We start from the raw sequence: 57,671 nt of genomic DNA on the forward strand, positions 1-57,671 counted from the left end.
AAAACCTATAGATATTTACTGCCGCTGTTCTTTGCCGGGGTTTTCTCCTGCAAGAAAGCTGATCTGGAACTATATCCTTACAACCAGATAGCAACGGAAAATGCATTTAAAACAGAAAGTGATGTAACGCTGGCCGTTAATGGTATGTATGCCGGTTTGCGTTCCACTACCAACGATACTTATTTTGTTGACGGCATCTGGAATATCGTGGCAGATGTACTGGCCGACAACCTCATCATCAATGCAAGCGGCCCGGGCCGTCTTACTTTGAGAACCTATGGTAACTGGCAATATACCGGTGAAGGTACCTACCTGCTTTTCACTGATGGATATACCATCACCCGCAGGGCCAATGCCATCCTGGAGAACATCGATAAGATGCCTGACGGTTCTTTTAAAGACAATGCCAAGGGCGAAGCGCTTGCAGTAAGAGCCCTGACTTACTTTGATATGGTAAGGGTGTACAGCAAAACTTATCAGAATGCTGCTGCCGGTGACTGGACCATGCCTTATGTAACATCAACAGACCCTACCATCACTCCTCCCAGCGAATCAGTTCAGGGATTCTATGACAAGGTGATCGCAGATCTGGAAACAGCAAAAACACTGATCGGAACCAATAATGGTCTGTACCGTGTAAACAAGCTGACCGTATCAGCACTGCTCAGCCGTGTGTACCTCTATAAAGGCGACTATACGAAATGTATCGAAGCTTCCAATGATGCACTGGGTGCTAACCCAAGTTTGCCAACCATTGCCCAGTTCCCATCCATCTGGAAAGATGCTGAAGCAAATGGTAATACAGTGCCATCTTTAGGTGTTTACTTCAAAGTGAAGAATACCAAAACAGATAATATCAACGGTATTGGTGTAAACTACTACCAGCCGATCAAAACCAGCAATGCTCCCACTTACGATGTAAGATCAGAGTATGTGGTTCCCAATGATTTCAGGCAGCTGTTCACCGCTACTGATGTAAGAACTACTTCTTACCTGTACACCGGTCCTCACAACGGTAAGAACTTCCACCACGTGATCAAATACGGCGGAAGGGCCAATACTGTTCTTGGAACAGATGAAACAGGTGCAAACTCAGTAGGTGTGGTTGATTACAAAGTTATCAGAACTGCTGAAGTGCTGCTCAACAGGGCTGAAGCTTATTACAAAGCAAATCCCAAAAACGAAGCTGCTGCGCTGGCTGATCTGAGAACACTGAAACAAAACAGGTATACAGGTTATATCCCTTCCGATGAAGTGCTTTCCGGTCAGGCACTGCTCGATGAGATCCTGCTGCAAAGAAGGCTGGAGCTTGCATTTGAGGGAGACCGTTTCTGGGATATGAAGAGAAGAGGCCAGGGTGTAAGCAGAAGCACCACCATCGGTGACCTGTCTAACGGTACTGGTATCCCTTACATCTTCACCTCTCTGCCTGCAACCGATCACCGTTGGCAATTGCCTTACCCGCAGCGTGAAGTTAACTTCAACAAGAACTTAAAACAGAATCCTGATTATTAATCGGCGCGGGAAACAATTATTCTTCATTTGCTAATTGAAATGATATGAAAAAAGAATTTGGCAAACTAATATTATCAGCAGCATTGCTGCTTGGAATAGCCACCGTGATCCATAGTTGCGGTAAAGTGAAAGAGGTTATTCCCAATACGGAGAACTCCCTGTTTGGTAATGCTAATACCACCGGGTTGTATTTCATCACCGATGATCCTAAAACAGAATTCAAAGTTCCGGTTGGTGTATCTGCCGTAGCAACCAAAGACAGGAAAATTCAGTTTACTGTTACTTCTCCTACAGGTGCTGCTGAAGGTGCTCAGTATACCCTCGGCACCAATACTGTAACCATTCCGGCAGGAACAGCTTCTGCTGATGTATTGCTGAAAGGTATTTTCGCAGGATACCCTACTGGTCGCAGGGATACACTGGTGTTCAAGATCACTGGTGGTGATATTCCCAGCATAGTGAGCTCCAATACTTACAATGTAGTGCTTCAGAAATATTGCAATGTGCATATTGCTGATTTCGATGGCGCTTATCTCTGCCAGGACTATTACAATAATGCTCCCGACGGGGATCCTTATGAAGTGGAACTTACTCCCGGCGATGTGAGCGGTACTACCGGCAAGGTTTCTGTGCTCGGGCTCTGGGGTTCGGCAGTTCCATTCAATGTAAGTCTCGACTGGACCAACCCCGCCAACTTTACTACAAACATTGCTGTTCAGCCTTTCCTGGTTCACCCCACATATGGTCAGTCAACCATCAGGCCTAACAGCACTGGTACGTTCAGCAGCTGCGATAATACCTTCAGGATCCAGTATGAAGTAACCGTAAATGCAGGATCATTTGGTAAGTATTATTCCATTCTGACCAAGTTGTAAGAAGTTAAAAGGTTTAGATAGACAAAAGAGCCGGCCACTTGTATGGGGCCGGCTCTTTTTGTATAAAAAAGGTCCCGGAACAATGCTCCGGGACCTTTTCCATATTATTCCGGTAATAATTATTTCAGCACTTCCGCCAGCTTTGCGTTCAGCGCATCACCTCTCAGTTCTTCGGCAACAACAATTCCATTAGGATCAACCAGTACATTGTACGGGATGCCTTCAAATTTGTAGATCTCTACAGCCTTGCTTTTCCAGTAAGCGAGATCGCTGATCTGGGGCCAGTTCAGGCCATCGGCCTTCACTGCCTGGAGCCAGGAGTTTTTGTCTTTGTCGAGTGATACGCCCAACACAGTGAAATTCTTATCCTTGAACTTATTGAAAGCATTTACCACATTCGGGTTTTCTGCACGGCAGGGACCACACCAGCTGGCCCAGAAATCCACCAGTACATACTTCCCTTTGAAAGAAGAAAGAGAAACATTCTTTCCGCTCGCATCAGGCATTGTCAATTCAGGAGCCGGCTTGCCGATCAGCGAATTGCTTTTGCGGCGCTCGGCCGCTGCTTCCTGCTGCTTTTTCATTTCAGCAGCCTGCACTTTATAAGCATCATACTTCTTGTTCAGTTCTGAAAGGTTTGCATCCTCAGGGAATTTCTTCGTCATGCGTGCAAGCTCGGTTTCAAAGTCGGCCTGCTCCAGCGTTTGCGAGGCGCGGCCCAGTGCAAATGCAGCTACAACTGGTTGATTGATCTCGCCGAGTGATTTTTTCAGGAAATTATTAAGGCTTTTGACTGCCTCGTTCTTTTTGTTGGTAGCCAGGATTTCCACAGAATCTGAAGCGGAAATTCTCTTCAGGCTATCCATTTCTGCAATGGTTTTGTCTATTTCATTGCGATGGTCGCTGTAACTGAAGAGGAAATCGCGAAGCTGTTGTGTGGCGTTTGAACCCGTAACGGTATAGAATTTATCCTTGCCTGCAAAGTCGATATTGAGTGTTACAGGGGAAGCATCATACACAACAGGAGCCATCGGCCCGTTCTTGATGATCACATTGAAAAGGCCACCTGAAGCGCCTTTCCCTTTCAGTTTGAATTCTTTTGCGCTTGTTGGAATGGTAACGGAGTCGAGCTGCACAGGGGGCAGGTCTCCACCGAAAGGGATTTCGTAGAGGTAAAGCGTGATCTTGCCATCCTCGATTGCTTTAGGATACAATTCGCTGACCTGGCTGGTATTGGCTACTGAGCCATTTACTTCCAGCGACTGTTTGGAACCGCCAGAGCAGGCAGACAATGCTACCAATGCTACGATGGCAATCCGGTTGAGCTGTTTTTTCATGTAATGATTTTTCAATTAAGTTTCTTCAATAAAATATCGTTCGTTAACCGAGGGTCTGCTTTTCCTTTGGACACTTTCTTCACCTCACCAACAAACAATCCCATCAATCCTTTCTTTCCTTTCCTGTATTCTGCAACTTTCTCCGGCATCTTCTCCAGCACTTCTTCCACCCAGGCAGCCACATTGCTTTCATCTGAATCCTGTACCAGGTTCAGGGAGGCGGCAATGTCCATCGGGTTGCGTCCCGGCCCGGCTATCAATGCTGGCAGTACTTTGGTGGATGCAGTGGAGAAATTGAGTTTGCCTTCATCGATCAGTGCGATCAGCGAAGCGATGCCGGCAGGCGGAACGGGGAATTCAGTGATGAGCGCACTCTTCTCGTTCAGCCAGGATTTCACAGGGCCCAGCATCCAGTTGGCAGCTGCCTTGTAGTTGGAAGTATGTTCGATCACAGCTTGAAAGTAATCGGCCGTTTCTTTCTCGTCGCAGAGAACAAGGGCATCATACACGGGTAGCTGCAGTTGTTGCGTGTAACGGGCAATACGTTGCTCAGGCAGTTCCGGGATGCTTTCTTTTATGGACTGAAGCATGGCTTCCGTTACGCGGAAAGGCACCAGGTCAGGGTCCGCAAAGTAACGGTAATCGTTTGCTTCTTCCTTGGTGCGCATGGAAAAGGTAGTACCGTTGGTGGCATCAAAGCTCCTGGTTTCCTGTATGATCTTTTCTCCATTCTCCAGCAATTCAATCATGCGTTTTGCCTCGTGGTCGATGGCCCGCTTCACGTTCCGGATGGAGTTGAGGTTCTTCACTTCTATCCTGGTGCCCAGTTTGGGATCGCCTTTCTTACGTACGGATACGTTGGCGTCGCAACGCATGCTGCCTTCTTCCATATTTCCATCGCAGATGCCCAGGTAGCGGAGCAGCTTGCGCAACTCGGTGAGATAAGCATATGCCTCGTCACTGCTGCGTATAACCGGGTCCGTTACAATTTCCAGGAGGGGAACACCGGCACGGTTGTAATCCACGGAGGTGTTTTCCGGGTCCACATCGTGCAGGCTCTTGCCGGCATCCTCTTCCATATGGATCCTGTTGAGCATGATGGGGATCTCCGTATCATTGATGCGGATGTTCACATGCCCTCCGATACAGATGGGAGTGGTATGTTGCGTGATCTGGTATCCTTTGGGAAGATCAGGGTAGAAGTAATTCTTGCGCGCGAAATAATTGTTCGGGCTGATGGTGCAATGGCAGGCCAGTCCCATACGGATAGCATACTCCACGGCTGTTTTGTTGAGCCTGGGAAGCGTACCCGGATGTCCGAGGGTAATCGGGCTGATATGCGTATTGGCTTCACCGCCAAAAGCGGCGCTGTCGCCACAAAACAATTTGCTGCTGGTCAGTAATTGTGCATGGACTTCCAGTCCAGCCACCAGTTCGTATGCATCGTAGTTGATCGGCATAAAGCGTGTATTGGCCTAAGCCTGCAAAAATACCTTATTCCATGCGGATTGCAAGCGCGCATAAAAAAGCCCGGAATACGGCAGGTACCAGCTGCAAACATATTCCGGGCGTTAAATTGTACTGTTCTTTATGGCTATCGGCATTGGGCCTTTGCCCCGGATGCCTGGTTATATTACAAATTGGCTGTTTTCAGCTTTTTGGGGATCGAAATTTCCAGTGATAATGGCTTTCCGTTACGGAGCAGTTTTACCGGGATCCTGGATTTTTCTCTGGCGGCATTTGCCTCACGGGCCAGTTCATCAGCGCTGTTCACTTTCTTTTCGTTGAAATCAGTGATTATATCATCTTCTTTGATACCGGATTTTGCAGCTGCAGATTCCTCTTCAACATCCAGTACTTTCACGCCTTTGCCTTCTTCAGTGTCCTGTGCTTTAATGCCGAGTTTAGGGCGACCAAAATAGTTAAAGCTGTATGGTGCGGGAGCTCCGGGAGCGCCTGGGGAAAATTCGAAAATCCTCGGAGCCTGGAATCCTTCCAGGTTGAGGTCCTCGAGATTATAGTTTTCCGGCATATTGAATCCAAAACTCTGTGTATTGCTGTTCTCTCCGAGCTCCGCTATTACAGACTGATCTTTTCCATCGCGGAGGATATCGATCTTCACTTTGTCTTTAGGTTTGTGAGAACGGATGAGGCGGGAAACATCATTTTCATCCTTCACTTTTTCTCCCCCTATTTTAGTGATGATATCTTTTTCTTTCAGACCGGATTTTTCAGCCGCTGTGCCTTTGGATACAGAAACGATGCGGGCCCCACCGGGAGCTTCTTCGGTTACCACACCCAGGAAGGCGCGTGAACCCAGTACTTTCAGGCGTTCCCTGTTAGCGTCCAGTTCGGCAAGCTGTCCATTGCCCTGTAATCTGCGGAAAGGGGAAACTGTAATAGTGCCGGATTTGCTGCGACGGATACTCAGGTCGTCACTTTCATATTCCTGCATGGGCTTGCCATTCACTATTACATCACCGTCCTTGATCTCGATGGTAACTTTTCCATCTTTATCAGACTTCTTGCGGATGATCAGTTCTTCATATTGTTTAAGCTTTTCACCCTTCTCACCTTTCTCCCCCTTTTCTCCTTTTTCACCCTTTTCTCCTTTGGTGTCCTGGGCCATGGAAGCAGAGCCGGTGAGGATGCAGGCAGTTGCTATTGCAAATGCCAGACTGGAATATCTTTTCATGTGTAACAGTTTTTATGATTAACTACGGAGTGTTTCGTAGATCAAATATAAGGAAATAATTGAAATACGAAAAGGTTCGGAAATAAGATGGGTGATTTAACGGATCGTTAAGAAGGACGGGGATCGGGGAGCACCCGCTCGCCTCTTGGCGGGTGAGAAATATTGGTTGGCCTCCGGCGAACACGGTGTCGCCGGAAGGCGACGGAATAGAAGTCACTCGCGGGGACGCGAGCGACCGGGCGCTGCGAAAAGAAACGGGGCATTTCAAATTTGAAGTGCCCCGTTGTAATATGTACTATCATAATGAATTACAGGAATCCTTTCACTTTCTCTATCACGGCCTGGAGCTGGCTGGCATCCTGTCCGCCGGCTGTAGCCAGGTTTTTCTGGCCGCCGCCGCCGCCTTTGATCAGGCCAGCGATATGTTCCTTGATGATCTTGCCGGCATCCAGTTGTTTGGCGGCCACCACGGTATCGGAGATACCAACGGCCACAAAAGGTTTGCCGCCGATATTGGCGCAGAGTACGGCCACATAATCATGCAGATTGTTCTTCAGATCGAAGGCCAGTTTCTTCAGGGCATCGGCATTGCCTACTTCCACGATCTCGCCGATATAGGTAACTCCATTGATGATCTGATCTTTCTGTAACAATTCATTTCTAACGCCTACGAGTATCCGATTTTCGAGATTATCGAGTCTCTTTTTCAGGTCGTTGTTCTCTGATTGCAGTTGTTCAACGGCTTTCACCAGGTCTTTGGGACTTTTCAGCGCCTGCTTCACCTGTTTCAGTTCAGTGATCTGTGTATCAATGTATTTTTCGGCAGCGCATCCGCTGACAGCCTCCAGTCTTCGTACGCCGGCAGCTACTGCAGATTCAGCGTTGATCTTGAAGATGCCGATCTCTCCGGTGGAGCCTACATGTGTACCACCGCAAAGCTCTACGGAATAGTTGGGATCCATGATCACCACGCGAACCACGTCGGAGTATTTCTCTCCGAACAGCGCCATGGCGCCGGTTTGCATCGCTTCTTCCTTCGGCATTTCCCTGATCACCACGGGAACGTTCTCGCGGATCTTTTCGTTCACAATGGTTTCCACCTTGCTGATCTCTTCATCGGTCATTTTTGCAAAATGCGAAAAGTCGAAGCGCAGGTATTCATCATTCACCAGTGAGCCCTTCTGCGCCACATGCGTGCCCAGTACCTTGCGCAAAGCAGCATGCAGGAGGTGGGTGGCGGAGTGATGAACAGTAGTATGTTTGCGACGCTCCACATCCACCCTGGCATCAACGGGGGCCGTGATGTTCACCGGCAATGTATCGGTGAAGTGAATGATGAGGTCGTTCTCTTTTTTGGTATCTGTTACAGGAACCATTTCTCCGTCGAAGCTGAGGATACCGGTATCGCCTACCTGACCGCCGCTTTCTGCATAGAAGGGAGTGGTGTTGAGTACCAGCTGGAAGGACTCCTTGCCCTTGGCTTTGATCTTGCGGTACTTCAGCACTTTGGTCTGGAGTTCCAGCATTTCATAACCCACGAAGTTGGGGGTAAGATGTTCCTTGCCGTCCTTTACCAGTTGCACCCAGTCTTCTGTATCAAGGGTGGTAGCGGCGCGGCTGCGGTCTTTCTGCTGTTTCATTTCCTGCTCAAAACCCTTTTCGTCAACGGAGAGGTTATTTTCGCGGGCGATGAGGAGGGTGAGGTCAACAGGGAAACCATAAGTATCATAGAGCTCAAAAGCAGCACTGCCTTCGATTGTTCCGTTGGTAGCGGTCTTGATCACATCATCGATCCTTCTGAGGCCCTTATCGAGTGTACGCAGGAAGGCTTCTTCTTCTTCCCTGATCACTTTTTTTACAAAGTCAACCTGTGATTGCAATTCAGGGAATACGTCCTTGAACTGGTGGGCAATCACCGGGAGCAACTGATGAAGGAGCGGTTGTTTGTAATCAAGATAAGAGTAATAATAACGAACGGCGCGGCGCAGGATCCTGCGGATCACATAACCGGCGCCTGTGTTGGATGGCAGCTGGCCATCGGCGATGGTGAAGCTGATGGCGCGGATATGGTCGGCAATTACGCGGAATGCGATAGCCTGACGGCTGTCTGTACCATCATATTTTTTATTAACGATATTACCGGTGGCGGCGATGGTTTCGCTGAACACGTCGGTATCGTAGTTGGATTGTTTGTTCTGCAGTACGCGCACCAGCCTTTCGAATCCCATACCGGTGTCAACGTGTTTAGCGGGCAGGGGCTCAAGTGTACCGTCTTTCAGGCGGTTGAACTGGATGAATACATTGTTCCAGATCTCGATCACCTGTGGGTGATCATTGTTGACGAGGGTGCCGCCATCGCCATTAGCTCTTTCAGCATCGGTACGGCAATCCACGTGAATTTCGGTACAGGGGCCACAGGGACCGGTATCGCCCATTTCCCAGAAATTGTCTTTTTTCTTTCCAAGCAGGATGCGGTCTTCAGCGATCCATTTCTTCCATTCATTATAAGCTTCCTCGTCTTTTGGCAGATTCTCTTTGGTATCGCCTTCAAATATGGTCACATAAAGACGGTCTTTCGGTATCTGGAATACTCCTGTCAGTAATTCCCAGCTCCATTCAATGGCTTCTTTCTTGAAATAATCCCCGAAGCTCCAGTTCCCAAGCATTTCGAACATGGTATGGTGATAGGTATCAACACCTACTTCTTCCAGGTCGTTGTGTTTTCCGCTGACGCGAAGGCATTTCTGCGTATCCGCCACTCTTTTGTTGGGGGATTGTTTGTTACCGAGAAAGAAATCCTTGAACTGGTTCATCCCTGCGTTGGTGAACAGCAGGGTAGGATCATTTTTGATCACGATAGGAGCGGAAGGCACGATGGTATGGCCTTTCGATTTGAAAAAATCCAGAAAATGCTGGCGTATAGCTGCGCTTGTCATCATAAACGGAACAATCTTTGATAATGTGAAAGCCTCACTGCATACATTCATTTCCACAGATAACTACCGGAATTTTAAGAGAATGCAAAAAAATCCGCTTTTTCCTGTAGGTTTGTAGCGTTGGCTCTGAATAACGTGGTGCAAAGGTAATCCAATTCGTGCTGTTTTATAATGAAATCAAGTCCTGATGACCACGGTCTCTCATGAAAAAGATTAAGTATTACTATAATACCAATACGCTTCGTTACGAGAAGCTTGAAACACCCCTGCGGGTAAAACTCCTCCGCGTATTGGGTTTCATTTCCGCCGCCATCGTTACCGCCATCATCATTGTATCAATCGCCTACCGGTATTTCCCTTCTGCCAATGAAAAGAAGCTGATGGCCGAGAACGAAAAACTGGAAGAACAATACGAAACCCTGGAAGGCGCGGCGAAGAAATTATCACAGCGACTGACCGAACTCGAAAACCGGGATAACGATATCTACCGTACCATTTTTGAGGCCAATCCCATCCCGGACAGCATCCGCGCCCTGGAAATTGCACAGCAGAAAGAATGGAAACTGGTAAACAGTATGACCAGTTCCGAACTGGAAAACTCTATTGTTCAGACCCTCAATAACCTGAACAACCGGATGAATAACCAGGACAAGTCCTACAGCGATATCACAAAATTCATCAGTAATAAAGAAGAGCTCCTCGCCTGTACACCGGCCATCCAGCCTGTAAGCAACTCTGATCTGAAAAGGGTGGCTTCCGGCTTCGGCAGCCGTATCGACCCGGTGTACAAAACCATCAAGTTCCATGCGGGGCTCGACTTCTCCGCTCCACAGGGTACACCCATTTATGCCACCGCCAATGGCACTATCAGAACAGCCGGCAACCTGGGTAATGGGTACGGTAACTACGTGGTTATCAATCATGGTTACGGGTACGAGACGCTTTACGGGCATATGTTCAAGGTAAAAGTGAAAGGCGGTCAGCGTGTAAAGCGTGGTGAGATCATCGGATGGGTAGGCAGCACCGGTAAGTCCACCGGCCCTCACTGCCACTATGAGGTGCATAAAAATGGCCGTCCCATCGATCCCATTTACTTCTTTTATAATGACCTCACTCCTGAGCAATTCGACAGGATGCTGAAAATGGCTGCAAGTAGCAACCAAAGCTTTGACTAACAAGCAGGTTTGACAATATTGTGACCCTGCCCGTCAACCTTATTGGGAAGTTATGCGTTGTAGGTGTACATTTGCAACGCCGTTTATGCACCATCCGCCCGACATATTAACGCTGGCTTACAAGCAGCCCATCATGCAGGACCAATTAAATGTGTTGCACGAAAAAGAGCAACAAATCCCTGGTTCTGTGCAGTATATGATCCACCGATACGAAAAGGATTCTCTCTGGAGTATCGAGGATACGGGTATGATGGTTTATCATTTCCGCAAGAACGAGCCCAAAGAGAACTATCTCGAACTCCGTTTCTGTCTTTCCGGTAATGTTTATTGCAAACAGAAATCCACCGAGTGCCACCAGTGCAAGTTAGGTAACAGCCGTAACTGCAATGACCGCGCGGATACCGTTGATGTGCTGAGTTTCCGCTTTTCTCCTGCTCATTTATCGCAGTTTGTTCGTCAGAACGTTCCTGCCAGTACTTCTTCCGATGAGGTTCTTCAGTTCCTGCATCCCAACAGCTTTACCAAGTTGCTGAACCTTTGCGGCAGAACCCGTATGGTGCTGGAAGCTGTGCTGAATCACAATTACACGGGCAGCCTGGAGAATATCTACATCAATGCCCAGGTTCAGATGCTCCTGTTGTACAGCATGGAGTGTATGCTGGGAGAAGAAAAAGGAGAGAAGGGTATCGAAGTCTTCCAGTGTAAATTCCTGGCCAACGAGGCAGACCGCGATAAGATCGTGAAAGCGCGCGAAATTCTCATCCAGCATATCGGCGAGCCAATTACCATCAAGGAGCTCAGCCGCAAAGTGGCCATCAATGAATGTTACCTCAAGAAAGGTTTCAAAGAGATGTTCGGCACCACTGTATTCGACTTCTACCAGAACCAGCGTATGGAACATGCGCGTTACCTCCTTTATGAAAAAGGACTCAGCGTAACCGAAGTATCCATGATGCTTGGCTATTCATCCATCTCACATTTCTCTACGGCGTTCAAGCGTCATACGGGCATCAAGCCTTGTGAATTGCTGTTACATTAATCTGTTGTTTTTTTTCCAACCCAACATATTTCTTTTCGCGTAAACACTGTTTCCCTTTCCAGTAACCTGTTCACCCGCCTCTCCATTTAATTTTGTACCTCCACATTATGCCAGGCCGGTTCTAACCCTTCTGCCTGGATTGTTATCAATTGAACTTATTGTCTGCAAACTCACGAAGCACTGCATCGGTTGGTGCCGGGCTTTGCTTGCAATTAAACACCTGAACATGCGTACAATTATTACAGGATCATTCTTTGGGATCATCCTATCGATGGCTGGAAATACGGAGGCGGCTGCTCAAAAGGCGGCGAAAGATAGTGTACCCGTTCGCGTTAGTGCGTTGCAGGAGGTGGTAGTAACCGGACAATACCAGCCACAATCATTACGTAAATCCGTATACCAGGTTCGCACCATTACGGCTGACCGCATATCGAGGCAGGGTGCTACCAGTCTTACAGGGGTATTGAACAATGAGCTGGGCATCCGTTTCTCTAACGACAGAACACTTGGAACAACTGATATAGAACTGATGGGAATGAGTGGCAGGAATGTAAAGATCCTGCTGGATGGTGTACCCCTGGTTGACCGGGGAGATACACGTGAAAGCCTAAACCAGATTGATGTTCACACTATTGAAAAGGTTGAGATCGTGGAAGGGCCGATGTCGGTTTCTTATGGCTCCGATGCACTGGCAGGTGTGATCAATATCATCACTAAAAAGGGAAGCAAGAGTAAGCTCTCCGTTTCTGCAGGTGCGCAGGAAGAGTCGGCAGGAAGTGAATACGAGCCCGGACTAAATAAAGGAGTACATAACCAATACCTGAACCTAAGCTGGCAAAAAAACAACTGGACCATCTCTGCTGGTGGAGCGCACAATGATTTTGGCGGTTGGAAAGAAGGAAGGGATTCTCTGGCAGATAAAAGGGAATGGCATCCTAAAGAACAGTGGCTGGGCAATGCAAGATTGGGATACCATAATAGTAAGTTCAATACCTGGTACAGGCTGGATGCATTAACGGAGACCATCAACAGTATGGGTTCCATCTTTCAGGCAACCAATACTGCAAGAGATCAGAATTATTATACGCACCGCTATCTGCACCAGGTGCAGGCAGATTACAATATGAATGAGCGTCTGCAATGGAATGCACTGGCTGCTTATACGGATTATTCAAGAAGAACGCAGACGTCCCTGCTGGATCTGAATACGGGTAAATCAACATTGTCGCAGGGAGATGGTGAGCAGGATAAGGCAACTTTCAACAGCCTGGCGGGCAGGATCACTGCGCAGTATAGGATCTCTGAGAAGCTGTCGGTGCAACCAGGACTTGATTACAACAGGGAATCAGCCAGGGGGGCAAGGATCAGCGGAACGCCTTCCATTACTGATTTTGCAATATTCGCTTCGGCGGAATGGCGTATTGTGGCGGGAGTCAATATACGCCCCGGGATCAGATTTATACGTAACTCCGTATATGATGCTCCACCGGTAGTTCCATCAGTGAATACCAAATTCGATCTTGGAAAGAATTTCGATCTGCGTGTGGCATATGCGCGGGGATTCCGTTCTCCTGCATTGCGCGAGTTGTATTTCTATTTCTTCGACGCCAGTCATTCCATCAAGGGTAATACCAACCTGAAAGCCGAGTATTCAAACAGTTTCAACGGATCGCTTACCTGGCATCCTGCACCTGATAAAGAACTGAAGTTAAAAGCCACTGTGGGAGCATTCTACAATGAGTTCAGGAATCAGATCAACTATGGCGCAGATGCTTCTGTGCCCGATGTGCTGACCTATATCAATATCGACAGGTTCAAAACAACCGGCGGTACGCTCAGCACTACACTGAATTACAAATCATGGCAGCTGAATGCAGGGTTCTCTATGATCGGTCGCTACAACAACCTGTCAGATAACAGCAATTATGAAAAGGATGATCTTCCTTCTTTTGTGTGGAGCCCGGAAGCGAATGCCAACCTGTTGTATGATATTCAGAAGATAGGCACCAGGGTCAGCCTGTTCTACAAGTTCACGGGGAAGCGTCCTGTTTACCAGACGATGACAGCAAACGGACAAACAGTAGCTGCAAGAGCGGAAACGGCCAGCTTTTCCTGGGCCGATGCCACAATCAGCAAGTCACTCGGGAAATTCATCACCCTTAATGGCGGCGTGAAAAATATTTTCAATGTAACCACCCTGTCCAGCAATGTGGGAGACACAGGTGCAGCGCACAGTTCAGGTGGAGACCTGCCACTGAGCTACGGACGCTCCTGGTTTGTGGGGCTTGCATTTCAATGGAATCAATAATAAATCATCTTAATAAACACACCCATGTTATTTAGAATTACAGCCCTGATGTTGATGCTCACTACCGTATTTTCTGCCTGTGAAAAAGACGATCCACCAATGGCTGATAACCTCATTCAGTTTGAAGCTGCTGACCAGGGCCTCGGAACTGATGTGAATTCAAAAGATATTACCATTAAGTTATCACGCAATTCAGATGCTGCCATTCCTGTAACTGTTGAGCTTACAGAAACCGGCGTTGTCTACGGAACTCATTATACTACCTCGCCTGCTGCAGCAGCTGGTATTATCACACTCACAATTCCTGCGGGTAGCAACAGCGTGTCTTTCAACGTTACTAAAAAGGCTGATATCCTGCTGAATGGAGATGAGTCTGTCAGCTTCAATATTAAAGCGGCTGGTACTCCGGTTGGGCAAACAACCAAACTGAAACTGTCCTTCGGTTCTATCGTTTCTACGGGTACAAGCCTGGAGTTGAATGGCGGTGAAGGAGGGTCATCTGCTGTCAATCACGTATTTGTTGACTTCAGCAATAATGTGCAAACAGCAGTTAACCGTAAGGTCTACGACCTGAAATTCGCTTCCGGCGCTGATTGGCGCGTATTGCTGAACAATGTTGCCGGATGGGCTGCCGTAAAGACGAATAAAACTGATATCAATGCCGTGAATGAAGGCGATGTAACACTGGCCAGCATGCAGATCGGTTATGGCTTCGGAACGCTCGCCATGATCGATGATGTGGAAGGAGATATTACAAAGAATGCCATGGGCGAAGTTTCGGCTACAGAATCTGACAACAAGGTGTTCCTTGTCAGCACTGCCGGCGCTACATTCACACCACCTGCCATCACTGCCATCAAAAAAATACGCGTGCTGCGTAACGCAAACGGATATACGCTTCAGTACGCCGATATCAATGCCACTACTTTCCAGACGCTGACCATTGAAAAGAACAGCGCTTACAATTTCCGCTTTGCTTCTTTTGCAACTGGCGTGGTAAGTGTAGAGCCTGCAAAAGACCGCTGGGATATCGTTTGGGGATGGAGCTTCTACAAAGCATTTGATGACGTAACCAGCAAGTGGATCCCTTATGCATACTCAGATCTCGTATTCTCCAACAGGTCCGGAAATGTTCAGGCTGCTGAAGTACTTACTTCCACTGTATCCTATGCTGATTTCAAAGAAAGCAATATCGCTGCTGTAACCTTCGATACCAGGAGCGATGCCATCGGCGCTAAATGGCGGTTGGCATCTCAAACAGGTGCAGGAGTTTACACAGACCGTTTTTATGTTGTGAAAGACGGGGCAGGCAATGTGTACAAACTGAAGTTCGTGAACTTCCATCCCAGCGATGGTGGCAAACGCGGCTATCCCAATATCGAGTACAAACTTGTAAAGAAGGCATAACCCCACAACACCAAACTATGAAGAAGACATTCTTTGTACTGTTACCATTAATCCTTCTTTTATCCAACATTTCCAGTGCACAGCAACGCATTGTCAGCCTCAGCGGGGCTATCAGTGAAATGCTGTGTTCACTGGGGCTGGAGGACCAGATAATCGGAGTGGATGTTACAAGTAACTACCCTGCTTCGCTCAAACAGAAAGCAAGTGTTGGTCATAACCGGAATATTTCCGCCGAAGGCATCATTGCACTGCGCCCCACGCTGGTGCTGGCAGTGAAGGATGAGCTCAAGCCCGAAGTGCAGGAGCAGCTCCGCCTCGCAAAAGTGAATCTGCAGGTGGTAAAGCAGGAATTTTCTCCTGCCGGCACCAGGTCACTGCTGCAGGAAGTGGCAAAAATCACAAACACTGAAGCGAAGGGCAAACAACTGCTCAGCAGTTTCGATAAGGAAATGGCTGCGCTGAAAATTGCCAACAACGGCAGGAAAGTGCTCTTCGTGTACGCACGGGGTGCAGGTTCCATGACAGTTTGCGGAACAGGTCAGTCACCCGACCAGATGATCCGCCTTGCAGGTTCTGCCAATGCCATGACAGGTTTCGAGGGCTTCAAGCCGCTCTCTGCTGAAGCACTGGTGGCAGCCAATCCTGATGTGATCCTGCTGTTCGACAGCGGCCTGCAGAGTGTTGGTGGAGTGGATGGCTTACTGAAAGTCCCCGGTGTGATCAATACCAATGCCGGTAAGAATAAAAAAGTGATTTCAATGGACGGGCAGTTCCTTTCCGGCTTCGGCCTCAGGCTGCCCCAGGCTATTCTGCAATTGAATAAAAAGATTACCGGTTAGCCATGAAAAAAAAGTGGGTAACGATAGCACTGATCGTTTTGCTGCTGGTTGTTGTAATACTGGCCGCAGGCATCGGTGCCATGAAGATATCACCAACGCAGGTGGTGGCCATTCTGTTTGATAGAGCTGGCCTCCACCTGCCGGTGGCCTATGACGAGGGGATGGCCAATGTGCTTATGCATATCAGGCTGCCCAGGGTAGTAATGGCTGTGCTCATCGGAGCAGGACTGTCAGTGGCTGGTGTAGCCATGCAGGGATTGTTCCGCAATCCCATGGCAGATCCCGGACTGATAGGAATTTCCTTTGGCGCTTCACTGTTTGCTGTACTGGTAATTGTGGTGATCTCTGCATTGCCGGCATTTGCTATCGACAACCTCATGTCTCGTTATTATCTGCTTAGCCTGTTTACATTCCTGGGGGCGTGCATCACTTCATTCCTGATCTTCAGGATATCCAGAACAAATGGCAAAACCATGCTGGTTACGCTGCTGCTGGCAGGGCTTGCCATCAATGGCCTTTGCCGCGCAATGATTGACCTGATCACATATACCGCAGATGACCAGCAACTGCGCAATGCCACTATCTGGACGATGGGTAGTCTTGGCGGTGCCAACTGGCAGATCGTACTTATGCTCTTACCATTCATCCTTACTCCGGTATTGTTGCTACCCAGCCTGGCCAAATCCCTCAATGCATTTGCATTGGGAGAGAATGAAGCCGCGTACCTGGGCATCAATGTAAAAAGATTGAAAACACTCATCATCGTGCTGGCCACGCTTGCTGTAGGGGCATCCGTGGCAGTAGCAGGGATCATCGGATTTGTAGGGCTGATAGTGCCGCATATTGTGCGTACCATCTCCGGCAATGATCATCGTTCCCTGCTACTCAACAGTGCGCTGGCAGGCTCAGCGCTGCTCACTCTGGCAGATGTATGCAGCCGCACATTGATCGCACCGGCTGAACTGCCTATCGGTATCGTTACTGCCGTACTTGGCGCACCGGTATTTGTGATGTTATTGCTCAAACAAAAAAAGCAGTTGCGAACTGTTCAATCATGATCATCAGTGCACGAAACATATCATACTGGATAGGGCAGAAACCAATACTGCACAAACTATCGTTCAGCATCATGCCGGGTGAAGTAACGGTGGTGCTGGGGCAGAACGGTGCGGGCAAATCCACATTCCTGAAACTGATGTCCGGAGAAGCCAAACCCACCATGGGACAGGTATTACTCAACAATATGGATCTGCATCAGATCCCGGTGAGGCAGCTCGCAACCATGCGTGCTGTACTGAGCCAGCATTATGCTTCAGGGCTTCAGTTCAACTGCGAAGAAATTGTGATGATGGGCCGTTATCCGCATTTCGGTGCAAAACCCGGGCTGGAAGACCTTCGTATTGTAAAAGAGAGCATGGAAGAGATGCAGGTGCAACATCTCACGGGAAGAAATTACCAGGCATTGTCAGGCGGCGAGCAGCAGCGGGTGCAGTTCAGCCGCGTACTGGCACAGCTTAAAACGGCCCGTAACAGTAAAGCGCACTGGCGGAACAGTAACCAGCGGGGGCTCTTATTGCTGGATGAACCAACCAGCAGTATGGATGTGCTGCATCAGCAGCTTTGCTTATCAAAAGCAAAAGAACTGGCAAATCAGGGATTTACAGTAGTAGTGATCCTGCACGATCTGAATCTTGCCGCGCAGTTTGCGGATACCATCCTGCTGCTGAAGCAGGGGACGATGGTGCGCGCAGGGAGCGTACGGGAAGTGCTTACTAAAGAGAATCTGAGAGAGGCCTACAATATGGAAGTTGATGTCCTGGATCCGGAAGATTATGATTTTCCGATCCTGGTTCCTGCCAGGCATAAGACAAAAGAAGTTTTACTAAGATCATAAAAAAACAAAATGGATACAACTATCACTTTGCCACTGAAAGACCAATGGCTGACGCTTCACAAAGAACAACCGCGTGTGCGCATCCGCGATGGCGCAAAGCAGCTGGGCTCTACAGAAGCCGGTCTGCTGGCTGCTTTTGCAGGAAGCCATGTGATCAGGCTGGATGCTTCCAGGCTGCGCGAACTGTGGCAGCGAATGCCGGACCTGGGATTTGTAATGGTGCTTACCCGCAACGAGAGCTGTGTGCATGAAAGAAAAGGAATCTTTGAAGAAGTGACCATGCACGGAAAAAACATGGGTGTTGTGGTGGGTGCTGATATAGATCTGCGCATGCTCTTCCATTGCTGGGCTCATGGCTTTGCTGTATTTGAAGATGCAGCAGCCGGATTCAAACAGTCCTTCCAGATATTCGATCAGCAGGGAACAGCTATTGTGAAAGTATTCCTCACAGATCAGAGTAATCAGCAGGCATTTACAGATATCGTACGCGAATTTGAAGCCACAATTCAAAGTACTGAACTGATCCCTGTGCCTGCTCCTGCATCTCACCAGTACGCTGATGCCGATGTGGATGTAACTGCATTCCGCAAAGCGTGGAGCGAGCTGAAAGATACCCACGACTTCTTTCCCATGCTCCGTAACTTCAACGTGAGCCGCCTGCATGCCCTGCGTGTGGCCGGGGAATTTGCCCGCAAGGTGCGCAACGATGCTGTGAAGCAATTGCTGGAATATGCAGCTGCACAGGAGCTGGAGATCATGGTATTTGTATCCAATCACGGCAATATCCAGATCCATACCGGACCTGTGAAGAAGATCGTGGAGATCCCCAACTGGATCAATGTGATGGATCCCCTTTTCAACCTGCATTTACGTCTCGATCATATCGACTCCGTTTGGATGGTGAAAAAACCAACGGAAGACGGCATGGTGCATTCAATAGAAGTATTTGATGCATCAGGCGAACTCATTGTTCAATTTTTTGGAAAAAGGAAACCCGGTTCTCCTGAATTGTCCGCCTGGACGGTATTTGCCGCTGGCCTGCAATAACCGGTTGCGTCCCGCAAACTTTTTTCCATAATGTGGAAGGTGCGGCCCTGTTCTCAGGGCTGCACTAAAAACTTTTATTGCCCACACTATTCTCATCATATTGTCAAAATTCAATACCCGCGCGGGTTTGGAAGCTTTAAAGTTTCCAGAACCGTAATTTCTGATTATTTTTACCAGATGACTCTCAAGAAAGCGTTAGGCAAACTGCACCTGTGGCTCGGACTTGCATCCGGGCTTATCGTTTTTATAATAGCTATCACAGGTTGCATCTATGCCTTTCAGGCCGAGATCAGTGATCTCACCCAGCCATACCGCTTTGTAGAGAAGCAGAACAAGCCCATGCTTACTCCTTCCCGGTTCAGGCAGATCGCAGACAGCCTGATGCCGGATAAACATCCCCATAGTGTTACCTATGATAGTCGCGGCCGCGCGGCTACTATCGTTTATTATAGCCCCGAACCTGAATACTATTACGTAGTGTATGTTAACCAATACACTGGCGAGGTGTTGAAGGTAAAGGATATGAATAAGGGAGATTTTTTCCGTTTTATACTGGATGGACATTTCTATCTCTGGTTACCTGATTCCATTGGACAGCCCATTGTGGCATGGAGCACTGTAGTATTTATTATAATGATGATTTCGGGTATGGTTCTCTGGTGGCCCCGTAACAAGGCTGCACGTAAGCAACGCTTTAAAGTGAAGTTCAATGCAAGCTGGAAGAGAGTGAACTATGACCTGCATAATGTGCTTGGCTTTTACATGAGCTGGGTGGCCATTATCCTGGCCCTTACAGGGCTGGTATGGGGCTTTCAATGGTTTGCGAAAACATTGTATGCCGTTACCGGTGGTGAGAAAACCTATGAGTTCTATGAACCGCATTCTGCAGAAAAGAACAGGGCTGTTTATTCTGCTGCTACTGCCGCTGATGCCATTTATGTACGGATGAAAGCAGAGAATCCAACTGCTGATCTGATTGAAGTGCATTACCCGGATAGTGATTCCGCAGCACTGGGTGTATCCATCAACCCCGATGGAGATACTTACTGGAAAGCAGACTACCGCTATTTCGATCAATATACCCTGAATGAAATTGAAGTAACACATATCTACGGTAAGTTCAGGGATGCGAAGATGGCAGACAAGCTGGCGCGCATGAACTATGACCTGCATACCGGTGCAGTATGGGGATTGCCCGGCAAATTCCTGATGTTCTTCGCCAGTCTTATTGCTGCCAGTCTGCCTGTAACGGGCTTCCTCCTCTGGCGCGGAAGGCACCGTGCAAAAAAGAAAAACACAAAAAGCGCCGGTGTTGCAAAAAAAGTTTTTGAGGTGCAGCAAGCCTGATAAAAAGCGGCCTTTTTTTATTCGTCATTACTTTATTGCCTTTCGGTACCGCTTATCAGCGGTTCATTCAAAACACGTGGAAAATAAAAGTGTATTGTGCTGCAAATCAAGATATTGATTAACGTCAATGATTATGCGATTCCACACTTCAGGGCTTTTATGTGAATATTTATTTTCTTTACTTTGTTCCCGCAACATTGATCCAGGCTATGAAAAACAAGTGATAATTGCGTTCACTGACTTCAGAACGTTCCTCAATTATATCTTCTTGATTCTTCATCCGCTTACAGGGTCCTCTACATAAGAGAATATTATCATCCAAAGCATATTAATAGTATCAGGCAATATTGGCCTGAAGGAAATCTTTTATTCAATATTCTCTAAACCCGTTTAAAAACAATTTCGATGAAAAAGTCATTTCTGTTTTTCGGCACGCTTATGATGGCTGCCCTGAGCTTTACTTCCTGTAACAAGAACCTGAAAGATGATGTAAAGGCACTGAAGAAACAAAACTCTGAACTGCAGGAGCAACTTGGTGGTATTGCCAATGCGCTTGGATCCGATGAGCCTGTAAAGGCAACTACCATTTTCAAGGACAGGGATAATGTAAGCCGCACCAAAACCGATACTTACATGTTTAAATCTTCCGGTGCTTCTACACAGGCTCTGGTGAAAAACCCCAATGGTACGTATGATATTTATATCGAACGTTTCATAGATGTAAACTGGAATGAAGGTGCCTGGGTTGCATTCAATTACAATCCCACTACAAAAGCTATTACCAATAAAAGAGGTGGACAATACTGGGATGATTATGGCAATTATAGCCCCAGAGCCCGTTATGATGAAGATCAGTACAGTACCGGTCTTACATTTAATATCAATATCAAGAGCATTGATCTGACCACTGGCGTAATTTCCCTTGAAGTGAACATGGCTGGTACAGAAGAATATTCAAACATTGTAGACAGTTATTATGTTCCCAGGCGCGGAGCTGCTGTAAGTACAACACTTTCGTTCAATGGCAAGTTGAGAATATATGAGCGTTATGAAAGCTAGTCCTTCGTTGTAGTTCCGGCATTAAATAAAGCAGGGCATTCCGGAAACGGGCGGCCCTGCTTGTTTAATAAGAATTTTCATGTGAATACAATCTATTGTGTAGATGCATAAAATTTTGACTATCGTCAATGAATATGCGTTTATTGATTTTTAGTTTTTAAAATCGATTTTTTTCTTTTCCTTTGTTGCGCAACAGAATCCGAACCATGAAAAACAAACCGACTGCATTATTTGACCAACGCGTCACTCTCGCTTCACTCAATTAATTTCAACGAATTTGTTTTTCTCTCAACTGACCAGGATCTCCGGATCTTAGGGTAGTCTCTATTAAACCGTGTATGTCAAAATACAACAGGCATTGTCATGCCTGATGGAGAGCTTTTTCAATTATCTCTAAACCACATTAAAAATCAAATTCAATGAAAAGATCATTTGTAGTTTTCAGCGCACTAGTTATTGCAGCACTTTCTTTCTCTTCCTGCAATAAGAATTTAAAAGATGATATCAAGGATTTACAAAGAGAGAACTCTGAAATGAAAGAAAAGCTGAATGGAATTGCCAATGCCCTGGGAACTGATGAGCCGATCACTGTAACTACTTCTTTCAAAGACAGGGATAATGTAGACCGTTCTGTAAAAGAAACTTATAGCTTCAAGTCTTCAGGTACTTCTACCCAATCAATGGTTAAGCAACCTAATGGAAAATATGATATCTATGTTGAGCGCTTCAGCGATGTGAACTGGAATGAATATGCATGGGTAGCCTTTACTTATGACCCTGCTACCAAAGCTATTACCAACAAGCGTGGTGGTCACTCCTGGGATGATTATGGTAACTATAACAGCAATGCTTATTTTAACGAGAACGATTATAGTACCGGTCTTACTTTCACTGTTAACATCAAGAGCATCGATCTTACCACTGGCGTAATTTCCATGGATGTGACTATGTCAGGTACAGCCGAATTTTCCAATGGTTATGGCGGAAATGTTCCTAATACGAATTCTGCTGTAACTACCTCTTTCTCTTTTGATGGAAAGCTGAGAGTGTATACACAGGTTAATCCTGCATAATCAACTTGCAATAAAGAAAAACGGCCGTCCTGATCAGGACGGCCGTTTTCTTGTTAAAGTATTTCTTTCAGGCTTTCTTCTGTTGCTTTGATAGTGGCATCCAGGTGTTCCTGGTGCATCGCATTATTCAGGAACCAGCTTTCAAATGCAGAAGGCGGCAGGTATACCCCGCGTTTCAGCATGGCATGGAAGTATTTTTTGAACAGCTCATTATTGGCTTCAGACGCAGAAGCAAAGTCCGTTACCGGTTTGTTGCTGAAATGCACGCTGATCATAGATCCCAGCTGGTTGATCACATAAGGGGTACCTGATGCTTTCAATACTTTATCCAGCCCGTCTCTCAGGTAAACCGTTTTCTCGTCCAGCTCTTTCAGCAGGTTCGGTTGTTCATTCAGGATAGATAGCAACGTGTATCCTGCGATCATGGCAATAGGATTGCCGCTCAAAGTGCCGGCCTGGTAAACGCTGCCCAGTGGGGCTACCATTTCCATAATGGCGCGTTTGCCGCCGAATGCGCCAACAGGTAATCCACCTCCGATCACTTTGCCGTAGGTAACCAGGTCTGCATCGATGTTCAGTTTTTCCTGTGCTCCGCCGCGTGCAAGCCTGAAGCCCGTCATCACTTCATCAAAGATGAATACGATACCTTCTTTATCACAGATCGTACGGATCCCTTCCAGGAATCCGGGCTGCGGAATGATGCAACCCATATTGCCGGCCACAGGCTCAACAATGATGGCCGCCACCTGGTCTTTGTTCTCTGCCACCAGTCTTTCAACTGCAGCGAGGTCGTTGTAGGCGCAGGTAAGCGTATCGGCTGCCGTGCTGGCGGTAACGCCGGGAACAGCCTGAATATTCAGAGTGGCCACACCACTTCCCGCTTTTACCAGGAAGCTGTCGGCATGACCATGATAACAACCCTCAAACTTGATGATCTTGTTGCGGCCTGTGTAACCACGTGCTACACGGATAGCACTCATGCAGGCTTCTGTACCGCTGCTCACCATGCGGATGAGGTCAACATTTGGTGTCATGGAGCGGATAAGCTCTGCCATTTTTATTTCCAACTCTGTAGGCGCTCCGTATGAGGTGGAGTATACAGCCTGTTCCTGGATGGCTTTCACCAGCGGCTGATATGCATGCCCGAGGATCATTGGCCCCCAGGATGCGATATAATCGATGTAACGGTTACCGTCTACATCATACAGGTAAGTGCCTTCTGCATGTTGAATGAAGAGCGGCGTGCCGCCCACGCTTTTGAATGCACGAACAGGAGAGTTCACGCCGCCGGGAATGCTTTCCTTGGCGCGGTTGAACAGCTCAATGCTTTTGGTAGTATTCATAGTAAGAATGTTAAGTTTGTTTCCGCTGTGCTCGGTAGCTCGCGTCCTCCCGAGTGACCGGTATTACGTCGCCTCCGGCGACACTGTGTTCGCCAGAGGCGAACAAATAGAAGTCACTCGCGGGGACGCGAGCGACTGGGCATACTTTGAGTTTATCCGATCAGCCGCACTGCGTCTTTAGCAAAGTAAGTTGCAATCAGATCCGCGCCTGCGCGTTTGATAGCAGTGAGTGTTTCAAGGATGGCTTTGTCTTCATCCAGGAAGCCTGCTTTGGCAGCGGCTTTGATCATGCTGTACTCTCCGCTGATATTATAGGCGCTTACCGGAACGGTAACGGCATCCTTTACTTCACGGATGATGTCCAGGTAGGCAAGAGCCGGTTTCACCATAACAATGTCTGCGCCTTCTTCCACATCCATCAATGTTTCTTTGATGGCTTCCACGCGGTTTGCATAATTCATCTGGTAAGTCTTCTTATCACCAAAACCCGGCGCTGAATCCAGTGCATCACGGAAAGGTCCGTAGAAGCAGGATGCATATTTGGCACTGTAGCTCATGATGCCGGTGTTGGTGAAATTGTTTTCTTCCAGTGCTTCGCGGATAGCGCCGATGCGCCCATCCATCATATCGCTGGGTGCAACAAAGTCGGCGCCTGCCTGCGCGTGACTCACGCTCATGGCGGCCAGCACTTCAACGGTAGCATCGTTTACGATCACATGACCTTCAACGATACCATCATGGCCGTAAGAAGAGAAGGGATCGAGCGCCACATCGGTCATCACTACCATATCAGGACAGGAGTTCTTAACCGTTTTGATGGCGCGCTGCATCAGTCCGTCAGGATTCACAGCTTCACTTCCTTTATTGTCTTTCAGTTCGTCAGGCACTTTTACAAACAGCAGTACGCTTTTCAGTCCCAGGCTCCAGAGCTCTTTCACTTCCCGCGCCAGTTGATCCAGGCTGAGCCTGTAATAGCCTGGCATGGTGCTGATCTCGTCTTTTACATCTTTACCTTCCACAATAAACAATGGCACAATGAAATCATCCGGCCTGAGAATGGTTTCAGCCACCATCGAACGGATGGCGGGCGATTGACGGAGGATCCTGTTTCTTCTTTGTAAATACATGATCGTTTTATTTTAGTGGGAGAACAGTATTCATCTTCATGCCCATTCTTTCGGATGGAGGCAGGCGTCCAGCAGGCGCTCTTCCCCGCTTCCGGAAGCGGGCTGATAATTGTATTCAAAGCGAACGGTAGGCGGCAGGCTCATCAGGATGCTTTCCGTACGGCCATTGGTCTTAAGGCCGAAGAGCGTACCTCTGTCGTGTACCAGGTTGAATTCAGTATAACGTCCACGGCGGATCTCCTGCCAGTGTTTGTGGCCTGCATTCCATTCCGTTTCTTTTCTCTTTTCCACGATGGGAACATAGGCTGAAATGAATGCATTTCCACATTCCTGCCCGAAGCGGAACCAGAAATCCACATCCCTGGTTCCGGTTGGGCGCTGGTGATCATAAAAGATGCCGCCGATTCCCCTGCGTTCATTGTTGCGGTGGGCGTTTACAAAGTAGTTATCGCACTCCCGCTTAAAGTCCGGATAAAAAGAAGGATCGAACTGATCGCATACATTTTTATAGGTACGATGAAAATGGGTGGCATCTTCGTCGATCAGGTAATAGGGCGTGAGGTCTGTGCCGCCACCGAACCATCTGTCTGTTACCATATGGTTTTTATCGTACAGCTCAAACATCCTGTAATTGCAGTGCACGGTGGGAACAAAAGGGTTCAGCGGATGGATCACCAGTGACAGGCCGCAGGCGAACCAGTTATCTCCATCAATTTTCAACTGATGTCGCATGGCATCAGTAACGGAGCCATATACCACCGAAGTGTTGACGCCGCCTTTTTCAAATACTTTGCCGTTGGCAATCACGCGCGTTTTGCCGCCGCCGCCTTCCGGGCGCTGCCACTGGTCTTCCACAAACCGGGCCTGCCCGTCCGCTGCTTCCAGCGAGGCGCAGATGCGGTTCTGGAGGTCGTGGATATAAGCGATCCAGTTGTCTTTGATGGGATTGTTCATTTGTTATTCTTTTTCGGTGTGCCCAGTAGCTCGCCTCTGGCGAGTTACTGCTATTTGTTCGCCTCCGGCGAACGGCGTGTCGCCGGAGGCGACGGAATAAACGTCACTCGCGGGACGCGAGCGACTGGGTACACGCAATTATTTCTTCGTATATGCCTTAACGGTATTAACGAAAGCTTTTGCGTGATCAACGGGTACATTGGGCAAAATGCCGTGGCCAAGGTTGGCAATATGTTTGTAACCGCCGAACCCGTCGAGCATTTTTGTTACTTCTTTCTCGATCTCGGGGATCGGAGCCAGCAGTTTTGCAGGATCGAAATTGCCTTGCAATACAACCTTGCCGCCGGCGAGCTGGCGGGCGAATTGAGGCGTATTGCACCAGTCGATGCCCAGGCCATGAGCGCCTGTGGCAGCCATGCGGTCCAGGCTATGCCAGGCGCCTTTGGCGAAGATGATGGTGAGCACTTCCTCTTTCAGTGCCTCCACGATCTGGCGGATATACCGGAGGCTCCAGGTTTCAAAATCATCCTGGCTCAGCAGGCCACCCCAACTGTCGAAGATCTGGATTACGTCAACACCTGCCTGCACCTGACCTTTCAGGTAAGCGATGGTAGTGTCTGTGATCATCTGCAGTAACTGGTGTGCAGTTTCTGGTTGCGTATAACAAAAGGCCTTGGCCTCGTCGAAAGTTTTGGAGCCCTTGCCCTGTACCATATAGCAGAGGAGTGTCCAGGGAGCGCCGGCAAAGCCGATCAATGGTACACGGCCGGCCAGTGTTTTTTTGGTGAGGCGAAGTGCATCATATACATAACCCAGGCTTTCATTCACATCGGGAACACGAAGCCTGGTGAGGTCGCTGTATTGTTTGATGGGATCGGGCAGGAATGGTCCCTTGCTTTCTATCATCTGCACTTCCAGGCCCATGGCCTCAGGCACTACCAGGATGTCTGAAAAGATGATGGCTGCATCCACACCCACCTGCTCAACCGGTTGAATGGTGATTTCGGTAGCCAGTTCGGGTATGCGGCACCGTTCGAAGAAGGTGTATTTTGCCTTCAGTTTCATATAGTCGGGGAGATAACGGCCTGCCTGGCGCATCATCCATACTGGTGTACGTTCAGTGGCTTCTCCTCTCAGTGTTCTTAATAACAGGTCGTTTTGCAGCATCTGTATTATTATTAATTACTTCTTTATAAAAAAATCCTGCACCTGGCTGAGCATGCATTGCTGGTCAGGTGTGGGGCTGATGATCACTTGATTACTGGTATAAGCGGTGATAGCTTTGGCAGTTGTATTACCGATGGCGAAGCAAACAGTGGATGCGGGTAACTGGTTAGCTGAAAAAAAACTGTTTACAGCGCTGGGACTGAAGAACAGCACGCCGTCCATATGCTTATTCACAGTCACCGGTGTTTCGATGGTTTCATAAGTGGTCACTTCATGCACTTCGATGCCATGCTCCTGCAACAGGGTGGGAAGTTCATCCCTGCGCTGGTTGCTGCAGAAAAATACCACGCGTTCAACGCTTCCTTCCTGAATGATGGTCTCTGCCAGCAGTGCTCCCGTGAATACTTCGCCGGTGGGCTCGTTGCTGAACAGTTCCATCACAGCATCGCGGGTAGTGCCTGCCAGGGAAAAGATATTCCAGTGCGAGGCAGAACTGATGTCTTCATTGACATTGAGAGCAGCGGCAACGATCTCTACCGCGTTGCGGCTGGTGAAGACCACGGCTGTGCCTGGCTCAAAAGTGAGTGGCAGTACGGTTTCGATGGTCTCACCGTTCAGTACGGGTTCTATTCTGATGAGTTCCGCTTCCTGACAGGCGATGCCCTGCTTCACCAGTTCCCTGCTCAGTGAAGGGTTTAATTTCTTTGTACTAAGGATACTGTATCGTGTCATTATCAGTATTAGCGACCATTGTTTTTTTGAATACCATCCGCGATCTCCTGTCCGCCATTGGCGAGGAGTTCAGAGGCGAAACTTTTTCCGGCTTCGATGGCTTCCGTCACAGCAAGTGACTTGTGCAGTTCCACTTTGTGTTTGCCATCTACGGAAAGGATGTTCCCGTTGAAGACCACCCGGTTGTTGCTGATGGTGGCCAGGGCGCTGATGGGAGTGGAACATCCGCCAAGAAGGGCACGGAGAAAATCTCTTTCTATTTTGGTGCAGAGTGCAGTATCGGTGTCATTGAATCTGTTGCAGATCTCCAGCAGTTTTTCGTGGTTGCTGCGGCAGGCTACGGTGATGGCGCCCTGCGCGGGGGCGGGCAGCATCCAGTCGAGCTCCATGGAATTATGCGGACGGAGGCCGATACGCTCCAGTCCTGCTGCGGCGAAGATGGCGCCGTTCCAGTTGCTTTCTTCGAGTTTGCGGAGGCGGGTGTTCACATTGCCGCGCAGGTTCTCGATGGTATGATGGGGGTAGCGGTTCAGCCATTGTGCTTTGCGGCGGATGCTGCTGGTGGCGATGATGCAGCTGGCAGCGGCCAGCTCACTGTCGAAAGTGAAATGTTCACCTTTATAGATCAGGAGGTCTTTCCAGGAAGCGCGCTTCAGTACTGCGGCCTGGGCAATGCCTTCGGGCAGTTGGGTAGGCACATCCTTCATGGAATGAACGGCCATATCGATCTTGTTGTTGAGGAGGGCAATATCGAGGCTGCGGGTGAAGATCCCCTGAACGCCCATTTCGTAGAGAGGCGTTTTGAGATCAACATCACCTTCACTTTTGATGTATACCAGTTCTGCTTCAACGCCCTGTTCGCTGAGCAGGTTCTTTACCTGGCTGGCCTGCCATACTGCAAGCTGACTTTCTCTGGTTCCTATTCTGATCATATCTGTTATATACCGTGATAATAATGCGCTGTGGAAACGCACGAATGGCCGCAAGGTAGTTTTTACCCTGTTATCATCACTCAATTAATGGCAAAGTTAATTCGAACCTGTTGTAATAAACTCGTTGATGGCCTCTATGTACTGGCACCCGCGTGTGTTCTGCTGGCGCATTTTGGAAGCCATTCCGTTGATCACCCGCTGGATCTTGAGATCGGAGTCAGCTGGGCGGGTTGTTATTTCTCCCGGACAAAGTTGAATGTATGAAGGGAAGGTTTGAATTTCTTTCAGCTTGATTTTTACTGCTTTGAGAACGGGTACATGCTTGCGCATTTCGTACCATTCAACCAGCTCGGCAATATGCTCTTCAATGATGGCGTGGGCTTTGGGAATTTCGGCCTCCCGTTTTTGCAGGGTGGCGTCATTGATCTTTGACAATTCATCCACGTTCACGAGCTGTACATTGGGCAACTGGCGGGAAGACTCTTCCACGTTGCAGGGGATCGACAGATCGATCACCAGTTTGCTACCCTGTTCCCGGAGATGGGAGGCTAAGATGGTGGGCTGCGCGGCATTGGTAGCCACTATGATGATATCAGAACGGCGGATATGATCCGTCAGCAGATCGGCAGGCACATATTGAACACCCAGCTCAAAAGCCAGTTCAGCCGCTTTTTCCTGCGTGCGGTTGATGAGGGTGATATTGGTGGTGCCTAAATAATCGATGATATTCTTGCAGGTAGATCTTCCGATCTTGCCTGTGCCCAGCAGGAGGATCTCCTTGCCGTTGATATCGCTTATATTTTCTTTGATATACTGGATGGCGGCAAAAGAAACGGAAACGGTGCCGCCGCTCAGTGAAGTATTGTTCTTGATTGCTTTGGAAGATTGCAGCACACTGTTCACCAGCCTCTCGGAGAAGGTACCGATGAAGCCCCTTTCACGTGCAAATTTTACAGCCATTTTCAGCTGGCCTACAATTTCATAATCTCCCAGGATCTGGGAGTCAAGCCCTGCGCCCACTGAAAACAGGTGCTGGATGGCGCTCATGCCGCTTTTCACATAGGCAAGCCGGGAAAATGTATCCGCATCGCCTTCGGTATGAAGGCAAAGGAGGTTGATCAGTTGGTCTGCCTGTTCTGCAACACCGTAGATCTCAGTTCTGTTACAAGTGGAAAGAATGAATAATTCGTTGACTCCATAAGAAGGTGCCAGTGTAAGAAGGGAAGCGTATTGGTCATTGTTGATGGCAAACTTTCCCCTGATGGCAGCGTCAGTCTTCTTATAGTTAATGCCTGCGATAAAAAACTTCGATATGTCTTTGCTACTCTGTCCTGGCATGAAAGTAAATTTCTAAATCACAGCGCAAAAATACCCTCGGAAGCGCCAATCACCTAATCTGTCTGTCATTGCATTGTCATTTTACTGTATGATAAAGGTCACATAAAATAGTGATCAGCATCAATGAACTTTTCATCCAATACAAAGTTACTTTTGCAAATCATTCGAAATTATGGCAATGGTTAAAAAAGGAATTGTTTTGATGAATCTCGGGAGTCCGGACTCCACGGAAGTAAAGGATGTGCGAAGGTACCTCGATGAATTTCTGATGGATAAAAGGGTGATTGATACCCCTTTGCTCTGGAGAGCCCTGTTGGTGAAAGGTATCATTGTGCCTTTCCGCGCACCCAAATCAGCAGAAGCTTACAAGAGTATCTGGACCAAAGAAGGGTCTCCTCTGATCGTGATCAGTGAGCAGCAGCAGCAGGCACTGCAGGAGCAGGTGGAAGAACCCGTGGTGATTGCCATGCGTTATGGTAATCCCGCACCCTGGGATGCTTTTGATGATCTGATGCAGAAGGTACCCGGACTGGAAGAAGTGGTGCTGGTGCCTATGTACCCGCATTATGCGATGAGCAGTTATGAAACGGCCGTGGAGTATGCGAAGAAGGTGCATAAAGAGAAGAAATATCCATTCAGATTGTCCATTGTTCCTCCTTTTTATAAAGATCCCAGGTATATCGATGCATTGTCTGAAAGCATTGCGCCATACCTGGAGCAGGACTATGATCATATTGTATTCAGTTATCATGGGATCCCTGAAAGGCATGTGCAGAAGACCGATCCTTCCGGCAATCACTGTCTGAAAAATATGGATTGCTGCAATGTGGACAATCCTGCGCATGCGTTCTGTTACCGTCATCAGATCCTGAAAACCACTCAGCTGGTTGCGGAGAAACTGAATATTCCCAAAGAGAAATACAGTCATTCTTTCCAGAGCAGACTGGGGAGGGATGAATGGTTGAAGCCTTACACCGCGGTTAGATTGGGTGAAATGCCGAAAGAGGAGATCAAAAAACTGCTGGTGGTTTGTCCGGCTTTTGTGGCTGACTGCCTGGAGACACTTGAAGAGATGGCTGAAGAGGGAAAAGAGATCTTTCTGCATGCGGGTGGAGAGCAATTCACGTTGATTCCTTGCATGAATGTGCATCCTGCCTGGATCGGAGCGTTAAAGGAACTGGCTGCCGACGCAAAATAACGCAGCCTGTGCCTGGTCGCTCGCGTTCCGCGAGTGACTTCTGTTTGCTCGCCGGTGGCGGGTTCAGCGTTCGCCAGAGGCGAACAAATTTTGCTCACTCGCCAGCGGCGAGCGAGTGCAACACCCTGATAAACAGTCTATGTATCTCTACATCAAAGCGCTTCACATCATTTTTGTTGTAACCTGGTTTGCGGGTTTATTCTATATGCCGCGACTGATGGTGTACAATGCGGAGGCTGACATGCAGCCTGAACCTGCCCGGGGAATTTTAAGAGCGCAGTATACGATCATGATGAAAAGGCTCTGGTATGGTATCACCTGGCCTTCGGCAGTGCTTACACTGATCTTTGGACTGACTACCTGGTATCAGTTGGGTGTATTTCCGGATTGGCTGAAGATCAAATTATTATTTGTTACCGGGTTGTTTGCCTACCATGGATCATTACATATGGTAGCCGCGCAGCAGTGGAAAGGACTGTTCAAATACAGTGGTCAGCAACTACGGATCTGGAATGAAGTTGCAACAATATTTTTAGTGGCCATAGTGATGCTGGTAGTTGTGAAAGAGAATATGAGTGTGGTGTGGGGACTGTTGGGATTATTTTTATTTGTAGTGATATTGATGAGCGCTATCAAAATCTACAAACTGGTGCGGCAAAAGAAAAAAATGTAGAAAAAAAACAGCATTTCCCCATTCTGGTTCCCATATCGGGGAAGTACAACCGGAGAAGGGTGTAAATAAAAAAAGAGAGTGTATCGTTTGATGCACTCTCTTGTTTTTTATAGGGATAGAAACAGTTGTAGAAAGGGAGCCGACTATAAAGCTGTAATCACATATTTTCCGCGAGGATATTGACTTACAGCGATTTCCATCAGAGTTTTTCCATACCGGATACCGAAGATTAAAAACGGGATAGGTAGTGATGGAAATGTGGTAAAAAGAAAAAACCTTTCCTAGTTTTTAGAGTTTTTAAAGGAAAGGGGAGCAGGAATACTCCCCTTTTTAACCCCTAAACCCTAAACCGTAGAAAAGGTTTTTCATATAATGAGTTCGGTTAATCAACTTAAAGAGCGTGTGTTGTCTTTTCTTGTTCTTCAATTCCGTTTTGCTGACAACATCTCTATAGTTTCATAAACTGTGCCAAAACTTTTACATGTGGAAAAAGCCCCGGCAAAAATTAAAGAACTTAGTCGTTTTAATCTTGTTTTAACTTCACTTATCAAGATCAGTAATCGTATCAGATCATCACTGTTTCCAGGATGCAATCTTCAACAGAAACCTGATTGAATCAAGTAAGATTTATCTACAAACCGACAATAAATGAACTGTGCTACTAAAGTTCTCACAAGGTGAGGAAAATTCCGAATTAGTCTGACGATATACGTTATTAAAGTATCGCCTTTTGTTGCTACAAAAAATTACTAATTCTTCAGGAATGGTGAGCTTTTAACCAGAGTGAATCAATCTCTAAGGATTGAAATGCCTTGTTTTGGCAACGTTTCAGAGTATCTACGGGAATTAATCCCGTTTGGTTTTCCAAATATCAGATATTTTTTCAAAGAACAGCATTAAATTCTACTATTTTTTTTTAATATATAAACCCTATGAACCGGTGATGGATAAACGAAGTTGGCTCAATGATCGGCGTTGACACCATCAACTGCCTGAATATCTGAACAGTAAAAGATTTCAACCATACCTTCACCATGTTTTTCTGCTTATTTGATGGATGATAAAAAAATATTATTTCAAGAAGTTGGTACCCGATATGGTTAATTTTTCTGCCTTACGTAGCGGTTCAGATCCAGGGATTTCTCCCCTGAATTTTGTATAGGCCAGCGTCCCGGATTACCCTATATTTTCAGTAACTTTGCACACTTTTAAACCACGGATTTTACAGTTCCGGACTTTCCCCGGGGGAAAAACGGTCCGGATATTAGCCCGAAATAGAATATGTCAGCCAAATACCAGGAATTCTCGAAGTTGAACCTGCCTGAAATAGAACAGGAGGTACTCGCCAAATGGGAGGCATCCCAGGCGTTTGAGCAAAGTATGTCATTGCGTGAAGGCGCTCCCCATTTCGTTTTCTACGAAGGGCCGCCCAGCGCTAACGGCATGCCCGGCATTCACCACGTGATCAGCCGCACCCTGAAAGACCTGGTCTGCCGCTACAAAACCATGCAGGGCTTCCAGGTAAAAAGGAAGGCCGGATGGGATACCCATGGTCTTCCCATTGAACTGGGCGTGGAGAAAGAACTCGGCATCACCAAAGAAGATATCGGCAAAAAGATCACCGTTGAAGAATACAACCAGAAATGCCGTGAAGCCGTAATGCGCTTCAAGGATAAATGGGACGACCTGACCCGCAAGATGGGGTACTGGGTTGACCTCGATGATCCCTATATCACTTTCGACAATAGTTACATTGAAACACTCTGGTGGATACTGCAACAGTTGTACAATAAGGGCCTGCTCTATGAAAGCGTGAGCATCCAGCCTTATTCCCCCGCAGCAGGTACAGGCCTCAGCTCCCACGAGCTGAATATGCCCGGAGCCTACAGGAATGTAAAGGACACTTCCGCAGTTGTGATGTTCAAAGCTATTGAGAACGACCGTACGAAGTTCCTCTTCCAGGCCGCAAGGGTTAACGGAGATGAGCAACCGGAGGTATTCTTCATGGCATGGACCACCACTCCATGGACCCTTCCTTCCAACCTCGGTCTTACCGTTGGTCCAAAGATCAATTATGTGCTGGTTCATACCGTGAACCCCTATACGCATATTCCTGTGAACGTGGTACTGGCGAAAGACCTGCTCGGCAAATACTTCAAACCGGAAGGAGAGAATCTGCCTGTTGGCACTTACAAGGAAGGAGACAAGCTCCTGCCCTGGACCATCATTGCAGAGTTCAAGGGCGCAGAAATCGATGAAGCCCGGTACGAGCAACTGATGCCTTATGAAGCTAACAGCGCCAAAGAGGCCGGTGGCGATCCTTTCCGGGTACTGCTTGGGGATTTCGTGACCACAGAAGATGGTACCGGCATCGTACATACGGCGCCAGCCTTTGGCGCAGATGACTTTAAAGTAGGGAAGAAATATGGCATCGGCATCCTTACCATGGTTGACAAAACCGGGAAGTTTGTTGATGGCCTCGGTGAGTTCAGCGGCCGCTATGTGAAAGATTATAAGAATGAGAAGGATTATGTGGATGTGAACGTAGACATCTCCGTGAAACTCAAAAAAGAGAACCGCGCCTTCAAAGTAGAAAAATACGAACACAATTATCCGCACTGCTGGCGTACCGATAAACCTGTGCTCTACTATCCGCTGGATGCCTGGTTCATCAAAACAACCGGCCTCCGGGATAAGATGGTGGAGCTGAACAAGACCATCAACTGGAAACCAAAATCAACCGGCGAAGGACGTTTTGGAACCTGGCTGGAGAATATGGTGGACTGGAACCTCAGCCGAAGCCGCTTCTGGGGAACACCGCTCCCTATCTGGAAAACAGAAATGGAGAACGATGATCCTGCAACCGTTGAATTCAAATGCATCGGAAATATAGAAGAACTGAACAACGAGATCAAAAAGGCCAATGAAGTACTGGGAGGCGATGTAAACAAACACTATCTCCATGAAGGTATCCTTGACCTTCATAAACCATATATCGATGAGGTGGTGCTGGTGAGCCCCAAGGGCAGGCCGATGAAGCGCGTACCCGATCTGATAGACGTTTGGTTTGATTCCGGAGCCATGCCTTATGCGCAGTGGGGACTGGATTATGACAAACTGAAAGCAGGTGACCCCCGTCCTTTCAAAGCTCCTTTCGATACTAATTTCCCGGCAGACTTCATTGCGGAAGGTGTTGACCAGACGAGAGGATGGTTCTATACCCTCCATGCGATCGCCAGCCTGCTCTATGAAGATGTGGCTTTCAAAACCTGTGTGAGTAATGGCCTGGTGCTCGACAAAAATGGCGTAAAGATGAGCAAGCGCCTGGGTAATGTGGTGGATCCGTTCCAGACCATCAATGAGTTTGGCGCTGATGCTACCCGCTGGTACCTGGTGACCAATGCATCTCCCTGGGACAATATGAAATTCGACCTGGAAGGTATCAGGGAAGTACAACGTAAATTCTTCGGTACCTTATTTAATACATATCAGTTTTTTGCCCTTTACGCCAACGTGGATGGATTTGCTTTCAAAGAGCAGTACATTCCGCTGCCTGAGCGTCCGGAGATCGACCGCTGGATCCTCAGCTCCCTGAATACTCTCATAGCGAAGGTGAAAACCAGTATGGATGATTACGAGCCCACACAGGCTGGTCGTTTTATTGAAGAATTTGTTGGTGAGCAGCTCAGTAACTGGTATGTGCGTCTCTGCCGCCGCCGGTTCTGGAAGGGGGATTATGAGCATGATAAGATCTGCGCTTACCAGACACTGTATGAGTGCCTGGAAAAGATCAGCATCCTGATGGCCCCTATATCTCCGTTCTTCAGCGACAGGTTATTCAATGCACTGAACGAGGTTACCGGACAGCGCAAAGAGAAATCCGTGCACCATGTACTTTTCCCGGTAGTGGATGAAAAGGCGGTGGACGCTTCACTGGAAGAAAGAATGAAGCTGGCGCAGGATACTTCTTCCCTGATCCTGAGCCTCAGAAAGAAAGAGAATATCAAGGTAAGGCAGCCTTTGCAGAAGGTTCTTATTCCCATTCTGAACCCTGGTATGAAAGACCAGATCCGGAAGGTGGAGGACCTCATCAAAAGCGAGGTGAACGTGAAGGAACTGCAATACCTGACCGAAGACAGTGGGTTCATCAAAAAGAAGATCAAGCCTAATTATATCGCGCTCGGTAAAAAGCTGGGTGGTAAAATGAAGGCAGTTGCGGCTGCGCTTACCAGTTTTACCCAGGATGATATCAGTCGTTTAGAAAAAGAAGGGTCAATTTCATTGTTAATTGATAGCGAACCCTTAATATTACAGGCTAATGAAGTAGACATCACCAGTGAGGATATACCCGGCTGGATGGTGGCGAACAAAGACTCTCTGACTGTAGCACTCGATATCACCGTTACCCCTGAATTGATCAGCGAAGGCAACGCCCGCGAACTGGTTAACAGAATCCAAAAGATCCGGAAAGACAACGGGTATGAACTAACGGACAGGATCATGGTTCAGTTAACTGATCACCAGGAATTGAAAGGTTCAATCGCTCAATTTAATACTTATATTTGCGCAGAAATTTTGGCAGATAAACTGGAATTAGTTCCTGAATTACCTGGTGGCACTGAAATTGAGGTGAATGATATTCCTTTAAAAGTATTTGTCAGTAAAAAAGCCTAACAGTATGGCAACCAAGAAGAAAGCAGCTAAGCCAGCAAAGAAGGCACCCGCTCCGAAAAAAGCGGCGCCGGCTAAAAAGCCTGCTGCCAAACCTGCTGCTGTCAAGAAAGCAACCAAGCCTGTTCCAAAGAAAGCAGCCAGGCCTGCACCGGCAGCCAAGTCAGCACCGGCTAAAAAAGCTGCGCCTCCCGCGGCCAAAAAGCCAGCGCCCAAACCTGCGCCTGCTCCGGTAAAAGTTGCTTCCAAACCGGAAGTGAAGAAAGCTGCCACACCAGTGAAGGCTGCCCCCGCTCCCGAAGTGAAAAAAGCCGCAGAGCCCAAAGCCGAAGTAAAAAAGCCCGAAGTAAAGAAGCAGGAGCCCGTTGCGCCCCCTCCAATTCCAAAGAAAACTGTACCCCCAGCGCCCCCTAAACCGGTTAAAGTGGTGATTCCGGAACTGAAGACGAAATCTGTTCGTAAGTATGAACCGGACTTTACCAAATCTGTATTAGATCAACCTGAAAACATACAAACGGGACCTACCATGAGATACAGCGACAGTGAATTACAAGAATTCAAAGACCTGATTCATAAGAAGCTCGAACAGGCAAAGAAAGAACTGACTTACCTGCAGGGACTAATCACCCGCAAAGATGAAATGGGTGGCGATGAGAATGAGAATCGCTATATGACCATGGAAGATGGCAGTGTTAGTATGGAGCGTGAACAACTGGCTCAGATGGCCAGCCGCCAGATCAATTATATTGATCACCTGGAGAAAGCTCTCATGCGCATCGAAAACAAAACCTACGGAATCTGCCGCGTTACAGGTAAGCTCATCGACAAAGCACGTCTGCGTGCTGTGCCCCACGCCACACTGAGCATCGAGGCAAAACAAATGATGAACAAATAGTAATTAACCTCAAAATTGTAATAAGGTATTTTAAAACATTCAGCGATCCCGGTTGCGTCAGCAGCCGGGATCGTTTTTTTATGTGACCGGGAAATAAAAAAGCCGCTTCCGGAGAAGCGGCCTGAAAGATATTCTTCAGCAATACTTATTTGAAAGCAGCTGGCACAGGTTTGTTCAGCAGGTTCTCATACCAGAACCTGGCCGCCTCATTCCTGTTATGAATGCGTTTGTTCATGCTGTTGGCACCAATGCTATGACGCTCCCCGGGATAGATCATGAGCTCAAAATGCTTGCCCAGTTCTTCCAGTTTGTCAACCAGCACCATGCTGTTCTGCATATGCACATTGTCGTCTGTAGTACCATGAACAATGCGAAGACCACCTTTGTATTTGTTGGCGTAAGTCATTACAGAAGTGTTCTTATAACCTTCTGCATTGTCTTGCGGAGTATCCATGAAACGCTCTGTGTAATGCGTATCATAGAACTGCCAGTCGGTAACCGATGCATTGGCAACACCGTAAGTATAAACATCAGCACCGTAGGTCAGCGCCATGCAGGTCATATAACCCCCAAAGCTGCCGCCTGTCATGGCGAGTTTGGAAGCATCCGCCCAGGGCTGGCTCTGCAGCCATTTGCCGGCAGCCATGAAATCTTCTATCTCATATTTGCCGAGCTGGCGATAGATATAGTTCAGGCCGTTCTTTCCAAAGTGACCGCTGGCGCGGTTGTCGATGGCAACCTGTACCAGGCCTTCCTGTGCCCACCATTGTGCAAGTCCTCCGATGGCTCTCCAGCGATCATATACAGTGCCGGCATCAGGCCCTCCATAGATGCTCACGAGAATGGGATATTTTTTGTTAGGATCGAAATTGATGGGGTATGTGATGGTGACAGGCAGCTCAAACAATCCGTCTGCAGATTTCACGCGAACCAGTTCTGTACGCGGAATCTCATATTCGTCGAATCCGGAACCTTTGGCATCACCCAGCATACGCACCAGTTTTCCTTTGCCGTCAACCAGGGCTGAGGCCGGAGGAGTGGAAAGGTTGGAATAGGTGGTAATGAAATATTTACCGCTTGGCGAAAGCTGAACCATATCATGCGAGAAGTCTCCGAAAGTCAGGCGGGTAAGGCCTTTACCGTTGAGACCAACTTTATAGAGGTCGAACCGGGCGGAATTCTCTTTACGCGCTTTGATGAACAGGGTGCCTGATTTTTCATCGAATTTCACCAGGGATGTACCCCAGAAATTACCGGTGGTGATCTGGTTTACCAGTTTACCGGTCATATCATAATGGTAGAGGTTCTGCCAGCCGTCTTTATCACTTTTGATGATGAAGCCTTTATTGTTGGAGAGAAATTCAACACGGTCGTTATCATCCAGGGTGATCCAGGTTTTCTGTGCTTCTTCATAAACGATATTCTTTGCACCGTTGGTAGTATTGATATTGTAGATCTTCAGCTGGTTCTGATCGCGGTTCATCCACTGGATCCAGAGCTGGCCACCGGGTGTCCAGTAAGGTGCACCGAAATACTGATCATCTTTTTCATTGAAGTCGGCCCATACGGTATTGCCTGAAGCGATATTCACCATACCCATCTTCACTTCAGGATTTTTATCACCTGCTTTGGGATAGCGTGTATTTTCCAGGTAACCATGTTGTCCGTCCAGCACATAGATCGGGAATACAGGTACCATGGATTCATCAAAGTGCATATAACAGATCTGTTTGCTGTCGGGGCTCCACCAGAATGCCTGGTAGTTGCTGGCTCTGCCGAGGATCTCTTCATAATATACCCAGCTCGCATAACCATTAAGGGTAGTGGTATTGCCGTCTGTGGTGAGCTGTTTTTCCTTTCTTGATACCAGGTCCTGCACGTACAGGTTATTATCTTTTTTGGTGTAGGCGATCATTTTGCCGTCGGGTGAAGCAGTAACATTGCGTCCGCCATCCACTTTGGGTTGGGGGATACTGACGGTGCTGGTGCCGGCAGGAGCCGTATAGGGGCTGACCTTTCCGGTTTTTGCATTTACGGCAACTGTTTCAGTTTTTCCGTCTGCACTTTTCTGCACTTCAAGGTAATTGTCGTCATCTGCCCAGCCTCTGATGGCAGGTAATGGCTTGCTGATATTGGCGGGGAGATTGTTCCTTAGCAGTTGATCTGCCGTGAACTGTTTTTTTTGCGCTGCTGCGGGGAATGACATGGTCATGAGCAGTAAACATGCAGCAGCAGAGAGCATTCTCTTCATCATGAAAAATTTGATTAAGGGGTGAATGTACGAAAAGGCGGCACAATAATCACCTGGATCTTATAAATGGACAACCTGTGTTGTACAATTGAAAATTTGAAGTATCTTCCACAGGTTCACCCAAAACAAACTAAAAACCGGCATGTTACTCAAGTACTTAAAAGCCTCCTTCGCCCGCAAGAAAGCGCGGAGATTCTTCAGGGAGTATCCCTATGAAATCAATAAGTTTTCTCTTTCCAAAGAAGGGCCCATCGAATTTGCCAACTGGAAGAATCCGTTGGTGGCGCATATCGAAATCACCCAATCCCAGGTGAATTTCTTTGCACAGTTTATTACGCGTGGCAGCCTGGCGATAGATATCGGCGGCAATGTGGGAGATACCACCGTGCCCATGGCGCTGGCTGCCGGCAAAGAAGGTTTGGTACTGGCTTTCGATCCCAATCCACATGTATACAAAATACTGGAGATCAATGCCGGTCTGAACAAGCAGAATACCAATATTGTTCCGCTGCCTTACGCTATCACTGAACAGGATGGAGAGTTCTTTTACTCTTCTTCCGAAGCCAGCTTCAGCAATGGCGGCATCACAGAAGAGCAGAGCAGCAAACACGGAGCTTATCAGCTGAAGCAGAAAATTCAGGGTGTAAACCTGGAGAAACTGCTGGATGCTAAATACAGTAACTGGATCGGTAAGCTCACTTTCATCAAGATCGATACGGAAGGTTACGATAAGGAGATCATCAAATCAATCAGCAGCCTGCTGCAGCGTTGTAAGCCTGTAGTGGTGGCAGAATGTTTTGGAGAGCTCACTGCCGCAGAGCGTGCAGAACTGTACGAGCTTTTAGTAGCTAAAGGTTACGAACTGTTCTATTTCGGGGATTTTGAAGAAGGTACCAAAGTGGAGCCAATTCTCAGTGCTGACGATATGAACAGGTGGAAGCATTTCAACTTCTACGCTAAGGTGGCCAGGTAGTCACTTTCAACAAATATTTCCGGATCTGCTGCGAAAGCGGCAGGTCCGTTTTTTTTGTTCATGCTGCTGAAAGTGGTATCTGTCAGCAGCCTGTGCATCACAGGATCAGTCTTCCCTGCCCTGTACCCCATCAATTGTTCACTCAGGTTGAAGGCTCCAGCCGGTATTCCCGCAGGCGTATAACCGAAACATTTTTTGAACTCTTTAATGAAATGGGCCTGGTCAAAATAATTGCATTCATAAACGATCTCCTGCCAGTCTGTTTCTTTCAGTACAATGCATTGGCGGTAGGCATGATTGATGCGCAGCATCCGGCTGAATGACTTGGGGCTAACGCCGATGATATCCCTGAACTGCGCTTCCAGCGTGCGTTGCGGGATATTGAAATCGTTACAGATATCGTCGATATAATTACGCCCATTTACCTGCTTCATCTTCTTCACGATACCTGAGAGCCTTGCAGTGGAAGCAGCCAGCTTTTCAGATATGGAATGCCGTCTGGCGGCAAACAGGTTGAGCAGCCAATGTTCCATGGTGGCTATCACGCTTCTGGGATCACTGTTGCAGTCAGCCAGCTGCTGATAAATATTGTTACACGGAAGAAAATCTGACAATTCTGTGAATTGATCTGTGAACCTGTTCATCGGCTGTGAAAAGAAATGTACGGGGCCAATGGGCCTGAACACCGCATAAATGGCGGAATAAGCTCCTGATTGCAGGGGTCTGTACTGTTTCAACTGACCGGTAAAGTTGAGTTTGGGCGTGAATTGTACACTGGTTTTGATATCCTTTGTTTCCGGTGAGTGTCCAAGTGTGTAAGCAAGGGCTGTACATCCTGTTGGATGCTGATCTATCAGCAGGCTTTTTTCCTGACTGGCAGTTTTTAAAAATACATAACTGTGAATATAGGGTTGCAGTGTAGGACAGGGACGGATATAGAAAGTACGCATCAAGGTTAGTTTTTCATGGGATGGCATAAACATAACGTGCGAACATTGAGTATGGTATGGGTGAATCGTGAAATTTACCAGCTGAACAGAAAAAAATCGTGTATGGGTAGCTGATATGAAATGAATCCGTAATGTGAAAGCCGCGGTGTGGAAATCAGTTGTTCTGCCGGCAGCCGGTTTAAGTATGGTCATTTGATATTTGTCAACATGTAGCCTTCTTGCGCATTTTTACAATACAATCCCTTTTACGTTGATTTCTTTTGCAACAAATTTATATTCAATGAAAAGAACCCTACTGCCCTTACTGGCCGCCGTATTTTTCTTCGGTAGCTGTAAGAAGGATAATGACAAGAAAGATTTTATCCAGTTACAAAAGATCGAAAACGGAGAGGAAGCATTCAATTTCCAGTACAATGAACAGCATCAGCTGAGCCGCTATGAGGTACTGAGGACCTTCGAAGATGGGGGGACGCCTACACTCTATCGTTATGCTATTATCAGCTATGAGAATAATATTCCTGTAAGCGCTGATCTGTACAGGAAAGGAGAAACTACTGATTTCTACCGCAGGTCACAGGTTTTGTTACATTATAACAGCCAGAACAGGATCGCTTATACCGTTAAGAAATACTACAATGAAAACGGTACTTACCAGGAAGGTAATAACGATACCGTTGATTATGCTTTCAATGCAGACAGCAGGCTGGCCAGCATCAAGTATCGCGGCGACAATTCTCCCTGGACTTTCTCTTATGACGCACAGGGAAATATCAAGCTCGATCCACAAACTTATTCCGAGCCTAACTACACAGACCAGAGCAGCTATGAATTCAAGTATGACAATGGTGTGAATCCATTATCTGTAAACGGGGTTGGGCTTACCATCTTTGCATTGTATGAAGACGATGATTTTGAGATCAACCAGTTGTTGTCTGTAAATAATGCTACATACAACAAAACTGTTTATACCTACACTTACAAAAATGGTGAGACCACCAATGTAGATAAGTATACCGATATTTACCAGTTTGCCAATACTTATGATGAGAATGGCGGACTGAAAGAAGTGGGTGTTACTTACAATTTTGAATATAGCAGAAACGGATCAGTAGAGGACACTCAGAATAGTCAGCGAACAGCAAAGATCACCTGTGTGAAAAAGCAGTATTAATATTGCTTTTTCATAAAAGAAACCGGCTGTTCACGAAGGAACAGCCGGTTTCTTTTTATGATGGATCATCTTATTTCACTTCCTGCATCTTCACCAGTTTGTGGTAGAAGCCTTCAATGGCAATCAGCTGGTCGTGCGTGCCACGTTCAACGATCTGACCACGCTGGAGCACAATGATCTCGTCTGCATGACGGATGGTACTGAGCCTGTGTGCTATCACAATGCTGGTCCTGTTGGCCATCATCTTGTTGATGGCGTCCTGCACCAGTCTTTCGCTTTCGGTATCCAGTGAAGAAGTGGCTTCATCCAGGATGAGGATGGGAGGGTTCTTCAATACTGCGCGTGCGATGGTGACCCTTTGTCTTTCGCCGCCACTCAGCTTGCTGCCGCGGTCACCGATATTGGTTTCGTATTGATCGTCTTTTTTGGAGATGAAATCATGGGCATTGGCAATTCCTGCTGCCTGCTCGATGTCTTCCTTTGTTGCATTGGGGCTGCCAAGTGCGATATTGCTGGCGATGGTATCATTGAACAGGATGGGCTCCTGTGTTACGATGCCGATCTGATCGCGCAGGGAAGTGAGTGAATAATCTTTGATATTCACGCCATCGATCAGTAATTCGCCGCTGCTCACATCGTGGAAGCGTGGCACCAGGTCGGCCAGGGTTGATTTACCGGCGCCTGAAGAGCCCACCAGTGCAATGGTTTTGCCTTTGCCGATGGTGAGATTGATATTGTCGAGGATGGTTACATCTTCGTATTTGAAGCTTACATTTTTGAACTCGATATGGTTGTTGAATGTGGTAAGCGGAATGGCTTTGGGAGACTCTTCCACTACAACCGGCGCTTTCAGGATCTCTTCAATACGTGCAATCGCCGCACTGCCTTTCTGAACGTTATAGAATGCAGTGGATAAGGATTTCGCGGGATTAATGATCTGCGTAAAGAAAACGATGTACGTGATAAAAGCACCTGCAGTAAGACCATACTGATCACTCAATACCCAGCCACCGCCGATCCAGAGCAGGGCGCTGAGCACCAGTACTCCCATGAATTCAGAAAGAGGCGAAGCGAGGTCTTTACGGAAAGCCATCTTTACGCGGAGGTTATGCAGCAGGTTGCTGGACTTCAGGAAACGGCTGTTCAGTAATTTCTCAGCATTGAAAGATTTCACAACCCTTAGCCCTGTAATGGTTTCATCCAGCACGGACAGGATGAGGCCCTGTTGTTCCTGCGCCTGGTTGGATTGTTTCTTCAGCTTGCGGCTGATGCGGCCGATGATGAAACCTGTGATTGGCAGCAGTACAACCACTACCAGGCTAAGCATCGGGCTGAGGAAGATAAGACAGAACAGGATGATGATGATATTCAAAGGATCGCGGATCAGGCCTTCCAGTGTACCGATGATGCTCCATTCGATCTCGTTCATATCGTTGCTCATGCGGCTCATGATATCGCCTTTGCGTTGCTCGGTGAAAAAGCCGATAGGCAGCTTCAGCACTTTGGCATACATATCGTCCCTGAGTTGCGTCATCACCCGGTTCCTTAACGGGATCATGATCCTGTAGGAGAGATACAGGAAGAGATTCTTTAAAAGTATCGCTGTGATTACGGTGATACAGATAGCTGCAAGGGCAGCGGTCTTGTCGTAAGTATCAATAAGTTTGGTAAGCCCGTATTTCAGCAGGAGAATGATATATTTTGAACTGAACTCTGCTTCCGGCAAAACTCTAACGCCTTCTTCCTGTCCGAACAGGAGTTGCAGGAAGGGGGCCAGCATGGCCAGGGACACCAGTGAGAATATGATGGATAACAGGATAAAAATCAGATACAACAGAATCTTGCCCTTCTGGTTCCGGAGGTAAAAGAGAATCGTGGAAAATCGCTTCATGGATTAAAATATAGATAAACAGCGCAAAGTAACTAATTTTACAACGATTAATCCGTTAAAGGAATGCAAGAAGGTAAAAGACAAAAACAGATAGCGGGCCTCCTGAACGAGGAATTGAACGATATTTTTCACAGGCTTGGCCTGAGTATGCTCGATGGGGGCATGGTTTCCATTTCCGGGGTGAAGCTGACCCCCGACCTGCTGGAAGCCCGGATCTACCTGAGCTTCTTCCAGGTAAAGGATGCCAAAACCGCCCTGAAAAAGGTGGAAGACAGGGCCTGGGAGATCAAGAAAGAGTTGACCAGCCGGGTGGCAAAGCAACTGCGCAGAATGCCTGAACTGAGGTTCTTCAGCGATGATACTCTTGACCACGTGTTTAAAATGGAGGATCTTTTCCGCCAGATAAAAAAAGACGAAGAAGGAAACGCCGGGGAGCAATAGGCTCATCCCATCATTTATATAAACCCTTTGAATGAATTTTCTTTTCGCCTGGCGCTATTTCAAAGCAAAGAAATCAACCAATGCCATCAATGTGATTGCCTGGGTAAGCATGATTGCCATCATGTGTATCACCTTTGCTTTCATTGTGGTGCTGAGCGTGTTCAATGGTTTTGAAGGGCTGGTGAAGAGTTTGTATTCATCTTTCTATACTGATATCCGCATTTCTGCCGCCAAAGGAAAGGTGATCACGCTCACGCCGGATCAACTGAAACAGCTGCGAAGCAATCCGCAGGTGGCCCATTACTCCCTGATGGCAGAAGAAAAGACGTTGCTGCTGAATGACGGCATCCAGGTGATTGCAGATGTAAAGGGGGTAGACAGTAATTACAAGTATGTATCGGGCGTAGCCGAAAAAGTGTATCGTGGCAGCTTCCTCACCGGGAATGACGATTTCCCCACGCTGGTGCTGGGCAATGGCGTGGAAAACGCACTGGGCGTGGAAGCCGATAAAAATGTATTTCCACTTACCGTGTATCTTTTTCAGCGTGGTGCAACTATCAATACTACAGATCCCTACAGAAGCTTCGCAGGCTCCAATATAAATACGGCTGGCACTTTTATGATTCAGGCCGATATCGATAACAAGTTTGCCATCACCAACCTGGCCTTCATGAAGCGCATGATGAACCTGGGGGCCGATGAGTACAGCGCTGTGGAAATTGCGCTGGTGGATGGCCGTAAGGCGGATCAGGTCAAGGCATCGCTGCAAACCCTTTTTGGAGCGAAATACAGAATTGAAACCAAGTATGAACAGAACAAAAGCCTGTATAGTGTAATGACGATGGAAAAATGGGCTACCTACGGCATCCTCACACTGATGCTGATCGTAGCTGCATTCACCATGATCGGAGGCCTTACCATGCTGGTGCTGGAAAAGCAGAAAGATATCCAGGCGCTGAAAGCCATGGGGGCAGATAACAGGCTGATCCAGAAAATATTCCTCAGTGAAGGCCTCCTGCTGGCCGGCCTGGGCGCCGCAGCTGGTATTGTGCTGGCGCTGATCTTCTGCTGGGCCCAGGTGAAATTCAAGCTGATCCCGCTGGAAGGCGGCACTTTCCTGATCGATTACTATCCCGTAAAGATCCTGCCGGAAGATTTCATCCTGATCCTGATCACGGTGATTTTTGTGGCAGTGCTGGCTTCGTGGTTCCCTTCCCGTAAGGCGGCGCTGCAGCCGATAGAACTCAAGACCTGATAACCTTCCCGATAGATGAAGTTCAAACCCCTGATCCGCGACGAAGTATTTACATGAACTCAAAGAGATAATGATAGAATTATTCAATGGCCAACCATTGGAATGCTGATCTTACCGGCATAAAAAAATCCCGGCGATTAGCCGGGATCTGTATGAATGAATTGTGATCATTTCTTAGTAATCTCCGAGTGTTTCGGGAAGTTGGGCCAGGGCCTTTGCCAGTTGCTCGTCGTTAGGGGCGATGCCATGCCATTCGTGTGAGCCTTGCATGAAGTCAACACCTGCACCCATAGCCGTTTTCATGAGAATAACGATGGGTTTTCCTTTTCCAACGAATGTTTTGGCCTGTTCCAGGGCGGCAACCACTTTGTCAACATCATTACCTTCATTGAGATGGATCACTTCCCATCCGAATGCCTGGAATTTGGCGCCGAGATCGCCCAGTTTCATCACCACATCCGTAGGTCCGTCGATTTGTTGTCCATTCCAATCTACAGTAGCGATCAGGTTATCTACTTTTTTATGGGCAGCGAACATGATGGCTTCCCAGTTCTGGCCTTCATCAAGCTCACCGTCACCTGTAAGTGCAAATACCAGGTTCTTTTCTCCGTTGAGTTTCTTTGTGAGTGCGGCTCCTATTGAAACACTGAGTCCCTGACCGAGGGAACCGGATGCCATACGGATACCGGGAAGGTGCTCGTGAGTGGCGGGGTGGCCCTGGAGACGGGAGTTCAGCTTGCGGAAGGTGGCAAGTTCTTTGATATCAAAATACCCGGATCTGGCCAGGGTGGAGTAGAAAACCGGGCTGATATGTCCGTTAGACAGGAAGAAGACATCTTCATTGGTTGCGTTCATATTGAACGCCGGATTGTGTTGCATTACTTTGAAATATAACGCAGTAAAGTAGTCGGCGCAACCAAGGGAACCACCGGGGTGTCCGCTTTGGGAACCATGAACCATTCTGACAATATCCCTTCGGATCTGTGAGGCGATGTCTTTTAATGCTGGCATAAACAGTTCTTTAAAATGTGGTGGCAAAACTACAAGAAATTGTAGACCAACTGATGAACTCTATCAAACTTTTCTTTATTTTTGCTCTCCAATTGCCCGCCTTAAACAATAAAGTTGCCTGAATTGAAGTTCATTATAGCGAAAGTGCTGTAGTTTGGAACTTGGCATCGATTTTGCCCCAACCGGCCAGATTAGCAGCACGTAGATATTATAAAGACAAATATTTAGGAAACCAAAACCAGGGCTGATGTTTGATGTATTACTTTCTATAGCTATATCTTTTACTGTCACATTTCTAGCTATCCCTGTAATTATTACAGTGGCCGAAAGAAAGAAACTGTACGACATACCGGATGAGCGCAAGGTGCATCACACGCCAATTCCTTCACTGGGTGGTTTGGGTATTTTTGCCGGCTTCATTCTTGCCTGTCTGATCTCCATTCAATTTCAGAAATCAACCGAGATGCAGTATTTCCTGGCTGCAGCCTTTGTTATATTTTTCCTCGGTCTGAAAGATGATATCCTGGTTATTTCCCCTATCAAAAAATTCATTGGTCAGGTGCTTGCTGCATTCCTGATCGTTTATAAAGGAGGCGTACAACTCTCCAGCATGCATGGTTTCATGGGAATCCATGAACTGCCTGAATCTTTCAGCCTGCTGCTGACCTACCTCACGGTGATCGTTATCATCAATGCTTTCAACCTCATTGACGGTATCGACGGACTGGCGGGTAGCCTGGGTTTGATGACTTCCATCATTTTCGGCTTCTATTTCTTACAGAATAACATGACCGGTTATGCGATCCTGGCCTTTTCCCTGGCCGGCAGCGTGGCGGCCTTCCTCATCTTCAATTTCCAGCCCGCAAAAATATTCATGGGGGATACGGGATCGCTGATGATAGGGCTGATCACTTCCATACTGGCCGTAAAATTCATTGACGCAGCCAATGCTACCGATGTGGCCTACCCGCTGATAGCATCGCCTGCCATAGCATTTACCATCATGATGATCCCTTTGCTGGATACATTAAGAGTATTTGCTATCCGTATCTTCAACCGCCGTTCCCCGTTCAGCCCTGACAGGAACCATATTCACCACCTGTTGTTAGACAGGGGCCTTTCTCACCGTAATATCACGCTGAGCCTGGTTGCCGTGAATCTCCTGTTCATTGTAGCTGCTTATGGTATGCGCAACTATGGTTGTACCTGGATCATCCTTGGAGTGGTTGCTTTCTTTTTCTCCGGCATTGCCGCCCTGTACTACACCCGTCCTCAGCCCCGCCTCTTTGTGGCCAGGTCTTTGGAAAAGGATATCAAGGAGAAAGGAACCACCAAGATCGTTCCCCTTACCAAGGATACCATTCTCGAACACAAGAATTGAGTCCCTTCACATAAATCTAAAGGGTCTTTTACGTTCTTATGAATTGTAAAAGACCCTGATTTATTAAAATCTCATCCGTTCTCTGTGCAAATTTTCTGATTTGACGTAGGTTTGCAACGCACTTAATTCATACAAATATGTCAGACGAGTTAATAACCATCCAGGACCATGCTGAAGAAGCCATGGATAAGGCCATTAATCACCTTGAAGCCGAATTGATCAAAGTACGTGCAGGAAAGGCCAACCCTAACCTGGTAGAAGGTATAGTTGTTGATTACTACGGAACCCCCACACCTATCAGCCAGGTGGGAAATATAACTGTGGCAGATGCCAGAACGCTGGCCATTCAGCCCTGGGAAAGGAATATGCTTCAGCCGATCGAGCGCGCTATCATCAACGCCAATATTGGTGTTACGCCCCAGAACGATGGTATGATCATCCGCCTCTTTATGCCGCCACTCACTGAAGAACGCCGTAAAGAACTGGTGAAACGTGCACAGGGAGAAGGGGAAAATTCAAAAGTTGCCATCCGCAATATCCGCAGGGATGGTATCGAAAAGATCAAGAAACTGCAGAAGAACGGCCTGAGCGAAGATATTTGTAAAGATGCCGAGAAGAATGTACAGGACCTCACAGACAAATACATCGCGCTGGTGGATAAACACCTTACTGCAAAGGAAAAAGAGATCATGACTGTTTAACAACAGCCACGCATAAATTATGGAAGGCTGTCTCTAAGGGACAGCCTTCTTTTTTATACGCTCTCAACAAATAGGTACATCAGCAATTCCTGAAAATGATCTACCTTAAATATCTCAAAAGCAGCTATGGGAAAAACTTTACTATCATCCATCAGTACCCGCGCTCCGAAAGAGTTGGATAAGGCGGCCACCAAGGCCAAGACCACGGCCATTCTGCAGAAGCTGAATGAACTGCAGAATCTTCTCTATGCAGAATCAAAACATGCTATCCTCGTTGTGATACAGGGCATGGATGCAAGCGGAAAGGACGGTGTGATCCGCAATGTATTCGGGCAACTCAACCCGCAGGGAGTTACGGTAAAGAGTTTTAAAGTGCCTACTGCTGAAGAGCTTTCACACGACTTCCTCTGGCGTGTGCACAATGCCGCTCCGGCCAAAGGCATGATTCAGATCTTCAACCGCTCCCAGTATGAAGATATCCTGGTGACCCGCGTTCATGGGATCATTGACGATGCTATCGCTAAAAAACGCATGAAAGCCATCAATGATTTTGAGCAACTGCTCACGGAGCACAACAGCACCAGTATCCTGAAATTCTATCTCCATGTATCTCCTGAAGAACAACAGCAGCGCCTCAAAGAACGCCTGGATGATCCGGCCAAACAATGGAAGTACAACGCCAATGATTTTGAGGAAGCGAAGAAGTGGGACGACTATATGCGTATGTATGAAGATGCCTTCCAGCATTGCAACGATGTACCCTGGACGATTGTGCCTGCTGATCAGAACTGGTACAAGGAATACCTGATTGCCAGTACCCTGCTTGAAACATTGCAGCGCCTGAACATGAAATTTCCCGGTTTGAAGAAAGACTGAACAAGCCCTGCCGTCTAACCGAAATCCACAAGGTGGAAATCAATATATGGCTTACAATTATATATTATATAGTTTTGCCATGGTTGCATTATTCAATTAAAAATCTATCTATATGGGAATGCTTAAAGAATTTAAGAATTTTGCACTGAAAGGCAATGTAGTGGACCTTGCAGTTGCTGTAATTATCGGTGGCGCTTTCGGAACCATCGTTTCCTCCCTTGTTGACGATGTGATCACCCCACTGCTGCTCACACCTGCGTTGAAGTTTGCCAATGCTGAAAATATCGACAAGCTTACATGGGGCGCAGTGCATTACGGAAAATTCCTCTCCGCTGTTATCAAGTTCATCATTATTGCATGGATATTATTCCTGCTGGTCCGTGGTATGAAAAAGCTCACAGACAAAAAAGATGAAACACCGGCAGCACCTCCTGCTCCTACAGCAACAGAGAAATTACTCATGGAGATCAGGGATGAGCTGAAGAAAAAGTAACTAACCCTCATTAATATTCGATTATGCGAAAACTCTTGCTCTTAGGCGCATTCAGTTTGTCATTGTATAGCGTGAAAGCCCAGGACCCGGGCGTAAAGGAAATGAAATCCACTTCTGAAAAAACGGTGGCCATCGATACCTCTCACAAAAGCGGATGGAGAAAAGGTGGCATCTTTTCCCTTAATGTTGGCCAGGGAAGCAGTAAAAACTGGGCGGCAGGCGCCGAGAAATTCTCTTTCTCCACAGCAGCGGGCCTCAGTCTCTTTGCCAATTACAGGGATGGTAAATTCTACTGGAACAATAACCTCGATCTCGGTTATGCCATTGTGAACACCACATCACTTGGTAACCGTAAAACAGATGATAAGATCGATTACTTCACCAAACTGGGCCATGACCTCACCAAAACCCTGAGTCTTTCAGGTGTTGTAAACTTCAGGTCGCAGTTCACTAATGGGTACGATTATACCTATCTCGGAAAGGATACTTACAAGCGCAGGACTTCCTCCTTCATGGCGCCGGGCTACCTGATTGTGGCGCCGGGTCTGGACTGGCACCCTGTTCCCTATTTCAGCCTGTTCGTTTCTCCAATTTCAGCGCGTATGGTATTTGTGACCAGCCCCTGGAGCTATTATTTTCCGGATGGCGTGATCCCGGTGGATGACGGCGGCGGCTTTGAAAAGCCCCTGGCTACCCTCTACGGCGTTGATCCGGGCCAGAAAGTAAGAGCTGAAATGGGCGGTTTTGCCTCAGCCAACTTTGCCAAGGAGATCATGAAGAACGTAACCATCAAAAGCCGTCTCGATCTCTATTCCAACTATCTGAGTACCTACCGCTATACACCTACCGGTCCCCGCCAGGTATTGAAAGAAAAGCTGGAGGCCAAGCCTCAGAACGTGGACGTATTCTGGACCAACCTTATTTCCATGAAGGTCAATAGATTCCTGAATGTTACGTATAACTTTGACCTCATATATGATGATGATGTAAGGCAGTTCGGTCCGGAAAACACTTCGGCCGGAACCCAGATCAGATCATTGCTCAGTGTGGGTTTTTCAGCAAAATTCTAAACAGGATATTTCATACATTTGTCGCCTGCCGTTTCCGCAAGGAGCAGCAGGCGGCTTTATTTCCGGGGGTGCAGCCCGTGCGTGATCCTGAAAGGCAGGCTGGCATTCCGGAAGATTCCAAATTACCAGTATGGCAAATCAGTCTTCGTACCAGATCCGTCTTCCCCAGTTTGAGGGGCCATTTGACCTTCTGCTCTTCTTTATTGAGCGGGACGAGCTGGACATTTATAATATTCCCATCACCAATATCATCAAGGACTTCCTGGCCTATATCCATAGCCAGGAGAAACTCAATATAGAACTGAGTAGTGAGTTCATTCTCTTTGTGAGCACCCTCATGCGGATCAAGGCAAAAATGTTGCTGCCCCGCAAGGAAGTGGATGCCCAGGGCAATGAGATCGATCCCCGCCAGGAACTGGTTGACAAGATCCTTGAATACAAACGCTTCAAGGAAGCTGCCATTCAGATGGCTGAACTGGAAGCTACACGTATGCTGATGGTGCGCCGGGGTAACCTCGCCAAAGAATTGTCCACCATCGGTGAAGTATCCGGTGAAGGCACGGAGATCCAGACCATCACGCTCTTCAAACTCATGAAGACCTTCGAGCGGGTGATGAAAAGGCTGGAGCAGCGCAACAATAAACCCGTTCACACGGTGGTGCGCTACAATTACACCATGGAAGAGAGCCGGGAGTACATGGTGAACACCTTGCGAAAAAACAAAACTGTTCCATTTGAGCGGATCTTCAACAGAGCCAATGACCGTATACAGGCTATCTTTCTTTTCCTGAGTATGCTGGAGTTGGTACAGCTGAAATATCTCACCATCATGGTGGGCGAAGGCAGAAATAATTTCATTGTTGAATACAATGAGAACAGGGAGGAAGATGAGTTCGGGTTGGATGGGTTACCGAATGGAATTGCATTTAAGAATGATGGGGACGATGATGGGGCTGACCTGTTGGGAGATGATGATGAATATGAAGAGGATGATTTTGAAGATGAAGAAGAAGAAAATGAAGAAGAGAATGAAGTAAGTGAAGAAGGTGAGAGCAGCGATGGTGCAGAGGAGAATGATGAAGAAAGTGATGACGAAGATGAAGAGGAAGGTGACGAAGATAAAGAGGATGATGATGACGAGGAAGAAGAGGAGGATGACGAAGATGAAGAGGAATCCGATACTGAAAAAGAGAAATAATTCAATACACATAAGAGGGTGGCTCAAAATGAATTGAGCCACCCTCTTATATTTTACAGTTCTGACCAGGTTGTAACAGCAATGGCGAAGACCGTTTTATCTACTGCTCATCATTTTTATTTAATATTGTAGCTGACACCTTTCAACTCTGCTTTTATTGATTACTGACCAGCTATACCACGACCGGGAATTATTCCAGCGCATTGCACTGGGGGATGAGGATGCATTCCGCACATTGTTCCATCACTACAATAAAACACTGCTGCCTTTCGTGGTAAAGCTTGTATCACCATTGCATGACCCAGCTGAAATTTTACAGGAAGTGTTCCTGCGCCTGTGGAAGCACCGCCAAAAACTGGCGGATGTAGACAATCCCAAAGCATATATTGTCCGCATAGTTTCCAATGAAGCCGCCACCTATATGCAGAAACTGGCCAGACAAAACCGTCTGATGGAAAAAGCCATTCAGCACCATGGCCAGGAGCCGCTGACGCCTGAACAGCATATTGCGCTCAAGGAAACTGCCCGGCTGGTGACCGATGCGGTAGAACAGCTTACCCCGGCCTGCCGCCAGGTGTATGTGCTGAGCCGGGAGGAACAACTTTCCCTGCCACAGATCGCTGAAAAATTACAACTGAGCGAGAGCACTGTCAAGAACCAGCTGGTGAAGGCTTTGAAAGATATCCGGGTGTATATCCGGAAAAACGGACTGTCCACTTTTCTATCCTTTCCAATCATTCTATAAAATATTTCCGGAAGCTTTAGTCCTGAATCAAAAAACTCCGGTCTTGTAATTACCGGCCTTATCTAATACCCATAACAACGATTGCCATTAAAAAACAGCAATGGAGAATTCAAGGATTGTCTATTTAGTGACCGGCTACCTCAACAATACTTTGACGGGGCTTGAAATTGACGAATTGCAGCTCATTTTATTGAATGAAGAAGAGAGTGAAACGGTAGCAGCAGCATTCAGGGAGATCATGTTGCAAATGCCTGTTGATATGGGTTATCAGGCTGATCAATGGGAGTCGCTGGCTGACAGGATCCTTGCTCAGTCTACTGTGGAAACACCTGTAATAACTATGCAGCCAGGTGGTAAGAGGCGCATCTATTGGGCTGCTGCTGCGGTGGTTATGGCAGTGATAATAGCCGGTACCTGGTATGCTACAAGGAACAGGCTGGAAACAATAACGCTGGCCAAAACAGAACCAGAAGAAATACAGCCCGGCATGCAGGGAGCTTTGCTCACACTGGCCGATGGATCACAGGTATTGCTGGACACCATTCAGAACGGAGTGGTAGCCCTGCAGGGTGGTGCTACCGCAAAGGTGGTGAATGGCGCTCTGATCTATGAAGGGAAAGGAGAAGCTGTTTACAATACCATGAGCACACCCAAAGGCCGTCAGTTTCAAATGACACTTCCCGACGGTACGCAGGTATGGCTGAATGCGGCGAGTACTATCCGTTATCCAACAGTATTCACAGGCAATGAGAGAAGGGTGGAAGTTTCAGGTGAAACTTATTTTGAAGTGGCCCGGAATTCCAGAATGCCTTTCAGGGTTAGTGTGAACAATGGGGCAGACATCGAGGTACTTGGAACTCATTTCAATATCAATAGTTATAGCAATGAGAACAGCGTCAATGCCACACTGCTGCAGGGTTCCATCAGGGTGAAAAAGGGAGATGAAGCAGTGGTGATCAAACCCGGAGAACAGGCCCGTATGCAAAGCAGCATCCGTGTGGAGAAAGAAGTGGACCTGGAACAGGTAGTGGCATGGAAAAATGGACTTTTCAATTTCAATGGCTTGAAACTGGAAGAAGTGATGCGTCAGATTGAAAGATGGTATGGAATTGAAGTGGTATACGAAAAAGGAATTCCCAAAATCCCCGTAGTTGGTGAGATGTCGAAGGATATTCCACTTAACGGACTGATGATAGTACTTGAAAAACTGGATATACACTACAGGCTGGAAGGAAGAAAGCTTATCATCCTGCCTTAAAGCATTGAATCTTATCCCATAAAACAGCAGTTTCTAATTAAAACTAAAATAGTACATCGCTGACCGGCAAAACAAAACCGGAAGTGGGCGAACACTTCCGGCAGATAGTTGGCCGATCCAAAATGGTGTGAGTACCAATTTTAAACAACCAAAACTGTTCACAATTTATGCAAAAAACTGCTATGGGTGGCTGGAATGCCCGGGGCTCTGCATTCCTGCTATCGGCTCAAATGCTGAGAATTATGCGTATGCTTACTTTCTTTCTCTTCGTTGCTCTGCTTTCTGTGCATGCCGAAAGTCCCGCGCAGAGCATTACGATGTCTGTAAAGAACACCCCTCTGAAACAGGTTTTCTCTATCATCAAAAAACAAACAGGTTATGTGGTGCTCTACAATGAGCAGATCCTCTCTGCCGCCAGGCCTGTTTCTATCAATGCCCAGGATATGCCGCTGGCTGAATTTCTTGGCGCCGTTCTGAAGAATCAATCCATCGACTACACTATACAGGGCAAAACGATCGTGCTCTCCCGCATACCTGTTACCCGTTTTGGTGATCCTGCACCTGAACCCGGTTTTCAGCCCGGCGAAATGCAAACGCCTGTTAAGATCCGTATCACGGACTCTTCTGGCGCGCCGCTGGCGGGAGCCTCCGTGTCTGTCAGAGGTAGTAAGATATCCGGCGTTACAGATGCTGATGGGATCGTGAGCCTGAATGTGAAATCTGGCGAAGTGCTGGTGATCACATTTGTTGGTCATGAATCCCGGACTGTAATTGTTTCGCCTGCACAATATGCAGCACGCAGAATTACTGTTGCGATGACAAGAACCAATAGCGAACTCTCTGTTGTGGAAGTATCATTAAGCACGGGGTATCAAAAGATCCCCACTTACCAGATGACGGGTGCTGCCTCTGTGATGTCTGAAAAAGATTATCAGCAACGCGTGGCTGTTACCGGTAATTTCCTGGAAAGCCTTGAAGGTAAAGTTCCCGGTCTCGTATACAACGGTCAAACAGGTGAGCTCACCATCCGCGGTGTGTCTACATTTGATGCGGTGAAGAAACCATTGATCGTACTGGATGGATTTCCTACAGAAATAGACCTGCGTACTATCAATCCTTTGGATATCGTATCTGTCAGCGTACTGCGCGATGCGGCAGCTGCCTCCATCTATGGAGTAAGGGCCAGCAATGGGGTGATTGTTGTGGAAACCCGCCGCGGCAAATCCGGCAAGCCGGTATTCAATGTGCGCGCCACGCAAGCCTTTCAGCCCAAACCGGATTTTGGTTACCTGAAATATGCTCCCGCCAGCGAATTTGTGCAGTTACAGAAAGAGAATTTCAATATCGCTAAAACATCTTTTCTCCTGTATGACTGGGGCTATTATAAAATGAACCCGGTTGAGCAGATCATGTTCGGCATGACGCAGTTGTCTGTTTCCAATCCGCTGCTCACTGAGGCGCAGGCAGACGCAAAACTGGCCGCACTCGGTAATTATGACAATCTCAAAGATTACGAGAAGTTATTCTATCAGCATCGCCAGACCACCAATCTCAATGTGGATGTAAGTGGAGGTAACGATAAAAGCACCTACATGATGGGGGTGAACTATATCGGCGAAACACCCGTGAACCGGAGGTCTGAGAACAAGCAGATCATCCTCAACCTTGCCAATACTTTCAAATTCACCGATTGGCTGAAATTCGATTTCAGGGGAACCTATCTTAATGTCAAAGATGTTTCCGGTAACACACCTTCTTACCAGGATTTCTTTCCCTATGAGCGTTTTGCAGATGAGAACGGAAATGCGCTGCCAGTAGCGCTTGATCCGGGCCGCGATTATATCTCAAGAGTGATCACCAGACAAAAGAACGACGCCCTGATGGCTGCCGGGTTGTATGATCAGTTCTATTATCCTTTGAAAGAACTGTACGGGAACACCAATACCACCAAAGGTTCATCCACCCGTTTCCAGGGAAGGTTCAATGTGAAATTGACCAACTGGCTGAATGTAGATCTGGGCGGCAACTACGAGAATCAGAGTTCCATCCTGGATCAGTTACATACGGAGGATGCATTCAATACCCGTGTAATGGTCTCCAATATGGCTTTGAAAGATGCCGTTACCGGACAGGCATTATTTACGAATATGCCTAAAGGTGATATCCTGGAGAAAACAAACCAGCGCATCACCAATTATACAGCCAGGATGCAGCTGAACCTCGGTCAGCGTTTTGGTGATCATGAAATCTCCGGTATCCTGGGTATTGAGAGAAAGCAAACACTCACGCAGGCATATAAAACTACTTTCTTTGGATATGACGATCAGACTTTGATCAGTAAGCCCATCAACATGAGTGTACTGAATGCCACAAATCAGCCTGCATTTGATGAGCTTGGATTCGGAGCAAGCTTCAATAGCACCAATTATT

Annotated in this window: 45 protein-coding genes (1 of these 45 running past the window's edge); 30 read left to right on the forward strand and 15 right to left on the reverse strand. The window is 47.5% G+C overall.

The genetic code is table 11. The annotated features are described in order from the left end of the window. Together ACTHMC_RS25745 and ACTHMC_RS25750 are read left to right on the forward strand one after the other, a co-directional pair. Nucleotides 1-1,515, forward strand: a 1,515-nt coding sequence (locus tag ACTHMC_RS25745) for a RagB/SusD family nutrient uptake outer membrane protein (RefSeq protein ID WP_440417697.1), incomplete at its 5' end; no start/stop codon positions are given. 44 nt (nt 1,516-1,559) lie between these two features. Further along, complete coding sequence (locus ACTHMC_RS25750; protein ID WP_440417698.1) at nt 1,560-2,390, forward strand: hypothetical protein; 831 nt, start codon at nt 1,560-1,562, stop codon at nt 2,388-2,390. Between the two features lie 119 nt (nt 2,391-2,509). Here the strand turns inward: ACTHMC_RS25750 and ACTHMC_RS25755 are convergent, their stop codons facing one another. The 4 genes from ACTHMC_RS25755 to alaS all read right to left on the reverse strand — a co-directional run bounded on the left by ACTHMC_RS25755 (nt 2,510) and on the right by alaS (nt 9,361). Then, nucleotides 2,510-3,727 carry a redoxin domain-containing protein gene (locus tag ACTHMC_RS25755; RefSeq protein ID WP_440417700.1) on the reverse strand — a complete coding sequence of 406 codons (1,218 nt, stop codon included), beginning with the start codon at nt 3,725-3,727 and terminating at the stop codon, nt 2,510-2,512. 11 nt (nt 3,728-3,738) lie between these two features. Beyond that, nucleotides 3,739-5,187, reverse strand: a complete 1,449-nt coding sequence (gene gatB, locus ACTHMC_RS25760) for an Asp-tRNA(Asn)/Glu-tRNA(Gln) amidotransferase subunit GatB (protein ID WP_440417701.1) — start codon at nt 5,185-5,187, stop codon at nt 3,739-3,741. A gap of 173 nt (nt 5,188-5,360) precedes the next feature. After that, complete coding sequence (locus ACTHMC_RS25765) at nt 5,361-6,422, reverse strand: PDZ domain-containing protein (RefSeq protein ID WP_440417703.1); 1,062 nt, start codon at nt 6,420-6,422, stop codon at nt 5,361-5,363. Nucleotides 6,423-6,730: 308 nt separating this feature from the next. After that, complete coding sequence (alaS, locus tag ACTHMC_RS25770; protein WP_440417705.1) at nt 6,731-9,361, reverse strand: alanine--tRNA ligase; 2,631 nt, start codon at nt 9,359-9,361, stop codon at nt 6,731-6,733. A 200-nt stretch (nt 9,362-9,561) separates the two neighbouring features. Between alaS and ACTHMC_RS25775 the strand changes: the two genes are divergently transcribed. From ACTHMC_RS25775 to ACTHMC_RS25825, 11 genes are all read left to right on the forward strand, one after another. Next, the gene (locus tag ACTHMC_RS25775; RefSeq protein ID WP_440417707.1) at nt 9,562-10,533 is read left to right on the forward strand and encodes a M23 family metallopeptidase; all 972 of its coding nucleotides are present in this window, start codon (nt 9,562-9,564) and stop codon (nt 10,531-10,533) included. A gap of 133 nt (nt 10,534-10,666) precedes the next feature. Further along, nucleotides 10,667-11,572 carry a helix-turn-helix domain-containing protein gene (locus ACTHMC_RS25780; RefSeq protein ID WP_440417708.1) on the forward strand — a complete coding sequence of 302 codons (906 nt, stop codon included), beginning with the start codon at nt 10,667-10,669 and terminating at the stop codon, nt 11,570-11,572. A gap of 226 nt (nt 11,573-11,798) precedes the next feature. After that, nucleotides 11,799-13,880 carry a TonB-dependent receptor plug domain-containing protein gene (locus ACTHMC_RS25785; RefSeq protein WP_440417710.1) on the forward strand — a complete coding sequence of 694 codons (2,082 nt, stop codon included), beginning with the start codon at nt 11,799-11,801 and terminating at the stop codon, nt 13,878-13,880. A 24-nt stretch (nt 13,881-13,904) separates the two neighbouring features. Further along, entirely contained in the window at nt 13,905-15,287 is a 1,383-nt protein-coding gene (locus tag ACTHMC_RS25790; RefSeq protein ID WP_440417711.1) for an HmuY family protein, read from the forward strand. Between the two features lie 17 nt (nt 15,288-15,304). After that, nucleotides 15,305-16,126: a heme/hemin ABC transporter substrate-binding protein gene (locus tag ACTHMC_RS25795; protein WP_440417713.1), complete on the forward strand. Its 822-nt coding sequence runs from the start codon at nt 15,305-15,307 to the stop codon at nt 16,124-16,126. Between the two features lie 2 nt (nt 16,127-16,128). Next, nucleotides 16,129-17,184 (forward strand): FecCD family ABC transporter permease, encoded by a 1,056-nt coding sequence (locus ACTHMC_RS25800; RefSeq protein WP_440417715.1) that lies wholly within the window; start codon nt 16,129-16,131, stop codon nt 17,182-17,184. Beyond that, a complete protein-coding gene (locus ACTHMC_RS25805; protein WP_440417716.1) occupies nt 17,181-18,020 on the forward strand; it encodes a heme ABC transporter ATP-binding protein in 840 nt (279 codons plus the stop codon). The genes ACTHMC_RS25800 and ACTHMC_RS25805 overlap by 4 nt, the downstream gene beginning before the upstream one ends. 9 nt (nt 18,021-18,029) lie before the next feature. Then, the gene (locus tag ACTHMC_RS25810) at nt 18,030-19,067 is read left to right on the forward strand and encodes a hemin-degrading factor (protein WP_440417718.1); all 1,038 of its coding nucleotides are present in this window, start codon (nt 18,030-18,032) and stop codon (nt 19,065-19,067) included. A 177-nt stretch (nt 19,068-19,244) separates the two neighbouring features. Beyond that, entirely contained in the window at nt 19,245-20,414 is a 1,170-nt protein-coding gene (locus tag ACTHMC_RS25815; RefSeq protein ID WP_440417719.1) for a PepSY-associated TM helix domain-containing protein, read from the forward strand. Nucleotides 20,415-20,819: 405 nt separating this feature from the next. Then, nucleotides 20,820-21,473 carry a hypothetical protein gene (locus ACTHMC_RS25820; RefSeq protein WP_440417720.1) on the forward strand — a complete coding sequence of 218 codons (654 nt, stop codon included), beginning with the start codon at nt 20,820-20,822 and terminating at the stop codon, nt 21,471-21,473. A 419-nt stretch (nt 21,474-21,892) separates the two neighbouring features. Continuing rightward, nucleotides 21,893-22,546 carry a hypothetical protein gene (locus ACTHMC_RS25825; protein ID WP_440417721.1) on the forward strand — a complete coding sequence of 218 codons (654 nt, stop codon included), beginning with the start codon at nt 21,893-21,895 and terminating at the stop codon, nt 22,544-22,546. 53 nt (nt 22,547-22,599) lie between these two features. On the opposite strand, the gene hemL is transcribed toward ACTHMC_RS25825, so the two are convergent. From hemL to hemA, 7 genes are all read right to left on the reverse strand, one after another. Further along, nucleotides 22,600-23,889, reverse strand: a complete 1,290-nt coding sequence (gene hemL, locus ACTHMC_RS25830; RefSeq protein WP_440417723.1) for a glutamate-1-semialdehyde 2,1-aminomutase — start codon at nt 23,887-23,889, stop codon at nt 22,600-22,602. Between the two features lie 152 nt (nt 23,890-24,041). Further along, on the reverse strand, nt 24,042-25,016 hold the full coding sequence (hemB, locus tag ACTHMC_RS25835; protein ID WP_440417725.1) for a porphobilinogen synthase: 975 nt from the start codon (nt 25,014-25,016) through the stop codon (nt 24,042-24,044). A 36-nt stretch (nt 25,017-25,052) separates the two neighbouring features. Further along, the gene (hemF, locus tag ACTHMC_RS25840; protein WP_440417726.1) at nt 25,053-25,970 is read right to left on the reverse strand and encodes an oxygen-dependent coproporphyrinogen oxidase; all 918 of its coding nucleotides are present in this window, start codon (nt 25,968-25,970) and stop codon (nt 25,053-25,055) included. Nucleotides 25,971-26,108: 138 nt separating this feature from the next. Further along, entirely contained in the window at nt 26,109-27,137 is a 1,029-nt protein-coding gene (gene hemE, locus ACTHMC_RS25845) for a uroporphyrinogen decarboxylase (protein WP_440417728.1), read from the reverse strand. Nucleotides 27,138-27,152: 15 nt separating this feature from the next. Then, nucleotides 27,153-27,869 (reverse strand): uroporphyrinogen-III synthase, encoded by a 717-nt coding sequence (locus tag ACTHMC_RS25850; protein ID WP_440417730.1) that lies wholly within the window; start codon nt 27,867-27,869, stop codon nt 27,153-27,155. Between the two features lie 8 nt (nt 27,870-27,877). After that, nucleotides 27,878-28,801: a hydroxymethylbilane synthase gene (gene hemC / locus ACTHMC_RS25855; protein ID WP_440417732.1), complete on the reverse strand. Its 924-nt coding sequence runs from the start codon at nt 28,799-28,801 to the stop codon at nt 27,878-27,880. A 96-nt stretch (nt 28,802-28,897) separates the two neighbouring features. Continuing rightward, complete coding sequence (gene hemA, locus ACTHMC_RS25860; protein WP_440417733.1) at nt 28,898-30,139, reverse strand: glutamyl-tRNA reductase; 1,242 nt, start codon at nt 30,137-30,139, stop codon at nt 28,898-28,900. A gap of 172 nt (nt 30,140-30,311) precedes the next feature. Here hemA and hemH point away from each other — a divergent pair, with 172 nt between their 5' ends. From hemH to ACTHMC_RS25880, 4 genes are all read left to right on the forward strand, one after another. Beyond that, complete coding sequence (gene hemH / locus ACTHMC_RS25865; protein WP_440417735.1) at nt 30,312-31,337, forward strand: ferrochelatase; 1,026 nt, start codon at nt 30,312-30,314, stop codon at nt 31,335-31,337. Nucleotides 31,338-31,476: 139 nt separating this feature from the next. Then, nucleotides 31,477-32,010, forward strand: coding sequence for a CopD family protein (locus ACTHMC_RS25870; RefSeq protein WP_440417736.1), 534 nt, complete (start codon nt 31,477-31,479; stop codon nt 32,008-32,010). A gap of 1,281 nt (nt 32,011-33,291) precedes the next feature. Continuing rightward, the gene (ileS, locus tag ACTHMC_RS25875) at nt 33,292-36,684 is read left to right on the forward strand and encodes an isoleucine--tRNA ligase (protein ID WP_440417738.1); all 3,393 of its coding nucleotides are present in this window, start codon (nt 33,292-33,294) and stop codon (nt 36,682-36,684) included. 4 nt (nt 36,685-36,688) lie between these two features. Next, nucleotides 36,689-37,576, forward strand: coding sequence for a TraR/DksA family transcriptional regulator (locus ACTHMC_RS25880; protein WP_440417739.1), 888 nt, complete (start codon nt 36,689-36,691; stop codon nt 37,574-37,576). Nucleotides 37,577-37,721: 145 nt separating this feature from the next. On the opposite strand, the gene ACTHMC_RS25885 is transcribed toward ACTHMC_RS25880, so the two are convergent. After that, complete coding sequence (locus tag ACTHMC_RS25885) at nt 37,722-39,830, reverse strand: DPP IV N-terminal domain-containing protein (RefSeq protein WP_440417741.1); 2,109 nt, start codon at nt 39,828-39,830, stop codon at nt 37,722-37,724. Nucleotides 39,831-39,969: 139 nt separating this feature from the next. Between ACTHMC_RS25885 and ACTHMC_RS25890 the strand changes: the two genes are divergently transcribed. Then, a complete protein-coding gene (locus ACTHMC_RS25890; protein ID WP_440417743.1) occupies nt 39,970-40,800 on the forward strand; it encodes an FkbM family methyltransferase in 831 nt (276 codons plus the stop codon). On the opposite strand, the gene ACTHMC_RS25895 is transcribed toward ACTHMC_RS25890, so the two are convergent. After that, the gene (locus ACTHMC_RS25895; protein WP_440417745.1) at nt 40,779-41,750 is read right to left on the reverse strand and encodes a helix-turn-helix domain-containing protein; all 972 of its coding nucleotides are present in this window, start codon (nt 41,748-41,750) and stop codon (nt 40,779-40,781) included. The genes ACTHMC_RS25890 and ACTHMC_RS25895 overlap by 22 nt on opposite strands. Nucleotides 41,751-42,030: 280 nt before the next feature. On the opposite strand from ACTHMC_RS25895, the gene ACTHMC_RS25900 reads away from it, so the two are divergent. After that, the gene (locus ACTHMC_RS25900; protein ID WP_440417747.1) at nt 42,031-42,921 is read left to right on the forward strand and encodes a hypothetical protein; all 891 of its coding nucleotides are present in this window, start codon (nt 42,031-42,033) and stop codon (nt 42,919-42,921) included. Between the two features lie 70 nt (nt 42,922-42,991). Here ACTHMC_RS25900 and ACTHMC_RS25905 read toward each other — a convergent pair whose 3' ends face one another. Next, entirely contained in the window at nt 42,992-44,812 is a 1,821-nt protein-coding gene (locus ACTHMC_RS25905; protein ID WP_440417749.1) for an ABC transporter ATP-binding protein, read from the reverse strand. A 63-nt stretch (nt 44,813-44,875) separates the two neighbouring features. Here ACTHMC_RS25905 and rbfA point away from each other — a divergent pair, with 63 nt between their 5' ends. After that, the gene (gene rbfA, locus ACTHMC_RS25910) at nt 44,876-45,253 is read left to right on the forward strand and encodes a 30S ribosome-binding factor RbfA (RefSeq protein ID WP_440417751.1); all 378 of its coding nucleotides are present in this window, start codon (nt 44,876-44,878) and stop codon (nt 45,251-45,253) included. 31 nt (nt 45,254-45,284) lie between these two features. Next, entirely contained in the window at nt 45,285-46,508 is a 1,224-nt protein-coding gene (locus tag ACTHMC_RS25915) for an FtsX-like permease family protein (protein ID WP_440417753.1), read from the forward strand. A 174-nt stretch (nt 46,509-46,682) separates the two neighbouring features. Here ACTHMC_RS25915 and ACTHMC_RS25920 read toward each other — a convergent pair whose 3' ends face one another. Continuing rightward, nucleotides 46,683-47,546 (reverse strand): transketolase, encoded by an 864-nt coding sequence (locus ACTHMC_RS25920; protein ID WP_440417755.1) that lies wholly within the window; start codon nt 47,544-47,546, stop codon nt 46,683-46,685. Between the two features lie 220 nt (nt 47,547-47,766). Between ACTHMC_RS25920 and ACTHMC_RS25925 the strand changes: the two genes are divergently transcribed. The 9 genes from ACTHMC_RS25925 to ACTHMC_RS25965 form a co-directional block, all read left to right on the forward strand. Then, complete coding sequence (locus ACTHMC_RS25925) at nt 47,767-48,900, forward strand: MraY family glycosyltransferase (protein ID WP_440417756.1); 1,134 nt, start codon at nt 47,767-47,769, stop codon at nt 48,898-48,900. A gap of 137 nt (nt 48,901-49,037) precedes the next feature. Next, on the forward strand, nt 49,038-49,601 hold the full coding sequence (gene frr / locus ACTHMC_RS25930) for a ribosome recycling factor (RefSeq protein ID WP_440417757.1): 564 nt from the start codon (nt 49,038-49,040) through the stop codon (nt 49,599-49,601). A gap of 126 nt (nt 49,602-49,727) precedes the next feature. Further along, nucleotides 49,728-50,477 carry a PPK2 family polyphosphate kinase gene (locus tag ACTHMC_RS25935; RefSeq protein ID WP_440417758.1) on the forward strand — a complete coding sequence of 250 codons (750 nt, stop codon included), beginning with the start codon at nt 49,728-49,730 and terminating at the stop codon, nt 50,475-50,477. Nucleotides 50,478-50,595: 118 nt separating this feature from the next. Then, nucleotides 50,596-50,970: a large conductance mechanosensitive channel protein MscL gene (gene mscL / locus ACTHMC_RS25940; protein ID WP_440417760.1), complete on the forward strand. Its 375-nt coding sequence runs from the start codon at nt 50,596-50,598 to the stop codon at nt 50,968-50,970. Nucleotides 50,971-50,993: 23 nt separating this feature from the next. Beyond that, nucleotides 50,994-52,040 (forward strand): DUF3078 domain-containing protein, encoded by a 1,047-nt coding sequence (locus ACTHMC_RS25945; RefSeq protein ID WP_440417762.1) that lies wholly within the window; start codon nt 50,994-50,996, stop codon nt 52,038-52,040. A 130-nt stretch (nt 52,041-52,170) separates the two neighbouring features. Further along, a complete protein-coding gene (locus ACTHMC_RS25950) occupies nt 52,171-53,238 on the forward strand; it encodes a segregation and condensation protein A (protein ID WP_440417764.1) in 1,068 nt (355 codons plus the stop codon). A 157-nt stretch (nt 53,239-53,395) separates the two neighbouring features. Next, the gene (locus ACTHMC_RS25955) at nt 53,396-53,983 is read left to right on the forward strand and encodes an RNA polymerase sigma factor (protein WP_440417766.1); all 588 of its coding nucleotides are present in this window, start codon (nt 53,396-53,398) and stop codon (nt 53,981-53,983) included. Nucleotides 53,984-54,083: 100 nt separating this feature from the next. After that, nucleotides 54,084-55,241, forward strand: coding sequence for a FecR family protein (locus ACTHMC_RS25960; RefSeq protein WP_440417768.1), 1,158 nt, complete (start codon nt 54,084-54,086; stop codon nt 55,239-55,241). A gap of 167 nt (nt 55,242-55,408) precedes the next feature. Further along, nucleotides 55,409-57,671 carry the 5' portion of a SusC/RagA family TonB-linked outer membrane protein gene (locus ACTHMC_RS25965; protein ID WP_440417770.1) on the forward strand. The gene runs 1,388 nt beyond the window's last position, so 2,263 of the gene's 3,651 nt are visible here — the first part of the coding sequence; its start codon is at nt 55,409-55,411; the stop codon falls past the right edge of the window.

Origin of the sequence: Pseudobacter sp. (genome assembly GCF_051955275.1) — a bacterium.
GTDB lineage: Bacteria > Bacteroidota > Bacteroidia > Chitinophagales > Chitinophagaceae > Pseudobacter.

Excerpts from the sequence above, each read along its gene's own strand:
- ACTHMC_RS25750 (WP_440417698.1), top strand. The coding sequence starts at position 1,560 with ATGAAAAAAGAATTTGGCAAACTAATATTATCAGCAGCATTGCTGCTT.
- ACTHMC_RS25755 (WP_440417700.1), bottom strand. The coding sequence starts at position 3,727 with ATGAAAAAACAGCTCAACCGGATTGCCATCGTAGCATTGGTAGCATTG.
- gatB (WP_440417701.1), bottom strand. The coding sequence starts at position 5,187 with ATGCCGATCAACTACGATGCATACGAACTGGTGGCTGGACTGGAAGTC.
- ACTHMC_RS25765 (WP_440417703.1), bottom strand. The coding sequence starts at position 6,422 with ATGAAAAGATATTCCAGTCTGGCATTTGCAATAGCAACTGCCTGCATC.
- alaS (WP_440417705.1), bottom strand. The coding sequence starts at position 9,361 with ATGATGACAAGCGCAGCTATACGCCAGCATTTTCTGGATTTTTTCAAA.
- ACTHMC_RS25775 (WP_440417707.1), top strand. The coding sequence starts at position 9,562 with ATGAAAAAGATTAAGTATTACTATAATACCAATACGCTTCGTTACGAG.
- ACTHMC_RS25780 (WP_440417708.1), top strand. The coding sequence starts at position 10,667 with ATGCAGGACCAATTAAATGTGTTGCACGAAAAAGAGCAACAAATCCCT.
- ACTHMC_RS25785 (WP_440417710.1), top strand. The coding sequence starts at position 11,799 with ATGCGTACAATTATTACAGGATCATTCTTTGGGATCATCCTATCGATG.
- ACTHMC_RS25790 (WP_440417711.1), top strand. The coding sequence starts at position 13,905 with ATGTTATTTAGAATTACAGCCCTGATGTTGATGCTCACTACCGTATTT.
- ACTHMC_RS25795 (WP_440417713.1), top strand. The coding sequence starts at position 15,305 with ATGAAGAAGACATTCTTTGTACTGTTACCATTAATCCTTCTTTTATCC.
- ACTHMC_RS25800 (WP_440417715.1), top strand. The coding sequence starts at position 16,129 with ATGAAAAAAAAGTGGGTAACGATAGCACTGATCGTTTTGCTGCTGGTT.
- ACTHMC_RS25805 (WP_440417716.1), top strand. The coding sequence starts at position 17,181 with ATGATCATCAGTGCACGAAACATATCATACTGGATAGGGCAGAAACCA.
- ACTHMC_RS25810 (WP_440417718.1), top strand. The coding sequence starts at position 18,030 with ATGGATACAACTATCACTTTGCCACTGAAAGACCAATGGCTGACGCTT.
- ACTHMC_RS25815 (WP_440417719.1), top strand. The coding sequence starts at position 19,245 with ATGACTCTCAAGAAAGCGTTAGGCAAACTGCACCTGTGGCTCGGACTT.
- ACTHMC_RS25820 (WP_440417720.1), top strand. The coding sequence starts at position 20,820 with ATGAAAAAGTCATTTCTGTTTTTCGGCACGCTTATGATGGCTGCCCTG.
- ACTHMC_RS25825 (WP_440417721.1), top strand. The coding sequence starts at position 21,893 with ATGAAAAGATCATTTGTAGTTTTCAGCGCACTAGTTATTGCAGCACTT.
- hemL (WP_440417723.1), bottom strand. The coding sequence starts at position 23,889 with ATGAATACTACCAAAAGCATTGAGCTGTTCAACCGCGCCAAGGAAAGC.
- hemB (WP_440417725.1), bottom strand. The coding sequence starts at position 25,016 with ATGTATTTACAAAGAAGAAACAGGATCCTCCGTCAATCGCCCGCCATC.
- hemF (WP_440417726.1), bottom strand. The coding sequence starts at position 25,970 with ATGAACAATCCCATCAAAGACAACTGGATCGCTTATATCCACGACCTC.
- hemE (WP_440417728.1), bottom strand. The coding sequence starts at position 27,137 with ATGCTGCAAAACGACCTGTTATTAAGAACACTGAGAGGAGAAGCCACT.
- ACTHMC_RS25850 (WP_440417730.1), bottom strand. The coding sequence starts at position 27,869 with ATGACACGATACAGTATCCTTAGTACAAAGAAATTAAACCCTTCACTG.
- hemC (WP_440417732.1), bottom strand. The coding sequence starts at position 28,801 with ATGATCAGAATAGGAACCAGAGAAAGTCAGCTTGCAGTATGGCAGGCC.
- hemA (WP_440417733.1), bottom strand. The coding sequence starts at position 30,139 with ATGCCAGGACAGAGTAGCAAAGACATATCGAAGTTTTTTATCGCAGGC.
- hemH (WP_440417735.1), top strand. The coding sequence starts at position 30,312 with ATGGCAATGGTTAAAAAAGGAATTGTTTTGATGAATCTCGGGAGTCCG.
- ACTHMC_RS25870 (WP_440417736.1), top strand. The coding sequence starts at position 31,477 with ATGTATCTCTACATCAAAGCGCTTCACATCATTTTTGTTGTAACCTGG.
- ileS (WP_440417738.1), top strand. The coding sequence starts at position 33,292 with ATGTCAGCCAAATACCAGGAATTCTCGAAGTTGAACCTGCCTGAAATA.
- ACTHMC_RS25880 (WP_440417739.1), top strand. The coding sequence starts at position 36,689 with ATGGCAACCAAGAAGAAAGCAGCTAAGCCAGCAAAGAAGGCACCCGCT.
- ACTHMC_RS25885 (WP_440417741.1), bottom strand. The coding sequence starts at position 39,830 with ATGATGAAGAGAATGCTCTCTGCTGCTGCATGTTTACTGCTCATGACC.
- ACTHMC_RS25890 (WP_440417743.1), top strand. The coding sequence starts at position 39,970 with ATGTTACTCAAGTACTTAAAAGCCTCCTTCGCCCGCAAGAAAGCGCGG.
- ACTHMC_RS25895 (WP_440417745.1), bottom strand. The coding sequence starts at position 41,750 with ATGCGTACTTTCTATATCCGTCCCTGTCCTACACTGCAACCCTATATT.
- ACTHMC_RS25900 (WP_440417747.1), top strand. The coding sequence starts at position 42,031 with ATGAAAAGAACCCTACTGCCCTTACTGGCCGCCGTATTTTTCTTCGGT.
- ACTHMC_RS25905 (WP_440417749.1), bottom strand. The coding sequence starts at position 44,812 with ATGAAGCGATTTTCCACGATTCTCTTTTACCTCCGGAACCAGAAGGGC.
- rbfA (WP_440417751.1), top strand. The coding sequence starts at position 44,876 with ATGCAAGAAGGTAAAAGACAAAAACAGATAGCGGGCCTCCTGAACGAG.
- ACTHMC_RS25915 (WP_440417753.1), top strand. The coding sequence starts at position 45,285 with ATGAATTTTCTTTTCGCCTGGCGCTATTTCAAAGCAAAGAAATCAACC.
- ACTHMC_RS25925 (WP_440417756.1), top strand. The coding sequence starts at position 47,767 with ATGTTTGATGTATTACTTTCTATAGCTATATCTTTTACTGTCACATTT.
- frr (WP_440417757.1), top strand. The coding sequence starts at position 49,038 with ATGTCAGACGAGTTAATAACCATCCAGGACCATGCTGAAGAAGCCATG.
- ACTHMC_RS25935 (WP_440417758.1), top strand. The coding sequence starts at position 49,728 with ATGGGAAAAACTTTACTATCATCCATCAGTACCCGCGCTCCGAAAGAG.
- mscL (WP_440417760.1), top strand. The coding sequence starts at position 50,596 with ATGCTTAAAGAATTTAAGAATTTTGCACTGAAAGGCAATGTAGTGGAC.
- ACTHMC_RS25945 (WP_440417762.1), top strand. The coding sequence starts at position 50,994 with ATGCGAAAACTCTTGCTCTTAGGCGCATTCAGTTTGTCATTGTATAGC.
- ACTHMC_RS25950 (WP_440417764.1), top strand. The coding sequence starts at position 52,171 with ATGGCAAATCAGTCTTCGTACCAGATCCGTCTTCCCCAGTTTGAGGGG.
- ACTHMC_RS25960 (WP_440417768.1), top strand. The coding sequence starts at position 54,084 with ATGGAGAATTCAAGGATTGTCTATTTAGTGACCGGCTACCTCAACAAT.